At 73.3% G+C, this 55719-nt stretch carries 49 protein-coding genes, 3 tRNA genes, 4 pseudogenes and 1 riboswitch (2 of these 57 cut by a window edge); of the genes and pseudogenes, 32 read left to right on the top strand and 24 right to left on the bottom strand.

The features are described 5' to 3' along the window. Positions 1-366, bottom strand: partial view of a helix-turn-helix domain-containing protein gene (locus HNR25_RS22245; protein ID WP_184638373.1) — the 5' portion only. Its footprint begins 345 nt before the window's first position; only the first 366 of its 711 coding nucleotides appear in the window; the start codon lies at positions 364-366; its stop codon lies off the left edge, out of view. A gap of 350 nt (positions 367-716) precedes the next feature. Here HNR25_RS22245 and HNR25_RS22250 point away from each other — a divergent pair, with 350 nt between their 5' ends. Together HNR25_RS22250 and HNR25_RS22255 are read left to right on the top strand one after the other, a co-directional pair. Next, positions 717-1679: a universal stress protein gene (locus HNR25_RS22250; RefSeq protein WP_184638375.1), complete on the top strand. Its 963-nt coding sequence runs from the start codon at positions 717-719 to the stop codon at positions 1677-1679. 164 nt (positions 1680-1843) lie between these two features. After that, positions 1844-3217 (top strand): DUF2231 domain-containing protein, encoded by a 1374-nt coding sequence (locus tag HNR25_RS22255; RefSeq protein ID WP_184638377.1) that lies wholly within the window; start codon positions 1844-1846, stop codon positions 3215-3217. A 90-nt stretch (positions 3218-3307) separates the two neighbouring features. Here HNR25_RS22255 and HNR25_RS22260 read toward each other — a convergent pair whose 3' ends face one another. Beyond that, complete coding sequence (locus HNR25_RS22260; RefSeq protein WP_184638379.1) at positions 3308-4618, bottom strand: metal-dependent hydrolase family protein; 1311 nt, start codon at positions 4616-4618, stop codon at positions 3308-3310. A gap of 173 nt (positions 4619-4791) precedes the next feature. Next, positions 4792-4985, top strand: a riboswitch (cobalamin riboswitch). A gap of 269 nt (positions 4986-5254) precedes the next feature. Here HNR25_RS22260 and HNR25_RS22265 point away from each other — a divergent pair. Genes HNR25_RS22265 through HNR25_RS22280 form a run of 4 tightly spaced genes read left to right on the top strand, consistent with a single transcriptional unit; the run spans position 5255 to position 10135 of the window. Continuing rightward, on the top strand, positions 5255-6799 hold the full coding sequence (locus HNR25_RS22265) for an ABC transporter substrate-binding protein (protein ID WP_184638381.1): 1545 nt from the start codon (positions 5255-5257) through the stop codon (positions 6797-6799). Next, positions 6796-7749 carry an ABC transporter permease gene (locus HNR25_RS22270; protein WP_221457778.1) on the top strand — a complete coding sequence of 318 codons (954 nt, stop codon included), beginning with the start codon at positions 6796-6798 and terminating at the stop codon, positions 7747-7749. The genes HNR25_RS22265 and HNR25_RS22270 overlap by 4 nt, the downstream gene beginning before the upstream one ends. Further along, entirely contained in the window at positions 7749-8597 is an 849-nt protein-coding gene (locus HNR25_RS22275) for an ABC transporter permease subunit (protein WP_184639707.1), read from the top strand. Before HNR25_RS22270 ends, HNR25_RS22275 begins: the two co-directional genes overlap by 1 nt. After that, positions 8558-10135 (top strand): ABC transporter ATP-binding protein, encoded by a 1578-nt coding sequence (locus tag HNR25_RS22280; protein ID WP_184638383.1) that lies wholly within the window; start codon positions 8558-8560, stop codon positions 10133-10135. Before HNR25_RS22275 ends, HNR25_RS22280 begins: the two co-directional genes overlap by 40 nt. Here HNR25_RS22280 and HNR25_RS22285 read toward each other — a convergent pair. The 3 genes from HNR25_RS22285 to HNR25_RS22295 all read right to left on the bottom strand — a co-directional run bounded on the left by HNR25_RS22285 (position 10111) and on the right by HNR25_RS22295 (position 12887). Next, positions 10111-10878: a class I SAM-dependent methyltransferase gene (locus HNR25_RS22285; protein ID WP_184638385.1), complete on the bottom strand. Its 768-nt coding sequence runs from the start codon at positions 10876-10878 to the stop codon at positions 10111-10113. The genes HNR25_RS22280 and HNR25_RS22285 overlap by 25 nt on opposite strands. A 252-nt stretch (positions 10879-11130) precedes the next feature. Beyond that, positions 11131-11949 carry an ABC transporter permease gene (locus HNR25_RS22290; protein ID WP_184638387.1) on the bottom strand — a complete coding sequence of 273 codons (819 nt, stop codon included), beginning with the start codon at positions 11947-11949 and terminating at the stop codon, positions 11131-11133. Next, positions 11946-12887, bottom strand: coding sequence for an ATP-binding cassette domain-containing protein (locus tag HNR25_RS22295; RefSeq protein WP_184638389.1), 942 nt, complete (start codon positions 12885-12887; stop codon positions 11946-11948). The genes HNR25_RS22290 and HNR25_RS22295 overlap by 4 nt, the downstream gene beginning before the upstream one ends. 84 nt (positions 12888-12971) lie before the next feature. Between HNR25_RS22295 and HNR25_RS22300 the strand changes: the two genes are divergently transcribed. From HNR25_RS22300 to HNR25_RS25490, 3 genes and pseudogenes are all read left to right on the top strand, one after another. After that, positions 12972-13757, top strand: a complete 786-nt coding sequence (locus tag HNR25_RS22300) for a TetR/AcrR family transcriptional regulator (RefSeq protein WP_184638392.1) — start codon at positions 12972-12974, stop codon at positions 13755-13757. Positions 13758-13955: 198 nt separating this feature from the next. Continuing rightward, a pseudogene (locus HNR25_RS26665) lies at positions 13956-14240 on the top strand (DUF1722 domain-containing protein); the annotation flags it as partial. A gap of 198 nt (positions 14241-14438) precedes the next feature. Continuing rightward, a pseudogene (locus tag HNR25_RS25490) lies at positions 14439-14735 on the top strand (MMPL family transporter); the annotation flags it as partial. Here HNR25_RS25490 and HNR25_RS26235 read toward each other — a convergent pair. Further along, positions 14730-15308 carry a TetR/AcrR family transcriptional regulator gene (locus HNR25_RS26235; RefSeq protein WP_184638396.1) on the bottom strand — a complete coding sequence of 193 codons (579 nt, stop codon included), beginning with the start codon at positions 15306-15308 and terminating at the stop codon, positions 14730-14732. The pseudogene HNR25_RS25490 and the gene HNR25_RS26235 overlap by 6 nt on opposite strands. Before the next feature lie 92 nt (positions 15309-15400). On the opposite strand from HNR25_RS26235, the gene HNR25_RS22315 reads away from it, so the two are divergent. Further along, the gene (locus HNR25_RS22315; protein ID WP_184638397.1) at positions 15401-16609 is read left to right on the top strand and encodes an MFS transporter; all 1209 of its coding nucleotides are present in this window, start codon (positions 15401-15403) and stop codon (positions 16607-16609) included. A 341-nt stretch (positions 16610-16950) separates the two neighbouring features. Here the strand turns inward: HNR25_RS22315 and HNR25_RS22320 are convergent, their stop codons facing one another. Continuing rightward, positions 16951-17367 (bottom strand): VOC family protein, encoded by a 417-nt coding sequence (locus HNR25_RS22320; protein WP_184638399.1) that lies wholly within the window; start codon positions 17365-17367, stop codon positions 16951-16953. 113 nt (positions 17368-17480) lie between these two features. On the opposite strand from HNR25_RS22320, the gene HNR25_RS22325 reads away from it, so the two are divergent. Both HNR25_RS22325 and HNR25_RS22330 read left to right on the top strand, forming a co-directional pair. Next, on the top strand, positions 17481-18467 hold the full coding sequence (locus HNR25_RS22325; RefSeq protein WP_184638401.1) for a helix-turn-helix transcriptional regulator: 987 nt from the start codon (positions 17481-17483) through the stop codon (positions 18465-18467). A gap of 217 nt (positions 18468-18684) precedes the next feature. Continuing rightward, positions 18685-19299 carry a dihydrofolate reductase family protein gene (locus HNR25_RS22330; RefSeq protein ID WP_184638403.1) on the top strand — a complete coding sequence of 205 codons (615 nt, stop codon included), beginning with the start codon at positions 18685-18687 and terminating at the stop codon, positions 19297-19299. Positions 19300-19386: 87 nt separating this feature from the next. Here the strand turns inward: HNR25_RS22330 and HNR25_RS22335 are convergent, their stop codons facing one another. The 6 genes from HNR25_RS22335 to amiA all read right to left on the bottom strand — a co-directional run bounded on the left by HNR25_RS22335 (position 19387) and on the right by amiA (position 27485). After that, on the bottom strand, positions 19387-21102 hold the full coding sequence (locus HNR25_RS22335) for an ABC transporter ATP-binding protein (protein WP_184638404.1): 1716 nt from the start codon (positions 21100-21102) through the stop codon (positions 19387-19389). Continuing rightward, positions 21099-22769 carry an ATP-binding cassette domain-containing protein gene (locus HNR25_RS22340; protein WP_184638406.1) on the bottom strand — a complete coding sequence of 557 codons (1671 nt, stop codon included), beginning with the start codon at positions 22767-22769 and terminating at the stop codon, positions 21099-21101. Before HNR25_RS22340 ends, HNR25_RS22335 begins: the two co-directional genes overlap by 4 nt. Next, positions 22766-23584, bottom strand: a complete 819-nt coding sequence (locus HNR25_RS22345) for a nitroreductase family protein (RefSeq protein WP_184638408.1) — start codon at positions 23582-23584, stop codon at positions 22766-22768. Before HNR25_RS22345 ends, HNR25_RS22340 begins: the two co-directional genes overlap by 4 nt. A 349-nt stretch (positions 23585-23933) precedes the next feature. Then, the gene (locus tag HNR25_RS22350; protein WP_184638410.1) at positions 23934-26390 is read right to left on the bottom strand and encodes a CocE/NonD family hydrolase; all 2457 of its coding nucleotides are present in this window, start codon (positions 26388-26390) and stop codon (positions 23934-23936) included. Beyond that, complete coding sequence (locus tag HNR25_RS22355) at positions 26387-27268, bottom strand: hypothetical protein (protein WP_184638412.1); 882 nt, start codon at positions 27266-27268, stop codon at positions 26387-26389. The genes HNR25_RS22350 and HNR25_RS22355 overlap by 4 nt, the downstream gene beginning before the upstream one ends. Before the next feature lie 97 nt (positions 27269-27365). Continuing rightward, entirely contained in the window at positions 27366-27485 is a 120-nt protein-coding gene (gene amiA / locus HNR25_RS26240; RefSeq protein ID WP_246463816.1) for a streptamidine family RiPP, read from the bottom strand. A 108-nt stretch (positions 27486-27593) separates the two neighbouring features. On the opposite strand from amiA, the gene HNR25_RS22360 reads away from it, so the two are divergent. From HNR25_RS22360 to HNR25_RS22380, 5 genes are all read left to right on the top strand, one after another. Continuing rightward, positions 27594-28808: a hypothetical protein gene (locus HNR25_RS22360; RefSeq protein ID WP_184638415.1), complete on the top strand. Its 1215-nt coding sequence runs from the start codon at positions 27594-27596 to the stop codon at positions 28806-28808. Then, positions 28808-30601 carry a prolyl oligopeptidase family serine peptidase gene (locus HNR25_RS22365; RefSeq protein ID WP_184638416.1) on the top strand — a complete coding sequence of 598 codons (1794 nt, stop codon included), beginning with the start codon at positions 28808-28810 and terminating at the stop codon, positions 30599-30601. Before HNR25_RS22360 ends, HNR25_RS22365 begins: the two co-directional genes overlap by 1 nt. 137 nt (positions 30602-30738) lie before the next feature. Further along, positions 30739-31764, top strand: a complete 1026-nt coding sequence (locus tag HNR25_RS22370; RefSeq protein WP_184638418.1) for a FecCD family ABC transporter permease — start codon at positions 30739-30741, stop codon at positions 31762-31764. After that, entirely contained in the window at positions 31761-32588 is an 828-nt protein-coding gene (locus HNR25_RS22375; protein ID WP_184638420.1) for an ABC transporter ATP-binding protein, read from the top strand. Before HNR25_RS22370 ends, HNR25_RS22375 begins: the two co-directional genes overlap by 4 nt. After that, complete coding sequence (locus tag HNR25_RS22380; protein WP_184638422.1) at positions 32585-33628, top strand: ABC transporter substrate-binding protein; 1044 nt, start codon at positions 32585-32587, stop codon at positions 33626-33628. Before HNR25_RS22375 ends, HNR25_RS22380 begins: the two co-directional genes overlap by 4 nt. 2 nt (positions 33629-33630) lie before the next feature. Here HNR25_RS22380 and HNR25_RS26245 read toward each other — a convergent pair whose 3' ends face one another. After that, complete coding sequence (locus HNR25_RS26245; RefSeq protein ID WP_312862689.1) at positions 33631-34635, bottom strand: hypothetical protein; 1005 nt, start codon at positions 34633-34635, stop codon at positions 33631-33633. On the opposite strand from HNR25_RS26245, the pseudogene HNR25_RS27240 reads away from it, so the two are divergent. Beyond that, a pseudogene (locus HNR25_RS27240) lies at positions 34635-34919 on the top strand (transposase); the annotation flags it as partial. The gene HNR25_RS26245 and the pseudogene HNR25_RS27240 sit on opposite strands and share 1 nt — an antisense overlap. Positions 34920-35148: 229 nt before the next feature. Here the strand turns inward: HNR25_RS27240 and HNR25_RS22400 are convergent. Continuing rightward, complete coding sequence (locus tag HNR25_RS22400; protein ID WP_184638427.1) at positions 35149-35991, bottom strand: alpha/beta fold hydrolase; 843 nt, start codon at positions 35989-35991, stop codon at positions 35149-35151. Positions 35992-36068: 77 nt separating this feature from the next. On the opposite strand from HNR25_RS22400, the gene HNR25_RS22405 reads away from it, so the two are divergent. From HNR25_RS22405 to HNR25_RS22425, 5 genes are all read left to right on the top strand, one after another. After that, on the top strand, positions 36069-36905 hold the full coding sequence (locus HNR25_RS22405; RefSeq protein ID WP_221457783.1) for a helix-turn-helix domain-containing protein: 837 nt from the start codon (positions 36069-36071) through the stop codon (positions 36903-36905). A gap of 342 nt (positions 36906-37247) precedes the next feature. After that, positions 37248-38003: a hypothetical protein gene (locus HNR25_RS22410; RefSeq protein WP_184638429.1), complete on the top strand. Its 756-nt coding sequence runs from the start codon at positions 37248-37250 to the stop codon at positions 38001-38003. Continuing rightward, positions 38000-38437, top strand: coding sequence for an XF1762 family protein (locus HNR25_RS22415; protein ID WP_184638431.1), 438 nt, complete (start codon positions 38000-38002; stop codon positions 38435-38437). The genes HNR25_RS22410 and HNR25_RS22415 overlap by 4 nt, the downstream gene beginning before the upstream one ends. A 201-nt stretch (positions 38438-38638) precedes the next feature. Continuing rightward, positions 38639-38971 carry a helix-turn-helix domain-containing protein gene (locus tag HNR25_RS22420; RefSeq protein WP_312862690.1) on the top strand — a complete coding sequence of 111 codons (333 nt, stop codon included), beginning with the start codon at positions 38639-38641 and terminating at the stop codon, positions 38969-38971. Between the two features lie 27 nt (positions 38972-38998). Next, positions 38999-40201 carry a tyrosine-type recombinase/integrase gene (locus tag HNR25_RS22425; protein ID WP_184638433.1) on the top strand — a complete coding sequence of 401 codons (1203 nt, stop codon included), beginning with the start codon at positions 38999-39001 and terminating at the stop codon, positions 40199-40201. Positions 40202-40309: 108 nt separating this feature from the next. Here HNR25_RS22425 and HNR25_RS22430 read toward each other — a convergent pair. From HNR25_RS22430 to HNR25_RS22440, 3 genes are all read right to left on the bottom strand, one after another. Continuing rightward, positions 40310-40386: transfer RNA gene (locus tag HNR25_RS22430), tRNA-Val, on the bottom strand. Positions 40387-40400: 14 nt separating this feature from the next. Then, a tRNA-Cys gene (locus tag HNR25_RS22435) sits at positions 40401-40471 on the bottom strand. 41 nt (positions 40472-40512) lie between these two features. Next, positions 40513-40584: transfer RNA gene (locus HNR25_RS22440), tRNA-Gly, on the bottom strand. A gap of 181 nt (positions 40585-40765) precedes the next feature. Between HNR25_RS22440 and HNR25_RS22445 the strand changes: the two genes are divergently transcribed. After that, on the top strand, positions 40766-41983 hold the full coding sequence (locus HNR25_RS22445) for a molybdopterin molybdotransferase MoeA (RefSeq protein WP_184638435.1): 1218 nt from the start codon (positions 40766-40768) through the stop codon (positions 41981-41983). 9 nt (positions 41984-41992) lie between these two features. Here the strand turns inward: HNR25_RS22445 and HNR25_RS26930 are convergent. Beyond that, a pseudogene (locus HNR25_RS26930) lies at positions 41993-42094 on the bottom strand (IS481 family transposase); the annotation flags it as partial. A 131-nt stretch (positions 42095-42225) separates the two neighbouring features. Here HNR25_RS26930 and HNR25_RS22455 point away from each other — a divergent pair. From HNR25_RS22455 to HNR25_RS22465, 3 genes are all read left to right on the top strand, one after another. Beyond that, a complete protein-coding gene (locus tag HNR25_RS22455; protein ID WP_184638437.1) occupies positions 42226-42807 on the top strand; it encodes an RBBP9/YdeN family alpha/beta hydrolase in 582 nt (193 codons plus the stop codon). A gap of 274 nt (positions 42808-43081) precedes the next feature. Beyond that, on the top strand, positions 43082-43789 hold the full coding sequence (locus HNR25_RS22460; RefSeq protein WP_184638439.1) for a GntR family transcriptional regulator: 708 nt from the start codon (positions 43082-43084) through the stop codon (positions 43787-43789). A gap of 218 nt (positions 43790-44007) precedes the next feature. Then, positions 44008-44979: a LysR family transcriptional regulator gene (locus tag HNR25_RS22465; RefSeq protein WP_184638441.1), complete on the top strand. Its 972-nt coding sequence runs from the start codon at positions 44008-44010 to the stop codon at positions 44977-44979. A 49-nt stretch (positions 44980-45028) separates the two neighbouring features. On the opposite strand, the gene HNR25_RS22470 is transcribed toward HNR25_RS22465, so the two are convergent. Continuing rightward, entirely contained in the window at positions 45029-46594 is a 1566-nt protein-coding gene (locus HNR25_RS22470; RefSeq protein ID WP_184638443.1) for an MFS transporter, read from the bottom strand. Positions 46595-46688: 94 nt separating this feature from the next. On the opposite strand from HNR25_RS22470, the gene HNR25_RS22475 reads away from it, so the two are divergent. Next, entirely contained in the window at positions 46689-47270 is a 582-nt protein-coding gene (locus HNR25_RS22475; RefSeq protein ID WP_312862691.1) for a TetR/AcrR family transcriptional regulator, read from the top strand. 160 nt (positions 47271-47430) lie between these two features. Next, the gene (locus HNR25_RS22480; protein WP_184638445.1) at positions 47431-48309 is read left to right on the top strand and encodes an IclR family transcriptional regulator; all 879 of its coding nucleotides are present in this window, start codon (positions 47431-47433) and stop codon (positions 48307-48309) included. A 25-nt stretch (positions 48310-48334) separates the two neighbouring features. Here the strand turns inward: HNR25_RS22480 and HNR25_RS22485 are convergent, their stop codons facing one another. Beyond that, positions 48335-48871: a gluconokinase gene (locus HNR25_RS22485; protein WP_184638447.1), complete on the bottom strand. Its 537-nt coding sequence runs from the start codon at positions 48869-48871 to the stop codon at positions 48335-48337. 120 nt (positions 48872-48991) lie between these two features. Between HNR25_RS22485 and HNR25_RS22490 the strand changes: the two genes are divergently transcribed. Then, positions 48992-49705: a FadR/GntR family transcriptional regulator gene (locus tag HNR25_RS22490; protein ID WP_184638449.1), complete on the top strand. Its 714-nt coding sequence runs from the start codon at positions 48992-48994 to the stop codon at positions 49703-49705. A 49-nt stretch (positions 49706-49754) separates the two neighbouring features. On the opposite strand, the gene HNR25_RS22495 is transcribed toward HNR25_RS22490, so the two are convergent. Further along, positions 49755-51242, bottom strand: a complete 1488-nt coding sequence (locus HNR25_RS22495; protein WP_184638451.1) for a GntP family permease — start codon at positions 51240-51242, stop codon at positions 49755-49757. 632 nt (positions 51243-51874) lie between these two features. Between HNR25_RS22495 and manA the strand changes: the two genes are divergently transcribed. Beyond that, complete coding sequence (gene manA / locus HNR25_RS22500) at positions 51875-53065, top strand: mannose-6-phosphate isomerase, class I (RefSeq protein WP_184638453.1); 1191 nt, start codon at positions 51875-51877, stop codon at positions 53063-53065. Positions 53066-53166: 101 nt separating this feature from the next. On the opposite strand, the gene HNR25_RS22505 is transcribed toward manA, so the two are convergent. Then, entirely contained in the window at positions 53167-54342 is a 1176-nt protein-coding gene (locus tag HNR25_RS22505) for an acyl-CoA dehydrogenase family protein (RefSeq protein ID WP_184638455.1), read from the bottom strand. A gap of 219 nt (positions 54343-54561) precedes the next feature. Here HNR25_RS22505 and HNR25_RS22510 point away from each other — a divergent pair, with 219 nt between their 5' ends. Further along, the gene (locus tag HNR25_RS22510; RefSeq protein ID WP_184638457.1) at positions 54562-55221 is read left to right on the top strand and encodes a TetR/AcrR family transcriptional regulator; all 660 of its coding nucleotides are present in this window, start codon (positions 54562-54564) and stop codon (positions 55219-55221) included. Positions 55222-55351: 130 nt separating this feature from the next. Here HNR25_RS22510 and HNR25_RS22515 read toward each other — a convergent pair whose 3' ends face one another. After that, a protein-coding gene (locus HNR25_RS22515) for a rhamnulokinase (RefSeq protein ID WP_184638459.1) crosses the window boundary here: on the bottom strand, positions 55352-55719 show its end. The gene runs 1090 nt beyond the window's last position; 368 of the gene's 1458 nt are visible here — the last part of the coding sequence; its start codon lies beyond the right edge, outside the window; it ends in the stop codon at positions 55352-55354.

The following is a 55719-nucleotide window of genomic DNA, read 5'->3' on the forward strand; positions in this document are numbered from 1 at the left end:
GGTCGGAGGGGCGCCGGCGGCAGTGGTGAACGCCACGCGCCCGACTCCGGCGGGACCGATCAGCTCCCGGCTCTCCTCGGCGGTCAGCGTGTGGATCTCCGGTTCGGGCACGGCGGTCGCGGCGGCGCCCGGCGGGGTGTCGGTGTCGGCGCCCAGCAGGTGTTCCGGGGACGTGTGCAACGCCTGCGACAGCCGGTACAGCGATTCCCGGCTCAAGCGCGCCGGGTGCCGCTCCAGATATCGCACGTACCCCGGGTCCATACCGGCGCGTTCGGCCACCTCGGCTCGTGTGAATCCCAGATCCGAGCGGCGCCGGGTGATACGGCGGGCCATGTCGCCGCCGTCGGTGCTGTGGGGTTCGTTCATCGCCCTACCTCTGCCTTCCCCGTTCCTGCTGCTCGACGCGGCCTCCGCCCGCACGCCGACGGCGGGCGCGGGGCCCTGGAGTGCCGGGCCCGTGACCCGGGACCGAAACCACCGGTCCGCTGCCCGGAATCGGGCCGGATGGCACGTGGCTGCGGACCGGAGGCCGCCGATGTGCGGCAAGGGCGCACGCATGCCGGCCCCCGCCGCAGGAAAGCACGCAGGGGAGGGCGGCCCCGGGGAGGAGACGGCCACGGAATCCGGGCGGAGCCCCGCCGGTGCGCGCGTGCGCGGAACCCGCGCCGCGGACCGGGCCGACGCCACCGCCGCGGTACAGGGGGAGGGACCGTACGATGAGCGATACCACGAACACGGACAACCGTACCGAGGCCGCCGGCGTCGTGGTGGGCATGGACGGCTCGGCCGCGAGCCGGACGGCCCTGGATTGGGCGGCCCGCGCGGCCGCCGACCGCGCCCTGCCGCTGACCGTGCTGCACGCGCTGAGCATGCCCCTGGTCGCGGTTCCGTTCGGGCACGCGGTGCGGATAACGCCCCCGCCCGAAACCGCCGACCACGCCACGCGCCTGCTGGAGGGCGCCGTCGACCGCGTCGGCCGGATCCACCCGGGACTCGACGTGCGCACCGAGGTCTCCTCCCTCAGCTCCGCCCACGCTCTACTGGCCGCAGCGCGCCGGGCGGCGATGGTGGTCGTGGGCTCACGCGGCCTGGGCGGCGTCGCATCGGCCTTTTTGGGTGCGGTGGGCGTCCGCGTCAGCGCGCATGCGCCCTGCCCCGTCGCGGTGGTCCCGGAACCGCGCGAGGACGCCGGCGGCGAGCGGGAAGGCGAGTGGCGACGGCGCGGCCGTGTGGTGGTGGGGATGGACGGATCCGCCGGTTCCGACGGCGCTCTGCGGTTCGCCCTGGACCACGCCTCGCGTACGGGCGCCGAACTCGTCGCCGTACACGCGTGGCTGATATCGGCGCCCATCGACGCCGCAGCCCTCACGGACCCCTCCTACGTCGCCGAGCACCGGCGCGCCGCCGACCGCGCCGAGACGCACGTACGCACCACGGTGGAACAGGCCCGCACTCCCGAGACCGCCGACGTTCCGGTCCGGTCAGCCGTGGTCGAGGACCACCCCGCCCACGCCCTGCTCACCGAAGGCGCCGGGGCCGCCCTCATCGTCGTGGGCTCGCGCGGGCGCGGCGGCTTCGCGGGTCTGCTGCTGGGGTCGGTGAGCCAGGCGGTGCTCCACCACGCCCCGGCGCCGGTCGTGGTGACGCGGCCCCGGGAGTCGGGAGCCGACACCGCGTGACCGGACGCCGTCGGTACCCGGATTGCGCGCAGCCCGCACCCGGCGGCTCCCCGCGGCGTGCGCCCGGCGCGGAACCGCCCGCCGGCCCGCATCCCGCCCCCGGATCGGGTTTGCGGCGGAGGGATCCGCGGAATGCGGGAAGGAACCGGTGGTGAGGGGGCATCATGGTGCTGCACGCGAACCCGCGCGCGGCCCGCCGGCGCTCGCGCGTTCCCACCGTGGTCCTGCGTGCCGCCGTGATCCTGGGGTCGGGTTCGGCGTCCTTCGAGATGCTGCGCCACCTGACCGAGCGCCTGCCGGTCATGACCACGCCGCGCCGGGTCTCCACCCGGGTCCAGCCGATCGCGGTGCGCGATGTGCTCCGGCTGCTCGTGGCCGCGCTGCGGCTGCCCGCCGAGACCGACCGCACCTTCGACATCGGCGGCCCCGATGTCCTCACCTGTGCCCGGATGGTCCAGCGCTTCGCGCGCCTGGCCAGGCTGAGGCCGCGGCTGATCGTTCCGGTCCCCGTGCTTACACCCGGGCTGTCGAGCCTGTGGGTGGGACTGGTGACGCCGGTGCCGGGCGCCGTCGCCCGCCCGCTCATCGAGTCGCTGCGCAACGAGGCCACCTGCGGCGAGAACGACCTCGCCGGCCTGCTCGGCGACGACGACCGTCTCGGGTACGACCAGGCCGTCGAACTGGCCTTGAGCCGGGTGCGCGAAGCCGAGGTCGACACCCGCTGGTCGTCGGCGGCGTGGGCCTGCGAGCGCCGTCGAGGCGCAGGAGCGTCCGGCCGACCGGCGGCAGCCCCGGCCGTCGTCGCGGGTGCACCGGGCCGGGCCGAGCCGAGCCGGGACGCGGTGCGCCCCACCGCCGGAACGGTGCTCCCCCACTGCGGTCGCCACCGGGCAGACCCCGTCTCGCCTGCTATGACGCCACACCTTCGGGCGACACCGGTGCGCCGCGTGGGAGCCGGGCAGCGGCAGTGCCGGCCGCGGCGGCATCCGCACCGGCGGCGGGAGAGAGCCCGCGCGGCGGCGCCGTCGCCGGTTAGCGCCGTCGGCCCCGCGGGTAGGGGCGCTTCTGCGCGGGAGGAGTATTCGATGACTCACGAGCCGACGCCCAGCCGTGCGGCGGTCAAGGGGCACCCCGTCCATCCGATGCTGGTCGCGCTGCCGATCGGCCTGATCGTCGCCGCATTGGCCGCGGACATCGGGTACGTGGCCGAAGGGTCCCCGGCCTGGGCCTCGGCCGGCGTGTGGCTGGTCGGCGGCGGCCTTTTCAGCGGCCTGGCAGCAGCCGTGCCCGGTCTCGTGGATTTCATCGGAGTCCGGAAGATCCGCAAGAGCGCGGCGGCGCTGCGGCACGGAGCCGCCAACGGCGTCGTGCTGGTTCTGCTCCTGGTCACGTTTCTGCTGCGGATTCCCGATCCGGAAGGCGCGGTGCTGCCGACGGGGCTGATGCTTACGGCGCTCAGCACGGCGATTCTCGGGTACGCGGGGTGGCTCGGCGGTGAGCTCTCCTTCAGGCGCATGTTCGGCGTCGACCCGTCGTAGCAGGAGGCGCAGCGGCGGTGCACCGCATCTCGCCCGCATCGGACGATGCGGGGGACGGGAGCCGCACCCGGCCGGCGGAGGATGCTCCGGCTACGCCCCGAGCAGGTTCTTGTGGATGCGCCCGTCCTTGACGATGACAGCCAGGTTAGCCTCCGGCGCGGCCAACAGGTCCAGGTTCCGGGTGGGGTCTCCGTCGACCACCAGCACGTCGGCCCACGCCCCTTCGGCGATACGTCCCAAGGGGGACGCGCAGTCGTCCAACCGGTAAGGGTCGCGCCTGCCCGCAAGCGCGAGGAGGCCGGCGTTTCCGGAGGTGGCCATGGCCAACGCTTCTGCGGCGGTGTATCCGAAGCCGGTGAGACGGGGCAGCATGAGCGCCTGCATGCGGCTTCGGGAGGGGTCGAGCAGCAGGTCGCTGCCGAACGCCGTCTTCACCCCGTACTCGCGAGCCCAGCGGTAGGTCCGTTCCACCCCGTCGCACACGAGCCGGTTCTTCGCGGCCGAGGCCGGGTTCGGGTAGGAATGGTCGCTCTCCACGAACGGTTGCGTGCTCAGCCAGGCGCCGTGCTGCGCCAGTGAGGCGAAGGCGGACTCCTGGGCCAGGTGGCCGTGCTCGATCGAGCGCACCCCTGCCTCGACGGCGCGCTCGATGCCCGCGTCCGCGTAGACGTGCACGGAGACGTAGGTCCCCCAGTCGTCGGCGGCCTCGACGGCGGCACGGAGCTCGTCCGGGGTGTACTGGCACACGTCCACGGGGTCGTAGGCGGAGGCCACCCCGCCTCCCGCCATGACCTTGATCTGGCTGGCGCCCTTCTTGAGCTGCTCGCGCACCGCGGCCAGGACGCGGTCGCGTCCGTCGGCGATGCGGGACATGCCCAGCTCCTCGGCGCGCGAGGGCATCCCGCCCAGGGCGGTCGGAGGCTCGTAGGCGGTGCCGAAGTCGGCGTGGCCGGAGGTCTGGGAGATGCCCGCCTGGCAGGGGTAGATGCGGGGCCCGGGGAAGGCTCCGGAATCCAGCACCCGCTTGAGGTCGACCGTGTCGCCGGACATGTCGCGGACGGTGGTGAAGCCGCGCATGAGCATGGCCCGGGCCTCGGCCAGTCCGTTGTAATAGGCAAGCCCGGCGCCGCCCAGCAGGAGCTGCTCCTGCGTGCTCCCGGCCAGCATGACGTGGGCGTGGGCGTCGATCAGCCCCGGCATCAGCACTCGCGAGGTGCCGTCGGTCCGGGTGCCGTCGACGACCGCGGCCTCGATCCCCGCGGGCGGTTCCTCCGGGGCGAGGAACACCCTGGCGATCCTGCGGTCCTTGAGGAGGACGTGGCCGTGGCGCAGTTCCTGGTCGACGCCGTCGAAGATGCGCACGTTCCGGATGAGGACCGGGTCCGGTGACTGTCCGATCATGTCCGATTCCTAGCCGTGATCGTTCCCGGGTAAACGGAACATCCCGATGGAACCGCGGGCCGCAGGGCTGTTTTCGGCGCTTTCGGGCGGATCCCGTGCGGAGACTGTTGGCGGGACCGTCGCTGCCGCCGGGCCCCGCGCCCGCCGGCGCGGGGACGCATCGGATGCGCGACCGGGATATGTCAGGATTGCGGTCGAACGATCACGACGGCGAACCGAGGAAGGCCGGTGCGAATCCGGCGCGGTACCGCCACTGTGAGCGGCGAGCCGGCCCTGCAAGACGGCCACTGCCCCGTGCGGGGCGGGAAGGCCGGGGTCCCGGCGCAGACCCGCGAGCCAGGAGACTCACGTCGTCGTGCCTCACGAGCCGGGGCGGATCACCCCAGGGAGGACGGGCATCGCCCATGCACGGACACCACGGTCGCCGACGCGTCGCCGCGCGGTCGGCGCCCCTCCGCCTGCGCTGATACCGCCCCGGTCGTATTCCCGCGCCCGCCTGCCGACGGCGGGCCCCGACCGCCCGAGGAAAGGCGACGTGATCCTGCCAGCAGCATGTCCGGCGGTGCGCGGCCACCGCGCCCGCACCGCCCCCGCTTGCGCGCACACACCCTGCGGCGTACCGGAGGTGGCGCCCTCATGCCGATAGAAACGACACGCCGGGCGGCGCTGGGCCTGGGAGCGCTCGGCGCCGGCGCGGTCCTGCTCGGCGGATGCTCCGGTGATCCGGCCCCGGAACGGCCCCGAAGCGGCGGCCGGGTCCGCGCGCTCTTCGCGGGCGGAGGCGCCAACGAGTCGATGGATCCGCACGTCCAGCCGCTGTTCATCGACCAGGCCCGGCACAAGGCGCTGTACGAGAAGCTGACCCAGTTCAACGCCGACATGTCGCCGCGCGGCCAGCTCGCCGAGGACTGGACGGTCGACGAGGGCGGCGCCCGGTGGCGGTTCCGGCTGCGCGCCGCCCGATTCCACGACGGCCGCACGGTGACCGCCGACGACGTGCTGGCCAGCTACGCGCGCATCACGGCCCCCGCCGACACCCCGCGCAACGGCCGCACCCTGCTGGCCCGGGTCGACCTGGGCAACTCCCGAGCGGTGGAGGAGCGCACGGTCGAGCTGCGGCTGACCTCGCCCACCTACGAGCTGCCCGCGCTTCTCGCCGGTACCGGCATGCACATCGTCCCGGCCGACTTCGACGACCGCGACCCCGCCACCGACGCAGTGGGGTCGGGAGCGTTCACTCTCGCCTCCTTCGAGGCCGGCCGGTCGATGCGCGCGGAGCGGTTCGGCGACCACTGGGACGGCGGGGCGCGCATCGGGGAACTGGAGATCCTCTCCGCCGAGTCCGAAGCGCGCGGCAACGCCCTGCTCGGCGGGCAAGGCGAGTACATCCACGACATGTCGGCCACCTTCGCCCGCTCGAACGAGGACAACCCCGATGTCACCGTGGTGCGCACCCCCAACAGCGGGATGGCCGCCATGGCGATGAAGACCGACCGGGCGCCGTTCGACGACCCGCGGGTACGCAAGGCGTTCCGGCTGCTGGTGGACCGCGAGCGCTTGGTGGATGTCGTCTCCGCCGGAACCGCGCGGGTCGGCAACGACGTCTTCGGCAGCGGATACCGGTACTTCGACGACGACCTGCCCCAGCGCGGACGCGACCTGGACCGGGCGCGCCGCCTGCTGCGCGAGGCCGGCGCCCAGGACCTGGAGGTCGCGCTCGACACCTCCGAGGCCGCGCCCGGCTTCGTCGACGCCGCCACCCTCTTCGCCGAACAGGCCGCCGAGGCCGGGGCCACCGTCGACGTGCGCGTGGGCAACCAGGACACCTACTTCAGCGACATCCTGGACCAGGGCGTGTTCGCCTCCTACCGGTCCGGGTCGATGCCCATCCCCAACCACCTCGCGCTGCGCATGGTCAGCGACGCACCCCAGAACGTCACCGGCTGGAAGCGCGCGGGGTTCGACGAAGCGTTCGCCCGGGCCCAGGCCACCGCCGACGAGCAGGAGCGCACCCGCCGCTACCACGAGCTCCAGCAGGAGCTCCACGACGACGGCGGCCTGATCGTGTGGGGCTACACCGAGTGGATCAACGCCACCGCCGCGTCCCTGCGCGGTGTCGAGCGGGACGCGCCGCCCAACACCGCCGACTGGGCGAGGTTCGACCGGGTCTGGTTGGAGTGACGGCACGGGCCGCCCTCGGCCGCCTCGGCGTGGCCGCCGCGCAGCTGCTCGCCCTGTCGGTGCTGGTGTTCACCGCGACCGAGGCGCTGCCCGGCGACGCAGCCGAGGCGGTCCTCGGCGAGGACTACACCCCGCAGCAGGCGGCGGAGATCCGCGCCCGGATGGGCCTGGACGAGCCGCCGACGATCCGGTTCCTCCAGTGGTGGCAGGACCTGCTCACCGGCGACCTCGGAACCTCGCTGATCTCGGGCCGGCCGGTCACCGACCTGGTGGCCCGATCCCTGCCGCCCACCCTCATCCTGGCCGCCGCGACGGTGGCGCTGCTGGTGCCCCTGGCCGCGGCCCTCGGCCTGGCCGCCGGGGCCGGGGAGGGCGGCCGCCTGGACCGGGCCGTGACCACGGCCACCCTTGTGCTGTACTCCATCCCCGACTTCGCGCTGGCGATGCTGCTGGTCCTGGGGCTGTCCCTGCAGGTGCGCCTGCTTCCCGCCACCGCGATGGGCGCCGACGGCTGGCGGCTGCTCACCGACCCGCTACTGCTGGTGCTGCCCGTCGCGGTCCTGCTGTGCCGGGTCGCGGCGCTGCTCGTCCGCCAGGTGCGCGCGGGCACCGCCGATGCCATGCGCAGCGAATACGCCGCCCACGCCCGCCGCCTCGGTGTGGGGCGCCGCCGGCTGCTGCTGCGCCATGTCGCTCCCAACGCCCTCGCCCCCGCATCCGAGGAGCTGGCGCGCGTCGGAGACAACCTGTTCTCGGGAGTGCTGGTCGTGGAGGTCGTGTTCGCGGTCCCCGGAGTCGCGGGGGGAGTCGTCGACGCGGTCGCCATGCGCGACGTTCCCGTGGTCCAGGGGTACGTCTTCGTTCTCGGCGCGGTGACGATCGCCCTCAACCAGGCGGCCGAGCTGGTCTCCCGGCGGCTCGTGCCGCGGATCGAGCAGGTGCGCCGGTGATGCGGCGGCGCGCGGCGCTCCCCCTCGCCATGGTCCTGGTACCCGCTGCGACCGGGCTGGCCGGACCGCTGCTGGCACCGCTGGTCGCGGCCGATCCGGGGCCGCCGTTCGCCGCGCCCGGCGGCGGCTACCCGCTCGGAACCGACCGGCTGGGCCGCGACGTGCTCACCCAGCTGCTGCTGGGCGGCCGCTCGGTCCTGGCCGTGTCGCTGGCCGCGGTCGCGCTCGCCTACGCCGTCGGCGGCGCGATCGGCCTCGCGGCGGCCGCCGCCCGCCGCGGCTGGGCGGACGCGGCGCTGCTGCGCCCGCTCGACGTCGTGATGGGCGTGCCCTCGCTCCTGATGATCAGCGTCGTCGCGGTGTGGTGGTCGTCGCAGGCCGCAGTGATCGCCGCCGTGGTCGCCGTCACCAACGCGCCGGGCGTGGCGCGCCTGGTCCGGGCGGCGGCGCTGGACGCGGTGAGCGCACCGGTGTTCCAGGCCATGCGGCTGCAGGGGGAGAGCCGCGCCCGCCTCTACTTCGGCTACGTCGGCAGGCGCGTTCTGCGTCCCGTCGCCGCCGACACGGGCACCCGGATCACCGCTGCGATCGCGCTGGTCGCATCGGCCAACTTCCTCGGCCTCGGCCCCGGGCCCACGGCACCGGACTGGGCCGTGGCCGTCGCGCACAACCGCACGGGCCTGACCGTGCAGCCGCTCGCCCCGCTGGCGCCGGTGGCGATGCTCGTCTCTTTCACCGTGGGGCTGAACCTGCTGTGGGACCGCGCGATCCGCGCCCGGACGCAGCCGGGACCGAGAAGGGAGTGGACATGGACCGGTCCGAACCGGTCGCCGAAGCGCAGGGCCTGAGGGTGTGCGTGGACGGGCGGCCGCTCGTGGAGGGCGCCTCGTTGACCGCCGCCGCCGGCGCGGTGACCGCCCTGGTGGGGCCCTCCGGCAGCGGCAAGACCACCACCGCGCGTGCGCTGCTGGGGGAGTGGCCGCGTGCGGCCGCCGTCTCGGGCCGGATCCGGGTCGACGGCGTGGACGTGGTCGACGGCGGGTACCGCGCATCCGAGCGGGACCTGGAGCGGCTGCGCGGCGGCACCGTCGCCTACCTGCCGCAGGACTCGGCCGCCGCGCTGAACCCGGCCCGGCGCGTGGGTTCGGTCCTGCGGGAACTGGCCGCGATCCACGATCCGCCCGGCGGCCGGGGCCGCGCGCGTGCCGCCGCTCTGCGGTCCGCGTCCCTGGAGGCGCTGCGCACGGCCGCCCTGCCGGCCGACACCGACACCCTCCGCCGGTTCCCGCACCGCTTCTCCGGCGGACAGCGGCAGCGCGTCGCGCTCGCCCAGACACTCGTGTGCCGCCCGCGCCTGCTCGTATTGGACGAACCCACCACCGGACTGGACGCGGCGACGAAACTCAGCGTCATCGGCACGGTGCGCGGCCTCGCCGAAACCGGGTTGGCCGTGCTGCTGCTCAGCCACGACCGCGCGGCGGTGGACGCGCTGGCCGACACCGTCGTGCGCCTGGGAGGCGAGCGGCGGCGCAGCGGCGCCGGCCGCCTGCCCCGGCCTGTGGGCGGTGCCGGCCCGCCCGCGGCCGCGCGGCGGTCGGCGAACGGCTCTGCGCCCCTGCTGCGGGTGCGGGGACTGGGCGCCCGCCACCGCGCCGGGCGCAGGCGCACCCTCGCCGTGGACGGCGCGGATCTCGACCTCGGGGCGGGCACGGTGTCCGGTCTCATCGGCCCCTCCGGCGGCGGCAAAACGACCCTCGCCCGGTGCGTCGCCGGGCTGCACACCCCCGCGTCGGGCACCGTGGAGCTGGCCGACCGCCCCCTGCCGCCGCTCGCGCGCCGCGACACGGAGCAGGTGCGGCGTGTGCAATACGTCTGGCAGGAAGTGCTGACCTCCTTCGACGCGGACCGGCCCGTGGACGTCCAGATCGCGCGCACCGCGGTCCGGCTGCGCGGACTCGGGCGGACGGAGTCGCTGACCGAGGCCCGCACACTCTTGGAGGGCTTCGGCGTGGGCGCGGCGACCGCGGCCCGCCGGCCCGCGCAGATCTCGGGCGGCGAGCTGCAGCGCGCCGCGCTGGCCCGCGCCCTGCTGGCCCACCCCGATGTACTCGTATGCGACGAGGTCACCACGGCCCTGGACGGCGAACGCCAGGCGGACGTCCTCGGCGCGCTCTGCGCGACGGCCACGGAGCGCGGTACGGCGCTGCTGCTCATCAGCCACGACCTCGGCCTCGTCGCCGAGTACGCCGAGCACGCGGCCGTCATGGCCGGAGGACGCATCGTCGAGAACGCCCCCTGCGACAGGTTGATCGCCGCACCCGCGACCGCGCAGAGCCGGACACTCGTCGAGGCGAGCGGGCTTCAGCGCACCGCCACCAGCACATAGTTGTCGCCGTACTGCCACACGGTGCCCACCTCGGAGAAGCCGGCGGCGTGCAGCAGCTCGGTGTGCCGGGTCAACGTGAAACCGTTGCCCCACCCGCCGGTGGCGCCGCGGCGCTCGCGCTCGGCCAGCAGGTCGGCGAACTCCGGCACGCCGGCGGCGGCGTCCCACCACGACCGCCAGTCCTCGTTGCCGAGCACACCGCTGCGCTCCAGCCGCCGGTCCCGTACCGCTTGGGCGGTCGCCGCCAGTCGGGGCCGCTCCTGCTCCAGATGGTCGCCGTCGACCAGCACCGCGCCCGATCGCATCACCGCGGCCATGTCGCGGTAGGTCCGGGCCAGCTGCTCCTCCGGCAACCAGTGCAGCGCCGTGGTCGAAACCGCAGCGTCGACTCCGCCGCCGAGCCCGAGCGCGTCGAGCCACCCGTCGCGCCCCACCCACGCGTCGACCAGGCGCACCCGCTCCGGCGCGGTGGCGGCGCCCAGCGCCAGCAGAAGCGGATCGGAATCGACGCCCACCACGCGCGCCTCGGGCAACCGTTCGGCCAGACGCACAGCAAGCGAACCGGGCCCGCACCCCAGATCCACCACGCACGGCCGGTCCCGACCCGCCGCGGTGTGCTCGACCGCGTGTTCGACCACGTCGCCGATGACGGTGAACCGCTCTTCGCGGTCGGCCAGATAGCGCTCCTGCTGGACATCCCACCGCCGCAGCCACTCCGCGGCCAGTCTTTCGTCGACGGGCACCGGGACCTCGCTTCCTTCTCTCGTGCGACCACGTGCCGCTGCGAACCTACTGCACGCCGGTGGCGCCGCGGCTCTCGGGGGAAGCCCCGGCGCTGCGAGCGGGTTCCGGCAGCCGCCCGCCGGCCCTGTTCGGACGGGCGCTCATCCTCGGACGCTTCGACCGGCCTTGAACGGGGTGAACGCCGGCGGGACCGCGCCCGTCCGTCCGCCGGTCCGCCCGCCCGTCTCCAGGAGGCGCCCCGGCTGATGCCGTCAGCGCCCTGTGCGCCCGTAGGTGCGGACCGACAGCGGGACGAAGACCGCCAGCAGCGCGGCCGACCAGATCAGGACGGCGGCCACGGGGTGCGCGAGCGGCCACGCCGCGTCCGGGGACGTCGCACCCGGATTGCCGAACAGTTCCCGGGAGGCGGCGGTGAGCGCGCTCACGGGGTTCCAGTCGGCGAGCACCCGCAGCCACCCCGGCATGCCGCCGGTCGGGACGAACGCGTTGGACAGCATCGTGAACGGCAGCAGCAGCGGAACCAGCTGGTCGGCGGCCTCGTCGTTCTTCACCACCAGTCCCAGGTAGACGCCGCCCCAGCTCAGCGCGTACCGCAGCACCGTCATCAGCAGGAACGCCCCGGCCGCGGGAAGCAGGCCGCGCTGCGGCTGCCATCCCACCAGCAGGCCCGCCCCCGCCATGACGGCCAGCGACAGCAGACCGACCAGAAGGTCGGCACCGGCCGCCCCGAACGGCACGGCCGACCGCGCCGTCGGCATGGACGCGAACCGGTCCATCACGCCGCGGGAGGCGTCGCCGGCCACGCGCACCGTGACCGTCGTGACGGCCGTGAAGGCCACCATCGAGAACAGGCCCGGCATCAGGTAGGCGCGATAGTCGCCGCCGTCCGGCACCGTGATCGCGCTGCCGAACACGTAGCCGAACAGCACCACCATGACGGCGGGGAACACCAGCATGGCGACGAGCTGCCCGGGCTCCCGCCGCAGCCGGCCCAGCTCGCGGCCGACCAGGGTCAGGCCGTCGGAGAACGCCCAGCGCATGCGGCCCGCCGGCGGGGTCGGGGCGGTCATCGGACGGGTTCCGTGCGGTCGGTGAGGCGCAGGAACACCTCGTCGAGGGTGGGGCGGCGCCGCCGGACGTCGGCAGCGTCGATCCCGGCGCGGTCGAGCTCGCGCACGATGCCGGCGAGCCGGAATCCGCCGGGCAGGGCGAGGCTGAGCCGGTCGGGGCCCGTCGCCGCGGGCTCGGTTCCGGCCAGGGCGTTCAGTACGGTCGCCGCCGGACGCAGCGCGGCGGGGTCGTCGAGGACGACGTCGAGGCGGTCCCCGATCGCGGCCTTCAGCTCCTCGGGCGTGCCCGCGGCGACGACCCGCCCGTGGTCGATGACGGCGATGTCGTCGGCCAGTTGGTCGGCCTCATCCAGATACTGCGTGGTGAGCAGCACCGTGGTGCCCTCCGCCGCGAGCTCGCGGACGCTGTCCCAGATCGCGCCGCGGCTGCGCGGGTCCAGGCCGGCGGTGGGCTCGTCCAGGAAGAGCGCCTCGGGGCGCCGGATGAGGCTGGTGACCAGGTCGAGGCGGCGCCGCATACCGCCGGAGTAGTCGGCGACCCGACGGTCGGCGGCGTCGACGAGGTCGAAGCGCTCGAGCAGTTCATCGGCGCGCCGGTGCGCCTCGCGCCGGGACAGGTGGTAGAGGCGCCCGAACATGCGCAGGTTGCCGCGTCCGGTGAGCTTCTCGTCCACGGCGGCGTATTGGCCCGCGAGCCCGATCCTGGCGCGCACCTTGCCGGCCTCGCGGGCGACGTCGTAGCCGGCGATGCGGGCGTGCCCGGCATCGGGATCGGACAAGGTCGCCAGGATGCGCACCGCTGTCGTCTTCCCCGCGCCGTTGGTCCCCAGCACGCCGCAGACCGTTCCTTCCGGGACGCTCAGGTTCAGGCCCCGCAGCGCATGGACGTCGCCGAAGGACTTATGCAGCCCCTCGGCGACCACGATCGGATCCGCCATGATCCCCCCACTGGGTACGTTGTACGCGGTTGTGGCGATGAGGCTAATTCATTGGGTACGATGTACGCAATAGAAGGGGGACGGGTGACCGACACCGAGTACGTGAGTATCTGGATGCGGCCGGAGCGCCCGGCCCGCGGGCCCAAACCGGTCTACAGCCGCGCGCAGATCACCGAGGCGGCGGTCCGGATCGCCGACGCCGAGGGGCTGGAGGCCGCCACCATGCGGCGGATCGCCGACGAGGTCGGCGCGGGCACGATGTCGCTCTACCGGCACGTCCCCGGCCGCGGCGACCTCGTCGAACTCATGGCCGACCGGGTGCGGGGCGAGATCGACGTCGAGGGAGTGCCCTCCGGCGACTGGCGCGCGGACCTGACCCGCTACGCCTACGGGGTGCGGGCGATGTGGCGGCGGCACCCGTGGATCGCCACCGTGCACCAGGTCGTCCCCGGCTTCGGCCCCAACCAACTGCGCTTGATCGAACGGGTGATGGGGACCCTCGACCCCCGCGTCTCCATCGACGAGAACCTCGGCCTCATGGCCGTTCTGAACGGCTACGTCGAGGGCGCCGCCCGCGACGAGGCCGGCTGGGCCGAGGAGGTCCGCCGCAGCGGGCTCGGCGAGACGGACTGGATGATGCGGAGCGGCCCCTACGTCGACCGGCTGGTGGAGAGCGGCGAGTACCCGGTCTTCAGCAAGATCGTGGCGGATGCGCGCGGGCCGCACCTGAGCCGCGACGACCGGTTCCAGTACGGTCTGGACCGCGTCCTCGACTGCATCGCCGCGGCCCTCCCGCCACCGGTCGCGCCTCCGGCGGCGCACCGGGAAGGGCAGGGCGACCGGGAAGGGCGGGAGGACCGCGGCGATTAGCGGCGGCCGCGGGTCGTGCTCGGTTACGCCGCCGGATGCCGGGGCACCCGTCCCTTATGGCCCAGGTCACCGGCGGTCCCACGCAGGCGCGCCCCGCGGAGGTGCGGCCGCGCCTGGGCGTCGCGCCCCGACTGCCGGGGAAGGACGCGCGGTCCGCGGGCGGCGGCGCGCCCCTCGGGTCCCTCGGCCGCCGGCTCGGTGACCACATCGCGTGGATCGCGGTGGGGCGCGAGGCGGCGACGGGGCCCGGCGCACCGACCGACGCTTCCGGTCTCGACGGGTCGGCCCTCGACGGCCGACGCGCTGCAGCACCTGTTCGGGATGGTCGGCGACCGGTTGGACGACACGCGCCGCCGCGACGTCCTCGATGCGATCGAGCGCCACCGGCGCGGCGAGGTGCCGCTGTCCGTTCCGCTGGAGACGGTCCGGCAGCACTGCCCAGCCGAGCCCGGGCTCGGCTGGGCCGCCGAGCAGACCTACTTCGCCCCCGGCCCGCCCGCACGACGGCCGCGTGCCGCGCTGCCGGCTGAGGCGACCGCGCTCCCGCTGCCGTCGGGGCGGACGCGCCGCGACAGGGGGATCACTCGCCACTGCGCGCGCCCGGGGGCGCGGACAGGTTCAGGAGCGTTTCGCCGAGGTGGTGCAGCCAGCCGGAGATGGTCTCCAGGTCGTCTTCGCTGCCACGGCCACCGCGGCGGGATGCTGCGCGCCCTCACCCTGACCGGCGGGGTCATCACCTCGGCCGGAGTCGTACTCGCCGCGACGTTCGCCGCCCTGTCGGTGATCCCGCTGCTCTTCCCGGTTCAACTCGCGTTCCTCGTGGCCTTCGGAGTCCTGCTGGACACCCTCGTCGTGCGGTCGGTCCTGCTGCCCGCCTTGGCGCTGGACGTCGGAGCCCGCACATGGTGGCCCGCGCGGATCGCCGGGGCCGGTAGCGGCGGCGTCGACCGGTCGGGCCCGAGCGCGATCGCCTTATGAGCGGCGGCCGGTCGCCCCGCTCTCCAGCAGGCCCTGTACCAGCCCCGTGACCCACTCCTCGGTGGGGGTGTCGGGGGCGAACAGGATGCGGTACATCATCGGCGCGACGAGGTGGTCGACGACCGCGTCCGTGTCGGGGGCGGACTCGCCGCGGACGGCGGCGCGGTCCAGCATGGCGCCGATCTGCTCGCGGGCGTATTCGCAGCATCTCCCGGCGTTGCCGTACCCGGTGTCGCTGGCGAGCACGTCGCGGACGTACGCGCGGCCCGGCGTCGAGGACATCTCCTCCAGGTACTGCCGGGCCCACGCCTCCAGGTCGGAGGCGAGTGCGCCGGTGTCGGCGGTCGGGGTGTCCGGGCGAAGACGCTCCACGGCGACGTCGGCGAAGAGCTCCTGCAGGTCTCCCCAGCGGCGGTAGATCGTCGACGGTGTGACGCCCGCGCGCTGGGCGATCAGCGGCACGCTCAGTTCGCCCCGCGAGCGTTCGGCCTGGAGTTCGCGCACGGCCCGGTGCACCGATTGCTGCACGCGGGCGCTGCGCCCGCCGGTGCGGCTTCCTTGGATCGGACTCACACGTCCAGTCTAACGCACAATCTTTGCGTTAGTCGTGCTGTGCGTGTAGCGTCCCCTAACGCAAATTCTTTGCGTTAAAGTTCGGGGGAGTCATGCCCGCCACCACACCGCCACCCGCGCGCACCCGCCGCGGGGTGCCCTCCGGCGCCGCCACCGCGATCCAGGCCGCCGTCCTCGTCACCTTCCTCGCCGCTTCCAGCGCGCCCACCCCGATCTACGCGGTCTATCGCGACTCCTGGCAGTTGGCGCCGAGCGCGCTGACCGTCGTGTTCGGCGTCTACGCGCTCGCGCTCCTCGTGGCGCTGCTGGTCGTGGGACGGATCTCGGACCACACCGGCCGCCGCCCCGCCATCGTCGGCGCCATCGCACTGGAGGCCGCTTCCATGGTGGTCTTCCTCGCCGCCGACGACCTGGCGCCGCTGATCGCCGCCCGCATCATGCAGGGGTTCGCGACCGGTGCGGCGACCGGAGCACTCGGCGCGGGACTGCTCGACAGCTCGCCCACCCGCGGCCCGGTGGTCACCAGCGTCGCCCCCTTGGCGGGCATGGGCGCCGGCGCCCTGGGCTCCAGCGTCCTCGTGCAGTACGCGCCCGCCCCGATGCGCCTGGTCTACGTCGTGCTGCTGGTCCTGCTGGTCGTCCAGGCCACCGCGATCGCGACACTCGGCGAGACCGCCGAGCGCAGGCCCGGCGCCCTGGCCTCGCTGCGTCCGGCGATCAGCGTCCCCCGCCAGGCTCGCCGCGCGCTGCTCGTCGCCGCGCCGATCGACATCGCCGTATGGGCGCTGGGCGGCTTCTACCTGTCCCTGGGGCCGGCACTCACCGCCGCCGCCACCGGTTCGGCCGACCCGCTGGTCGGGGGAGCCGCGGTCTGCGCCTTGACCGTCAGCGGAGCGGCGGCGATCCTGCTGCTGGGCGGCGCGCCCGCGCTGCGCGTCATGCTCGTCGGCGCGCCCGCCCTGGCGGTCGGAGTCGCCACCACGCTGGTCGGCGTGCACACCGGAGGGACCCCGGTGTACTTCGCCGGCATCGTGCTCGCCGGTATCGGCTTCGGCGCGGGCTTCCAGGGCGCGCTGCGCACCGTGGTCCCCCTGGCCGCTCCCCACCAGCGGGCGGGCCTGATGTCGGCCTTCTACGTGCTGAGCTACCTGGCCGTGTGCCTGCCCGCCGTCACCGCGGGAATCGCCGCCGACACAGCCGCCCTGGGCACCGTCGCCGACGTCTACGGCACGGCGCTCATCGCCCTCGCGGTCCTCGCGGGCGTCGGCACCCTCATGATCAGCCGCGCCCCCGACAGGTAGGTCGGGCCGTACCCGGTCTCGCCGTCGGTCCAGCCGACGGTTCGGCGCCGCCTGACGGCGCGCTGCCCGCAAGCGCTCCCGGACCCGCCCGGCGGCGGGCAGGACCGGGAAACGCCAGCCGCGTTCCTGGTCATGGTGGCGCTGAGTACCCGTGTCCGGGAGTCGACACCGCCTGAGCGACTGCAAGACATGCTCCGCGTCACCGCCGGCCGTCTGCCCATGCTGGAGCGGCCCGCGCCGCCGAGGCCGCCCGCGCCGGTGTCGGCCCTCCAGCGGCACGAAACACGCTGGAAAGCGCTCGCTGGTTATCCGGCCGGACACGGATGGTGTCGTATGACCACCTAGAAACCTCTCGGGACGTCGTCCGCAAAGCGGGCCTTGGCGGATTCGCCGACCGGTGTGAAGAAATTGATCAGGTTCCCGTCGGGATCCCTGACGAGAAGCGAGCGATTGCCCCAGGGCATGTCCGCGGGTGCATTAACGAATACTTCGGCGACATTCTGGAGTTCTTTGCAGGTCTCGTCGACGTCGTCGACGAGGAAGTCCAGCGCGACGCTGCGATTCGCGCACGCCTCGGCGGCGTCGTCTCCGAGCAGCGGCACCGTGGCACTGCTGGCGATGGCTAGCGTGCCGGATGACGTACGAAGCTCGGCGAACATCGGGTGGAGCCGTTCGGCGGTGATTCCAGTGGCTGCTTCGTAGAACGCGACGAGCGCGTCGACGTCGTCGGTGATGATGCGGGTGGATGCCAACTGCATCGCGGACTCCTCCTGTGATGGACGTGAGTGTGGCCGGTACATCCGGCCGCGGACATGACGCTACGAGCGATACCGGACGAGAACTGACCGGTATGTGAGCGATGATGGGTGTCATGGCCGACACGACCGCGCGAGCGTTGCAATTGCTCGATCTGCTGCAGTCCGCGCATTTGCGTACCGTCGCCGAACTGGCAGAGCGCCTGGGAGTCGACGAACGGACGATTCGCAGAGACGTGGCGCGGCTGTGCGATCTGGGGGTGCCCGTCGAGACGGTGCGCGGGCGCTACGGCGGCTATCGGCTCGCGTCCGGCCAGCGCGTCCTCCCGCTCATGTTCAGCAGGGAAGAGGTGATCGTGCTCTACCTCGGACTCGCCCGTTCGCAGTCGGCCTCGCACGAGCCGCAGGTCGCCGCCCAGACTGCCCTGGCCAAGGTCAAGCGAGCGATGCCGATCGCCGATGCGGAGCGGATCGACACCCTGCTGGGGGTGATGACACCTACGTCTCAGCATGGGGGAGCCGCGCCCGAACCCTCCGTCATGCTGACCCTGGCGGAGGCCGTGGATCACCGACAGGTGCTCGATCTGCGCTACCTCAGCGGCCGGGGAGCACCGTCACGGCGCACGATCCACCCCTACGCTCTGGTCGCGCACGCAGACCGCTGGTATCTCGTCGCGTTCGACGCGGACAAGCAAGCCGAACGCACCTTCCGGGTAGACCGGATCCGAACAGCCCGTTCCCTGCCTGGAACCTTCTCTCCACCGCAGCGGTCCGACGCGGAACCTCGCCTCCGTGAGCGCTTCGCCGATGCCGACTACCGGTGGCAGGTCGTGCTGCGCATTCGCGAGAGCGAGGAGCACATCCGGGCGCATCTACCGCTCAGTGTGGCTCGACTCGAGAGATCGGATGGTGCCGAGGCCCCGGAACACGAAGGCACCGCGCCCTGGCACCGGGCCGAGATCCATGCCGAGAGTCTCGATTGGCTGCCGGCCGTTATAGCGGCTCTCGACTGCGAGGTGATGATCGATCGCCCCGATGAACTCCGAGACCGGGTGCGGGCCACTGCGACGCGATTGCTGCACACGTCCGGTCGCACCCGATGACCCGTTTTGCCGTTCATGCCTGGTCGACCGGCCGATCGGGGAGGGGTGGCGGGAACGGTCTCGCGGGGGGCACGACGCGTGGCCGTCTGCCGCGTGGCAGCCGAACCTCCACGGCTTCGCGATGTCGCGATGAGTTCGGTCGCATCCGTCAGTCTGTACGTGTGTCATGCGGTCCGATGACCGCAGCGCAACCCGTAGATACGAGCGGAGAGAAGCTTTGTCCGACACCACCTGCCACATGTCGATCTCGCTCGACGGTTTCGTCGCCGGACCCGAGCAGAGCCGGAACGAGCCGCTGGGCAAGCGCGGCCACGAGCTGCACGGCTGGCATATCGGCGACCCGCGCGCGACCGAAGCCGACGCCACGGCCAACGAATGGCTGATGCGCCCGCGCGGCGCCTACGTCATGGGCCGAAACATGTTCGGGCCGATCCGAGGTGAGTGGAACGAGACGTGGAACGGATGGTGGGGACCCGAGCCCCCCTACCACGCCCCGGTCTTCGTGCTCACCCACTATGCCCACGAACCGATCGAGATGGAGGGCGGGACCACCTTCCACTTCGTGACCGAGGGCTTCGGCGCCGCTTACGCGCGGGCGCTCGAAACCGCCGACGGCAGGGGTGTGGACATCGCCGGCGGCGCTTCGACAGTTCGGCAGGCCCTCAACGCCGACGTGATCGACGAACTCGCCCTCGACATCGCACCCGTCCTACTCGGCAGCGGCGAGCGCATGTTCGACGGCGTCGAGACCTTCGGTTTCGAGCCCATCGAGGTGCTCCACTCACCACTGGCCACCCATATCCGCTACCGCAAACGCGACGACGCCGGCTGAACAGCAACCGGGCCTTCGCGCGTCTCGATCGGGCGACCCTGTGCGTGCCTTTCGATCGTGGTCCGGTGGCGGACCTCCACGCCCCCCTCAGGCTCGGTCTTCCACGGGCCGAGGGGCGGGCCCCGCCTCTGCCCGGGTGCTGCGGCGGGAGCCGTGGACGTGGACGACGCGTTCGAAGCGGGCGAGCGTCTCGGCGCGGTGCGATGCGGCGAGTACGGTGCCGTCGAACTCGGCGATGACGTCGGAGACGATGCGCTCGGTCTCCGGGTCGAGGCTCGCGGTGATTTCGTCCACCAGCAGCACGCGCGGTCGCCGGATGAGGGCGCGGGCCAGGCACAGGCGCGCCTGCTGCCCGCCGGAGAGGCGGAGGCCGCCTTCTCCCAGCTCCTCGTCGAGATCGGCCCAGTCCTTGGCGCCGACGCGTTCGAGCACGGCGGACAGTTCCGTGTCGGGGCGCGGCCGGGTCCCGCGCAGGAGGTTGTCGCGGACGGTGCCGTGGAACAGCCGGGCGTCCTGCTCGACCAGGGCCACGGCGCCGCGGAACGCCTCGTCGTCGAGTTCGGTGACCGGGACGGCCGTGCCGTCGGCGGCGAGCTCGACGGTCCCCGCCGACGGGTCCCACAGGCGGGCCGCGAGCGCGATGATCGTGCTCTTGCCCGCCCCGGAGGGCCCTGCGAGGCCGACGTGCTCACCGGGTGCCACGTCTGCCGACCATCCCTCCAGCGTCGGCCGCCGGTCGTCGTAGGCGAACGAGACCGCACGGAACCGGAGGCCGAGAGAGCCGCTGGGAACCTCCTGCGGCCGGTCGGGCGCGGATACGACCGGCGGGCGGTTGATACCGGAACCGACGCGTCGCGCGCTCGCGGTGAGGGGATGGAGCTGGGTCAGGACCGCGGTGGCCTCGGTGACGGCTGTCACGCCTGCGAGGGCGAGAGCCACGAGCGCGGGCAGGACCGCCGGGGACAGGCGTGCGTCGGCGGGGCCGGAGAGCATACCCGCGGCGGCGGCGCTGACGGCGATGACCCCGATCACGACGGCGGTGACGATCAGCTCGCGCACCCCGGCGGTCAGTTGGGAGAGCAGTTCCCGCCGGCGGGTGACCGCGGCCGCGCGCGCGGTGGCTGTGGCGGTCTCGGCGATGATCCGCGGCGCGAGGCCGTAGCCGAGCACCTCGCGCAGCGCGCCGAGCGCGTCGACGGTCTGTGCCGAGAGGGTTTCGCGGTCCTGTTGCTCCCGTTCGCCGGTCCGTCTGGCGGCTCCGGACCAGCACAGCGCCGTCCCCGCGACCAGCGCACTGCCGAGCGACATCACCAGCGCCGCCTCGGGCAACAGGAACAGGGCGGCGGCGAAGGAGGCGAGGAAGACGGTCAGCGAGGCGCCCAACTGGGCCACGGTGTGGGCGTAGAAGAACTCGAGTTTCTCGATGTCGCCCATCGCGACGGCCGCCGCGCGCCCGGAGTGCTCGCGGCGGCGTGCGGGAACGCTGCGCGCGTAGGCGTCGAAGAGCGCCATCCGCAGGCGGGCCAGCACACGGTAGGCCAGGGCGTGGGACACGTCCATCTCCTGCCAGGTGAACAGGGTCCGCAGCAGTACGAGACCGACGGCGGCAGCCCACCAGAGCGGTCCGGGCGGTGTCCGCTCGACGATCGCGTGGCCGACCGCCCAGGCCGTCAGCACCGCCAGACCGGCGAGACCCAGGGCGCTCGCGGTCGCGACGAGATAGCCGGCGAGCATGCCGCGCCATTCGGGGCGCAGCGCGGGCAGGAGTCGGCCGAAGGTGCGCAGCGCTGCACGGGTACTCACGGAACGCTCCTGTCCAGACGGCCCGCATCCAGCCGCAGCACGGTCGGCACGTCGGCGAGGGCCTCGGGGCGGTGGGTGATCATGATGACGATGCGGTCGCGCGCCACCCGGTGCAGCGTCTCGACGACGTCCGCGGCGCGGTCGGAGTCGAGCGCGCTGGTCGGCTCGTCTACCAGAAGGACGGGGCGGTGCGCGAGCAGCGCCCTGGCCAGGGCGAGGCGCTGGCGCTGCCCGCCGGACAGACTCGCGCCGGCCTCGGCGACCTCGGTGTCGAAGCCGTGCGTGAGCGCGCGCATCTCCTCCAGCACCCCGGCCGCGCGGCACGCCCGGACCAAATCCGCCTCTCCGGCTGCGGTGCCGCTGACGTCGAGGTTCTCCCGGATCGTCCCGGCGAAGAGCACGGGACGCTGGGAGACGACGGCGATGTCCCGGGTGCCCAGCGTTCGGCCGTCCAACTCGAGCCGGCCGGTGGCCGGGGCGAGGAACCCCATCAGGAGGTCGAACAGGGTCGACTTCCCCGACCCCGACGGACCGATGATCGCGCTCAATTCCCCGCGGCGGGCGGTCAGGTCCAGGCCGCTGATCACGTCGGACGCCGTGCCCGGGTACCGGAAACGCAGATTCGACACCCGCAGCACCGCGGCGGAAGGGGCGGGCGCGTCGGCGCCGTCCCCGTCTGCGGCCTCCGGAGCGGGGCCTGCCGCCTCCCCGCGGCGCACCGGGCCGAACGCGCCGATGTCCTGCAGCCCGCGGATCGCGGTGAGTCCCAGGAACCCCGCATGCCAATGGCGGGAGAGCTCCCGGACCGGCCGGAACGCCTCCGAGCCGAGCAGCAGGACGAGGTAGACCTCCCCCGCGGGCGGCTGCCCCGATACCGCGCCCCAGACGGCCACGCCGGCGGCTGCGACGATGCCGCCCTGGACGGCGAGGTCCGTGACCGCGGTCTCGGCCAGGCCTGAGCGCATGACCCGTTCCGTGGCCCGGCGCAGCGCCTCCGAGCGGGCGTGCAGGCGTGCGCGGGTCCCCGACACGTCGCCGAGGGTCCGCAGCGTCGCCATTCCCCGCAGGGATTCGAGCACGTCGGCGCTGAGCGCCTCGTAGCTGTCCCAGTGGTCGAGCTGGCGCCGGGCGATCATGCGCTTCCACGCCATCGGTCCGAACACGGCCAGCAGGACCGCGGCGGCGACACCCGCCGCGGCCCACGGCGACAGGAGCGCGAGGAGGGCGACCACGAGCGGGCATGCCACGGTCACCTGCACGACGGCGGGGATGTACTTCGAGACGTAGGCGTCCGTGCCGTCGACGCCGTCGCCCAGACTCGCCCGCACCGTGCCGTCCCGGACGGCGGTGTCGTGCAGACGCTCCGGCACCAGCGCGGACGCCATCGCACGGCGGCGCACGGCCTGCCTGACCCGGCCTCCCAGCCCGGCGGCGGCCGCCGTCTGCGCGAGGGACGCCAGCAGTCGCAGCACCGCGATCCCGAAGATCAGCAGCAACGCGACGAGGACGTCTTGCGGCCGCCCGCCCAGCACCGCCGACATCGACCAGGCGATCGCCGCGGCCTGGGCGAGGTGTGTGGAGAACGCGAGCAGCAGCAGCGCGGCGCTCGACAGCAGCGCGGCGGGGAACCGTGCGGCCTCGCGCCACAAGGGGCCGACGATCATCATGGGCCGGTCTCCGTCGCGACGCGTCGCCTGCCGGGCAGTGCCGCCAGGGCGTGGATGGTCCAGTGGCCGTCCTCGGCGGCGAACCCCGAGACCGGTCGGCTCCGCCAGTCGCCGGTGGCGGCATCGGCGTAGCAGACGGCGGCTGCGGCGCGGTGGGCGTCCCAGACCGCCGCGGCCAACTCGGCCGCGGCGGCGCCGCCGGGGATCGACCATGTGTGCAGGCGGGCGGCGCCGCGGACCCACGCCTGCCCGGATGCTCTGGCGGCGCGTTCGGCTGCGGGGTCACCGGTCGCCCCCGATTCGAGGAACTCGGTGATGCCGGGTGATCGCCGAGCGGCGAGCGCGTCGCGGTGCCGGGGGCCGATGGTTCGCGACCGCGGGAGCGCGACCGCCGCGAGCGGAATCTCGGGTGCGAACCGGCGGGCGAGCCACCGCCGCTGTTCGGCGGCGGGCGGCACGCCCAGCAGCGCGCGCAGAGCGGCGCCGGGACCGAGCCGCACGGTGAGCCGCTTGGGCGCGTAGAGAAACTCCACGGCGGTGAGGGCGTATGCGGTGTCGGCGATCCACAGCGGCCACGCCCGGTGCCGGTACCGGCCGAAGCTCCGTCCCGGCTGCACCGTCAGAACCAGGTGGGTTCCGTCGGCGGGGAGGTCGGACGCGCCGGTCCAGCCGGCCGCGCGGTCGGCTGCGTCGTCGCGCTTCACGAGCGTGTCCTGCTCCATGTCGTAGGCGTACCGGCCGGGCGCGAGGCCGTCGGCGCCGGGGCCGACGACGAGGTGGGTCTGCACCGGATAGGCGGCGCCGGCCGAGGGCACGGGCCTCCTGTGGATGCGGGTCGGGGTTCCGTCGGACCGGCGGTGGAGGCCGCCGGAGCGCCAGAGCGCGTCGAGGAGTGCGCGTTCCCGGCCCGGGACGGCGACCGGGTCGGCGCCGGCCGCTCGCCACGGATTGGCGCGCGGGCCGGGCGGCCGCGGTCGGCCCGGCGAGCCGGGAGCGAAGGCCCGTGTCAGAACGGCGGGAAGATCCGTCGGATGCTCGGAGGAGGAGTGGAACACGGAGTGGTGGGAGGCGGCGCGACGAGGGTCCGTGCCGGGGCGGGCGGAACCGCGGTGCTCGTGTGCGGTGCCGGAAGGCGGATCGGTGCGGGGCATGGTCGGCTCTGGCTCACATGTGGGGTGGAGGGACGAGGGTGAAGTCCGCCGGGCTCCCGGTCCAGGACGCGCGCCACCCGCGTGCGCGGGCGGCCTCTTCGAAACGCGCCATCCCGAGGTAGGCGAACGCGGCGGGGGCGTTCGGCACGAGGCCGGTGATGAAGGTGCGCACCACGCGCAGGGGCGTGCGGCCGACGTCCGCCGTCGTGAGGTCGCGGGTCAGAACCCGGTGGCCGTGGCGGGCGAGCCGCCGGTAGACCTCCTCCATGGAGACGGCGGGGATCCGGGTGATCGGCCGGAGGCCGAGCGCGGGTTCGGTGAATCGCCGGGCCTGTGCGTGCAGCCGCGGATCGAGCCACAGCTGGACGTGGGCGCCGAGGTCGACGATGTTCTGGCAGTGCTGGCCGGCGGCGTCGAGGTAGGACGCGTCGCCCCGGAAATCGAGGTAGAGGCCGCGGGCCATCAGGCCTTGTTCGACGGCACGGAAGACCCAACCGTCGGCGGTGGTGCACCCCTGGGTGTAGACCCAGGTGTGGACCGCTTCGAGTACCGCCTTGCGTGCCGCCCGGACCGGGTCGAGCGCGGCGGAGAACCCCGCGGCGTAGAGCCCGCGCTCCCGGTCGTGCACGAGCGCCGCGACGGCCGGGGCGAACTCCGAGGGCATGGCGACCAGGGAGGCGCTCAGGGCACCCCCCTGCAGGTCGTCTTCGAGGCCGGGGACGCTCGCGGGGTCGATGCCGAACGTGGGGCCGTCGAGGTGCCACCACAGTTCGAGGGCGTCGCGCTCGACGACTTCCAGGACCCCGCGATCGCGGGCGTCCTCGGCCCCCTGTCCCGTTGCGATGCCCGCGTAGTTCAGGTGGTGGGTGCGGGGAAGGTGCCGGAAGCGCGACTGCCGCCAGTTGAGGTGGACGAGCGCGTCGGGCAGCCAGGCCGGGTGTCCGTCGAGGTCGGCGCACCGGGTCCACAGCGTCGGGGTGTCGTCGGTGAGGGGCGTGTAGGGGAACCCCTGCCTGGTGTACTGCCACGGCGCGAAGCGCGGCAGCCGGGCGGTGTCGAGTACGGGCTCGCCTTCCTCGCTCAGCTCCCCGGCGGTGGCCACGCGGAACTCGTCCAGGGGCGGTTCCGCCGGGAGCCAGTTTCCGCAGTATCGTTCGACGCCTTCGGCGATGGCGGCGATCCGCGCGTGGTCGGCGTCGGCGAAGGACGTGCCCAGCGAGACCCGGTCGGCGGGCCACTCGCCGAGCCGGCGCGCGTCCGCGACGGCCGCGGTGAGCGCGAGGTAGGACGGCGGGGCCCCTTCGGGGCGCGGTACGGGACGGACGGAACGGATGATCCCGCACTCGGGGTCGACGAGCGCCTCGGTAGGGAGAGTGCCGGCCGGGGCGTCCTGCTCCGGGGCGGCGCTGCCCGGATGGGGTGGGCGGAGGTCGCTGGTGGGGGCCGTCATGGGGGTGCTCCGTTCGTGGCGCCAGGTGGCCGCTGCGGGGTCGAAGACCGAGCGGGAACGTGATCCGGGGGGCTGGACCGCGCAGGGTGCGGGGGAGCCCCGGGCCGTGTGGATCCCGAGCCAGGCGTCGATGACCGCGCCGAGTCCGCCGGCACTCCGGACGCGGCCACGCAGGTCGTCGTCGCAGATCCCGCTGACGAGGCCGTGTCCCCACGGCCCGCTGACCAGGTGGCTCGGCCCGGGCCAGTCCCGCGCGAGGCGTGCGGTGTCCTCCCGGAAGAAGTCGTCGTCCCCGCCGATCGCGAGCAGGGGGTACTCGACCGGGCCGTATCGGGCGCGCGGATCGATCCGCTGCGCGGACCACAGTCTCCGCCAACCGGTCAGCGTCTCGGCGGGCCATCCCCAGTCGGCGGCCGCGGCGATCGGTCCGCGCTCGCGCGCTCGGGCCGTTCGCCGGTCGAGCTCGGCGTCGGAGAGGGCGGGCTGTGCGCACCGGCCGCGCCCGTGCCGGTGCCACCACCCGATGCGGTGCCGCAACTGCGGGCGTCCGTCGGCGTCCCAGGCGGTCTCGGCGAGGCCGAGCGCCGGGACCAGGACGACGATCCCGGCGATCGCGTCCGCGCAGGGGGAGCGCGGCGCCGCGTCCGTCCCGTCGCCGACCGCCTCCCGCGCGGCCTCGAGCGCGCAGTGGCCGGCGTAGGAGGCGCCGAACAGCAGCAGCGGCAGGTCCGGGAACTCCCGCAGGAGGCGGCCGAGAATGTCGCGGCCGTCGGCGCCCTCGCGCTCGTAGGGCGACCAGTCTCCGTCGGACCGGTACCGCCCGCGGACGTCCTGCACCAGGCAGTGGTAGCCGCGTTCGGTCCATGAACGCGCGATCGGCGCATGCAGGGCCGCGTCGTAGGGGGTCCGGATGAGGACGAGCCCGGTGGGGGAGGCGCAGCGCCACAGCAGCCCGCGCAGCACCGCGCCGTCCCGCGTCGGGCAGTCGTGGTCGAACGGTCCGCCGGCGGCCGCGCTCATGCGCCCGCCTCGCAACCGGGGGCGTGGGGCTCGGGGTAGCCCAGGACGGTGTGCTCGGTGGCGGTCGCCGAAGCGGAGACGTACTTCCACAAGCTGGTCCGGAACCTCGTCAGCTCATCGGTCTCCTGCGCCCAGGCGAGGGCGACCGTGAGCATCCGGCCGATGAGGAGGGTCCGGGCGGCGGCGGGCAGCGCCGGCGGGGCGCGGGTCGCCGACCGCTGCCAGGCGGCGAGTTCGCGCGGCACCGGACTGGCCGCCAGGCGCCGCTTCTGCACCTGGTCGGCGGTGGGATCGTCGGCCGACAGGCGGATCGGGTCGACGAAGCAGTTGTCGCCCTCGCGGTACCCGCCGAGCCAGGCGGTTCCGTGCTCGGGGAGGGAGCCGAACGCCGCCCAGTCGGCCCGCTCGGCGGGTGTCTCGGCGAACGCGACCACGAGCCGCCGTCGCCCCGGTCCCGCCTCGATGGCGGCCTCGGAGCCGGGCGCGGCGGCCGAAGGCGCGGGCCCGTCCGCCGCGGCGTCCGCCGTCCCGCCCCGGTTCCGCGTGATGCCGGCGCCGAGTTCGCCGAGGACCTCGGCGAGCACGTCCAGGACCGGACCGCCGCCGAGGAGGACGACGTCGCGCCGCCCGGCGGGCCACCGGCGTTCCGCATCGCCGCGTTCGCGAGCGGCCATCACCTCGGTGAGCCGGTCGGCGTAGGCGGAGGACGCCTCCTCCCCGCCGGTGGCCCCGGTGAGGGTGTCGATGAGTCCGGAGGGCGGCGACTGCAGACGCAGGAAGCGCCCCGCCGGGGTGCGGACGGACCCGGTGCCGTCGCCGTCGATGAGCACGTCCGTGCCGGTGCCGGGAATACGGGCGAGGCGGGAGGTCTCTGTCATGGTGGCCCCTTCCAGACGGGTCGGGCACACGGCCCGGCCGGGGGCGCGAGCCCCCGACCGGGCCTGGTCGACCGTCGTCGATCGACAGACGGCTCGGTCAGTCGAAGGGGTTCTCGACGAGAGCGTTGGAGTGCGAGGCCGACAGGTGCGCCAGCTGCTCGGTCTCCTCGATCTCGGCGACGACCTCGTCGCCCGCGGCGAACTCCTGGTTGTCCATCGGGGGGACTCCTTTCTTCTCGGATGACCGCGTAGACGCGGGTTCGCGGGGGAGCGAACGCTGCAAACCGTACTTGATAACGGTTTTCATTTCCAGTACCTTTTTTCCGTGCCTGATGAACAGCTCGTCATCGCCGACTACCGCGCCGCACGCACCTACGCGGTCGACGACGGATCCGTACGCGAACTCGGCGGCGGCGTCCTCGCCGAGCACGCGGGGTTCCTGACGCTGCCGCACCGCGACGGCTCCCCCGCGCAGTGGGCGTTCGCCGACGACCGTGCGGGATCCCTGGTGGTGGGAGGGCCGGGCGGTGAGCGCTGCCACCCGATCGCCATACCGGCCGAACACCTCGCCTGTGACCCCACCGGCCGCTACGTCGCCGTCACTACCGGCGCCGGGGCGAACACCGAGCCGTGGAGCGACGTGGTGACACTCGTCGACCTGGAGGCCCGAGCACCCCGCCGGTTCCGGGTGCGGACCGGCGAGCCCGGCGTGATGATCACCCCTGACCAGCGCAGCGGCGACCCCGTCCTCGTGCTCCGCCACCGCGAACCCGGGGCGATCGAGGCGCTCGCGCTCTCCCGCGCCGCGGCGGTCGGCCCGCACGTTCCCGAACTCCGCGGCGAGCTCACCGGCGACGTCGCCGAGGACGGGCACGGCGACGTCGCCGACCAGCGCACCGGTGTCGTCGCGACCGCGACGCGGCGCGGTCTCGAACGCTTCGCCGTCGAGGACGGCCTGCCGCGCCCGGTGGGCATCGTTCCGTGGCCGGTCGACGGGCGCGCGTACTACCTGCGGTTCGACCCGGCCACCGGATGCGCCCTCGGCGTCGTCCGCGGCGGCCCCGGGGCGCCCGACGCGTGGACCTCGTGGACCAACGCCCTGGTGGAGATCGAGCTGGCCTCCGGGCGGACCCGCCACGCGGAGCTGCCTCCCGGACTCGCGTTCCGCTTCGCGGCCGGGGGCGGGCGGGCCGCGGTGGCGACCGTCCACCCCGACGGAGACCGGGTGAGCCTCCTCGACCGGGGCGGCCCGCAACTGAAGACGGTGCGGCAGACCGCGCTCCCGGCGATGTCGAATCCGCCCGCACCGGACCGGCTGCCCTGGGAACCGGCGGGCGACGCACCCGCCCAGCGGCGCGCCGTCGCCCTCGACCCGGCCGGGACGGCCGTCGCCGTCAGCGGGGGCGGGGACGGCCTGGTCCACATCGTCCGCGACGACGCGACCGAGACCATCGCACTCCCGAGCCCGCTCGACGAAGGCGGCCACCTGCTCTGGTGGCCGCCGGCGCCCGGCGCCGGCACCGATCCCATCGGGCGCTGATGACCAGCGGCCCGCCCTATCAGACCTCACCGGCCCTCGACGCCGCGCTCGCACGGTGGGAGCGGCATGCGCGGCCCGGGCTTCCCCAGGCCGGGTACAGCCTCAGCCGGCTCGCCGGACGCACCCGGTACGGGATCTACCGGTTCCCCGAACAGATCCCGGTCCTCGAACCCGACGAGCACATCCTGCGTATGGCTCCTTCCCCGGACGGAGCCCGCATCGCCGTCCAGCTCGCCGACACCGCCGACGAAGACGCCGTCCTGGGCATCGTCGACGCCGCCACCGGCGAGCTGCACCGCTATCCCGAGATCCGCTGCCGCTATGACGAGGTGCTCTGGCAGGCGGACTCCTCGCGCCTGGAGGTCGCCGCCTCCGGCTCGGGTCGGCTCGTCGACCTCGATCCGGCGAGCGGAGAACGCCGGGAATCCGGACTCCCGCACGGGGGGCGTGTTCGGCTCTTCCGCGGCGGACGGCGAGGACTCGCCGCACAGAGCCGGCCCGGTCGCCCCACCGAACTCATCGACCGCGCCACACTGCGCACGCTGGGGACCTTCCCCGGCATCGTGCGTGTCCTGCCGTGCGGCGATGCGCTCCTCGTCCAAGACGGCACCGGCCTGCAGGCCCTCCACGTGGACAGCGCAACCGTGCGGTGGCGCTGGGCGGACCCCGACATCCGCATCACCTCGCTCGCCGCGCACGGCGACGACGTGCTCATCGCGGGCGTGCGCGAGGGCCGCAGCGTCCTCCTCCGGCTGGTCGAAGGCCGCGTGGTCGAGCACCGACCGGTCCGCTGCGGCGGCGAACCGGCGGTCGCGACCAGCGTGGCCTACGACACGGGAACCTTCCATGCTCTGGTGGAGGGACCGACCCTGCCTCCGCGGCCGGTCGCCGCCGAGGATCTGCTCACCGGCCGCGCAGCCGCGCCGCAGCGCACGGACCCGGCGCGAACGACCCGCCTCACCGTCCCCGCCGACGACGGCGCGGAGGTCACCGTCGTCCTCACCTCGCCGAAGGACGCCGAGGGACCGGCCCCGCTCATCCTCACCTGCTACGGCGGGTTCGGCGTACCGAGCCTGCCGGAGTTCGAACCGACCGTGCCCGCCTGGACCGAACACGGCGGCCGGTACGCGATCGCGCAGATCCGCGGAGGAGGAGAACACGGAACCGCCTGGCGCAGGGCGGGCCGCGGACACAACAAGCAGCGCGGCATCGCCGACCTCGCCGCCGCCGCGCGCGGCCTCGTCGACGCCGGCCTCACCCGCGCCGACCTGCTCGTCCTCGCGGGCGCCTCACACGGGGGAGTGATCGTCACCGCCTGTGCCCTGGCAGATCCCGGGCTGTGCGCGGGCGTCGTCAGTACCGCGGCCCCGCTCGACCTGCTCAACCTCGACGCGCACCCCTTGGGCCGCAGGTGGATCGGCGAGTTCGGCGATCCCGGCACCGCCGAGGGGCGTGCCCGGCTCGAAGCGGTCTCGCCTCTGAGTCGAGCGGAGAACCTCGCCCCCGGTATCGGACCGCCCGCGTTCCTCGGCATCGTCCTCGACGAGGACTCCCGGGTCGCTGCCGACGACACCGACCGGCTGGTCACCGCGCTTCGCCGCAAAGGCGGCACCGCCGAACTCTGGCGGGCGCCCCGCACCGGCCACGGCGGCAATCACCTGGACAGCCTGCACCGATTAGGAGCCACCATCCTCGGCTTCGCCGAACAGGCCACCGGATCAGGAGTCCCCCTCCCCACGACCCCCGCAGCGCCGCCCGGAACCCGCTGCCCGGACGAGACGGAGCGAGCATGACGACATACGACGAAAAACCCCCCGCCCCTCCGAACGGGCACGCGGCCACGGCGACCCGGACACCCCCGAGACCGGTTCCGGCGCCGGAGAACGCCCCCAGGACTCCGCGCCGGCGCGCAGGAGCGCTCGCGGCCCGCGTGCTCGTGCCGGTACTCGCGGCCGCGCTGCTGATCGTCCTGCTGCTGTCGGCGAGCACCGGAACCATCCCGGTGCCCATGGCCGACGCGCTGCGGATCGTTCTCGGCCACCTCCTGCCGGGAATGCCGTGGATGTCGGACGGTTCCCTCACCACGGTGCAGGACAACGCGGTCTGGCAGTTCCGGCTGCCGCGCGCCCTGCTCGCCGCGACGGCGGGCGCCGGCCTCGCCCTCGCGGGCGCGCTGATGCAGGCGGTGGTGCACAACTCCCTGGCGGAGCCCTACATCCTCGGCGTCTCGGCCGGTGCGGGGGTCGGCGCGGTGTCGTTCATCGTGCTCGGCGTCGGCGCGGGCACTCTAGGAATCGGGGCCGCCGCGTTCCTCGGTGCGCTGATGGCCACGGCCGCCGTATACCTGCTCGCCCGCAAGAACGGGCACATCGCTCCGCAGCGGCTCATCCTGGCCGGTGTCGCCCTCGGATCCCTGTTCAGCGCCGTGACGAGCTACCTCACCATCACCACCGACGCGCAGAACGTCTTCAGCATCATGTTCTTCCTGCTCGGATCCGTCTCCGCCGCCACGACCGGGCATCTCGCCCTGCCCGCCGCCGCGCTGCTGGCGGCCGGGATCTTCACGGCATTCAACGCCCGGGCGCTTAACGCGCTCCTCGTCGGCGACGACGCCGCCGCAACCCTCGGCATCAATGTGAACCGGCTGCGCAGCAGCGTCCTGGTGACCGCCGCCCTGCTGACCGGATCCGTCGTGGCGGTCTCCGGCGGCATCGGCTTCGTCGGGCTGATCGTCCCGCACATCGCGCGGATCATCGTCGGGTCGGACCACCGCAGAATGCTGCCGGTAGCGGTCCTCGGCGGCGCCGTGTTCCTCGCCGCGTCCGACCTTCTGGCGCGAACTCTCGCGGCCCCTACGGAGATCCCGCTCGGCGTTCTGACCGCACTGGTCGGGGCACCGTTCTTCCTCTGGCTGCTACGGCGCGACCGCTCCGACAGCGCGGGGGGCGGCCGATGAGAGTCGACATCGACGACCTCGACGTGCACCGGGGCGGCCGACCCGTCGTGTCCGGGGTGAGCATCCCGGTGCCGCCCGGTACCGTTCTGGGGCTGCTCGGGCCCAACGGGAGCGGCAAATCGACGCTGCTCCGGGCCGTTTCGGGAATCGCGCCTCCGTCATCGGGGCGGGTGCGTTTCGACGGCACCGACATCTCCTCCCTGAGCCGCAGGGAGATCGCCCGGCGCGTGGCGGTCATGGCGCAGGAGCACAGCGAGGAGTTCGAGATCCCCGTGCTCGACCTCGTCCTCCTCGGACGCATCCCGCACGGCACGGGCTTCGGCCGCGACTCCGACCGCGACGTCGCCATTGCGGAGCAGGCCCTCGACCGTGTCGGTGCCGCGCACCTGGCGACCCGCTCCTTCTCCGCCTTGTCCGGCGGCGAGCGCCAGCGTGTGCTGTTCGCCCGTGCGCTCACCCAGGACACCCCCGTCCTCGTGCTCGACGAGCCCACCAACCACCTCGACATCGCCCATCAGGTCGAGCTCGTCGACCTGGTCAGGAGCGCCGACCGCACCGTTCTGGTCGCCCTGCACGACCTCAACCTGGCCGCACGCCACTGCGACACCGTCGGTGTGCTCGACGGCGGGCGCCTGCGCTCCCTCGGACCGCCCGAACGCGTTCTCGACACCGACCTGATCCGCTCGGCGTTCGGCGTCGAGTCGACCTCCGTGGCCCATCCGCGCTCCGGTCGGCGCCACTTCATCTTCGACGCCCGAACCCCCGGGCCCGGTCCAGACACGGACGGTCCGATCCCCACCGAGGAAGGAAGCTCCATCCCATGAACCGCCGCCCCGACCGAACGCGTCCGCGCGCCACGACGCGTACCAGCACGCTTCCCTCCACGCTCGCCGCGCTGAGCGCGGTCCCCCTCGCCTTGACAGCGTGCGGAACCGGGGTCACCTCCGATTCCGCGGACTCCCAGGGTCCGGAAGAGACCGTGGAAGTCGCGAACTGCGGACGCAAGCTCACCTTCGACACCACTCCGGAGAACGTCGTGGGAATGATGCCCTCCCAGACCGGGATGCTCATCCGGCTCGGTCTCCAGGACTCCCTCGTCGGCCAGGCACAGACCGATGTCTCAACGCTTCCCGAGGACATCGCCGAAACGGCGGCGGAGGTCCCCGTCCTCAGCACGGACGCACCGCCGGCGCGCGAAGACCTCCTCGCCACCGCCCCCGACCTCGTGGTTTCGCCGACGGAGTACGAGTTCACCGCGGAGCAGGGCTTCGCAAGCGTCGACCAGCTCAACGAGAACGGCGCCCAGGCCTATGTGGCGACCGGCGGCTGCACCGACCGCCGCAACACCGCGGAGGTCACCGACGTCCTGACCGACATCACCGACCTCGGCGCGATCATGCGCGTGCCGGAGGAGGCCGAGAAGCTGTCGACGGAAGCCGAGGACCGGCTGTCGGCCGTCGACGAGGCGATCGAGGGCTCGCAGCGCCCGACCGTCGCCCAGGTCTATGTCGAGGGCGAGTCGCTCTCGGCGATCGGCGCCGGCGTGGAAGCCGACATCATCAAGCGGGCCGGCGGCGACAACGTCTTCGACCCGGACGCCCCCGAGTTCGCGGAGTTCTTCGCGGCCGAGATCAACCCCGAAGAGATCATCAGCCGCAACCCCGAGGCGATCGTCTTCGGGGCCACGGGAGCGGCCCAGGAGGAGAAGACCCGGGAATACCTGCACAGCACCTTCCCCGACGTCGCCGCCGTCGAGGACGATGTGCTCATCGCCGTTTCCCAGGCCGACCTGCACCCCGGCACCCTCGGCAACATCGGCGCGGTCGAGACCATCGCCGAGGAACTCCACCCCGGCGCGTTCTGACGTCAGAGCGCCCGGAGCCCTTGCCCGTCATCGCTTCCGCAAAGCAAGATTCGAGCAGGCTGGACATGGGCGTCCATGGCCAGCCTGCCGGCGGCGAAGAACTCCAGGATGTTCCGGGAGATAATTCCGGCTCCCACGACGGCGAGTCGTCCCCTGCGGGATCCCAGGAGCACTTCGGCCGCTAGAACCGCCGATGCCGCGGTCCGGGCGGCACTGATCTGGGCTGCCTCCATGCAGGCGAACGGGTATCCGGTCCGGTAGTCGTTCATCAGGAGTGCAGCCGAGGCGCGGGGTATCGATTCATCGATGTTCTCGGGAAAGATGCTGATCCATTTGGTTCCGGCCACATCGGTGTTTCCGCCGAGGTAAGCCGGTAGGGCGATGATTCGTGAATCCGGCTTATTCGGAAATCGAAGAAAGTAGCTATCCGGGTTTAATGAGGTGATCCCAGCGACTTTGGATGCCGGGAAAGCGACGAAACACGCAGAAGCGACAGACGGGTAGGAGTGTCCGTTCCCCGGACATAGACGTGGAGCCCCAGGTAGAAGGCGAGGTGTCGAATCTTGCCGGACTATCGTGAAAGGCTCCACGTGGTCACCTATCGTGCCATCCTCGACGTCGGCAGGGAAGCCGTCCACTTCCTGTCGAAGCTGCCGGCAGGCGAGCGCCGCCTCCGCGGCACCCGCGCCGGCACCCGCGCCCTGACCTGCTTCCACCAGGCCGTGCTCGTTCTGCGCCACTACCGCGACGGCACCGCCCCCGAGGCTCTGGCATCCGGCCACGGCATCGGGCGCTCCACCGCCTACCGCTACATCGACGAGGCCACCGCCGCGCTCGCCGAGCAGGCGCCCGATATCCACCAGGCCCTGGACACCGCGCGAAGCGCGGCAACCCCCCACCTCATTCTGGACGGCATCGTCATCCCCACCGACCGCTGCGCCGAGAAGACCACCAGCGTCAAAGGCGAGCAGATCGACCTCTGGTACTCCGGAAAAGCCCGTGTCCACGGAGGCAACCTGCAAACGTCGACCGGGAGCTGTATGTGCCGCGCTCCTGGACCGATGATCCCGACCGCTGCCGGGCCGCGGGCCTGGGCGAGGACCACAGCTTCGCGGCCAAGCCCCGACTCGCCGAAACGATGATCGAGCGGTTCCTCGCCTCCGGCCACCGCGCCCGCTGGGCCACCGGCGACGAGGTCTACGGCGCCAACCCCCACCTGCGCGCGGCACTGGAAGAGCAGCGGATGGGCTATGTGCTCGCCGCACGCGTTCCTCGCGGTGCTGCGAGCGGGTGAGGACACCGGCGCCCGCAGTGACGCCGCTGAGATGGTGCCGCTGTCCTGCAATGAGATCCAGCGGTTGCTCATGGCCTTGGTTGCCGATCGTGTCCACGGCCCCGATCACCGGCTTCGCTGGTCAGAGTGGCGACGACGCCACCAGGCACGAGCGCGAAGGGCTCACTATCGCCGTCGGCAAGCAGCCCGACCATGAAGATCACGATCTACAGCTGGAGTACTGGCCTCAGGCTTGTGGGGCGTGCTTTGCGGTGAAGGCCAGGAGCGGCGCGGCGGTCCGCGGCGGGTCTTCGACGTTGGGTGAGTGTCCGAGGTCGGGCAGCATCGTGACCGCCGCGCCGGGAACGGCGCGGTAGTCGTCGGCGGATGCCGGGCGCCACCTGCGATCCTCCTCGCCGAAGAGCACGAGCAGCGGCTTACCGAGGAGCGCCAGCCGTTCGGGGAGCGACCGCTCGTCCAGGTATGCGCGGACCGCCTGCGACGTCGCGGCGAACACGGACAGGTCCATGTCGCGTACCTGCTCCAGGAACGTTCGGGGGATCTCGAAGCCCGAGGCGAACGCGGAGCCCACGGCCTGGCGGAGTTGGTCGTCGGTGAGGTTCGGCCACTGTTTCGGATCGATACCGGCGGCTGCCTCCTCGATGTAGGCGTCCATCTCGGGCCCGGTGTTGATGAGCGCCAGCGCGGTCACGAGGTCGGGTCGCTGCTCGGTGAGGGCGGTGGCGACCGCGCCGCCGCTGGAATGGCCGACGACGACGGCGTGCTCGACGCCGAGCCGCTCCAGTGCGGCGCCGGCCCGGCCGGCCTGGTCGGGGACCGTGTAGCTCGCGCTGTCTGGTCTGGCTGACCGGCCGCTCCCGAGAAGGTCGATGCGGATGACGTGATGGGATCCGGTCAGCAGCGGAACCATCGGGTCCCACGAGCGGGCCGACGCCGCGGTTCCATGGATGAGCAGGAGTGCTGGAGCCGTGCGGGGGCCGTTCTGGTAGACGTGGATCTCGCCGCCGTCCAGGAGCAGGGTCGATTGCTTGGTGGCCTGGGCGTGGGATTCGCCGCTGGAAACAGTCATGCCTGCACTGTCGCCGCTGGTGTGTGCCGGTGGCTTGGACGAATGTTCCCGCCGATCGGCGTGCGTAGCATGGGCGAATGCGGTCCGGCGAGTCCGAACGGGACGATGCGGTGTTGTGGGACATCGCATGCCCGCAGCAGCCCGGACGCGTGCCCGGCGTCACCATGGCGGGCTTCGCCGACCGCGGCATCACCACGCCCGGCCTCCGGCTGATTCCGCATCCTGCCGTGACCCTGGTTCTGGTGTTCGGCGGCACGATGGCCGCGGAATACGCGACCAGGCGGTTGCAGGGCAGCTTCCTCACCGGGATCGGGTTCGGCGAAGCCGTCCGGGGACTGCGGGCGGAGGGTTTCGAGGCCTTGCAGGTGCGCCTGTCACCGTTGGTGGCATACGCGGTTCTGGGGCCCGTCGTGGCCGACCTCGACGGCACCGCGGTGGTCCTGGAGGATGTGTGGGGGCGGGAGGCGGCCCGGCTCAGTGAGCAACTGGGCGAGCGTTCCTCCTGGCAGGAACGCTTCGCGTGGTTCGATGGCTGGCTCACCGGCCGATGCGCGGCGGCGTCGCGGGTGGACGCGGAGATCGCCTGGGCCTGGCGCCGGATCGTCGCCGCTCGCGGCACGGTCCGGATCGAGCGCCTGGCGGCCGAGCTCGGCTGGAGCCGCAAACGCCTGTGGTCCCGGTTCCGGTCGCAGATCGGCCTTCCGCCCAAGCGTGCCGCGAAGCTGGTCCGCTTCGACCATGCCGTCCACGGCATCGTCGCGGGCCGGGACGCCGCCGGAGTCGCGGCGGATGCCGGCTACACCGACCAGTCCCACCTGCACCGAGATGTCGCGGCGTTCACGTCGTTGACCCCTGCGACCGTTGTCGACGAGCCGTTTCTCGCGGTCGACCACATCGCATGGGGATGGCCCTGACTACGAAGCTCGCCACGACCGGCCGCACCGCAGGGGTGGGATAGGCGGTTCGCGGCGGCAAGGCGGCAACCAGCACGCGGAGCCTGAGCACCCACCGACACCACCGTGCACGGCCCGGAGGTCGTCGGCCCAACCGGGCGCGACCAGCCCAAGCGCTGCCCTCATCCGAGAATGACATAGCCCTGGGCGCGGGCGCCTCTCCGTAGCCCCGGAGGGAGGCGCTCCAGTTCCGGTGTGCGTACGCACACCCGCGATACTGATCCGGGCACGGGTGGACGCTGAGCGGCCCGGAATTCTGCATATACCGGTGGGACGTTCGCCGGCCGCCGCCGACCGCTAATCATGGCCCCACGTGATCCGCACCGGCCCGCACCCGCGCTGACGCTGCTGTCGCTGGGGGCGGGCGTGCAGTCCAGCCCCCTGTTGCGCGTTGCCGCCGGCAACATCCGCGACGACGCCCTCGACCCCCGACACCGGTTCGCCGGCATGCCGCTGTTCATCCACGGCCCCCACGGAGAGCGCCGCATGGGCCGGCGCCAATGCACCAGCGAGTACAAGGTCCGCCCGCTCAAGCGCGAGACCCGCCGCCTACTCGGCCATCCCCACCCAGCCCGGGTGCCCAAGGGCGTGTATGCCAGCCAGGCCATCGGCATCAGCCCCGACGAGGCCCACCGCGCCAAGGACGCCGATGTCGGCTATCTGCGCAACGTCTTCCCGCTGCTGGACATCGGCTGGACGCGCCGCGACTGCGCCGCCTTCCTCACCCTCCACGGCCTCGGCGACACCCCCAAATCCGCCTGCGTGGGCTGCCCGTTCCGCTCCAACGAGTCCTGGAACGAGATGAAGACGACCGATCCGGCCTCTTTCGAGGACGCCGTCGCCTTCGACGCCGCCATCCGCCACGGCCCTCCGGGCGCCACCGCGAACGGCATGCCACTGCAGGGCACGGCCTACCTGCATCGCGACCGCATCCCCTTGGACCAGGTCGACTTCGGCATCGACACCGGCCCCGAGCCCGACGGGTGCTCGCCCTGGTCCTGCCGCGGCAGCGAGGAGCCGGATGAGGAGGACGCCGGCAACGACGGAGGTGACCGGTGAGCCTGCACCTGATTCCGGTGAGTCTGGCCGAAGCCAAGGCCTTCATCGAGGTCTTCCACCGCCACCTGCCGCCACCGCGCGGCCACAAGTTCAGCATCGGTGCCGCAGATCAGGCCGGTGTCCTGGTCGCGGTCGCCGTGGTCGGGCGCCCCGTGGCGCGCGGGCTCGACGACGGCCGCACCCTGGAGGTCACCCGCCTGGCCGCCGACGGCACGCCCGATGCCTGTTCGATGCTCTATGCCGCCTGCCGGCGCGCAGCCCGGGCCCTGGCTTATGAACGGCTGGTGACCTACACCCGCGCCGAGGAGCCCGGCACCTCGCTGCGTGCCGCCGGATGGGCGGCGGTGGCCGCGCTGCCGCCCCGGGGCGACTGGCATCCGCCCCGCCGGGACGGCCTCCGCGGTCCCGCCCGGACGCGCTGGGAAGCGCCGTGAGCGCGGTGCGATCCCGGCCCGGACGGTGCCGCCTCGCCTCCACTGCCGGTGCCGCGGTGCCGGCCCTGCCGTCTCCGGTGGCGCCCGGCGATCACGGCATGCCGGTGGGGCGGCGCCGGTGCCGAACCCCTCCGCCTCGTGCTGCCGCCGAGCTGCCGACAGCCGTCCCTGCATCCGTCCTGTCCCGAAGGTGAGGCCGGTGTGACCCACAAGCGAGAAAAGAGCTCTGACCAGCTGAAACGTGATTACAACCAGGGTGGTGGCTCCTACCCTGCAGCTCCCGCCTCCTCCAGTGCGGGGGAGCGGGACGCTGAGCCGGGGCCGCCGGAGGTCTACACCCCCGCCGAAGCGGCCGAGCTGCTCAAGGTCCCCGAGTCCTGGCTGCGCAAGAAGGCCGCCCAGCGGGCGGTGCCCTGCACCTTCCTCGGCAAGCACCTGCGCTTCAGCGCCGCGGACCTGCACCGGATCGTGCGCGAGGCGGAGCGGGAGCCGGTGACCGAGCGGGGTGCCCGGCGGCCGGACCGACCAGAATAAATCTACGATGTAAAGGACGGAGTTCGTATGGCTCACGCCGAACAACGCGGACGCGGATGGCGCGTGCGCTACCAGCGCCTGGACGGCACCTGGGGATCCCGTGGCGGATTCGAGACCAAGTCCGCCGCGCTGGCCTGGGGCCAGGAACAGGAGGCCGAAGTACGGGCCCGCACCTGGATCGCGCCCGAGGACCGCGAGGTCGCCTTGCGCGTCTTCGCCGAGCAGTGGATGGACACCGCCCGCCTGTCGGACGACACCCGGGCCAAGTACCGCTCCTACCTGGACACCCACATCCTGCCGGCATGGGGCGACTGGCCGCTGATCAGCATCTTCAACAGCCACGTCAACATCCAGGGCTGGGCCACCGACCTGCACGAGGACCTGTCCGAGCCCAGCGTGTCCTCGGTGTTCGCGTTGTTGTCCACCATTTGCAACACGGCGGTGCGCGCACGGCGCATCCCGGCCAACCCGTGCACCGGCATCCGGGTCTCCTCGGGCGACTACGACGCCGAGCGCCAGGTGGCCACGCCGGCGCAGGTGCTGCGGGCGGCGCTGCGGCTGCACTACACCCTCGGCCGCTCCGGGTTCGTGCTGTGCCTGCTGGATGCCTACACCGGGGCGCGGTGGTCGGAGCTGGTGGGGCTGCAGCCCCACGAGTACGACGAGGTCAACGGCGCCATCGCGGTGCACCGGCCGCTGCGCGAGACCGGCGGGACGCTGACCAAGGCCCCGCGCACCAAGACCCCGGCCGGCAAGCGGTGGGTGCAGCTGCCGCCGTTCCTGGATGGGCTCTACCGCGGGCTGCTTGCCGACACGGCAGGCGGGGCGTTCGTGTTCACCGGCCCGCACGGCGGGCAGTTGCGGCGCGGCGCGTTTCGTGCCCGGTTTTGGCGCCCGGTCTGGGACGGAGTCCCCGCCAGCGGGCAGGCGTGGCTGCGCGGGCCGATCCTGCCGGGGTTCACCTTCAACGAGGGACGCCACACCCACCGCACCTGGCTGGCTGACGACGGGATCCCCGAAGTCGGCCGGGCGGCGCGGCTGGGGCATCGGATGCCGGGCATGGCCGACGTCTACGAGCACGTCACGCCCGAGACCAAGACCCGAATCCTTCAGGCGCTCACCCGCCGCTGGGAGGAGAGTCTCACCGGGATCGATCACGCAGAGCGACGAAAATTGGCGCTGTTCGTGCCGGAGTTGGCCGATGTGCACTACCGGGACGACGCCGCGTGAGGGTCTCGACGACCCCCCGAAAAAAAGATGATCTCCCAGATGTCTCCCACGGCGGCTGACGCCGCCCGTGGACAGATCTGAGAGACCCATCCTGACCTGCAGTAATGCTGGTGGGCGATACAGGATTCGAACCTGTGACCTCTACCGTGTCAAGGTAGCGCTCTAACCAACTGAGCTAACCGCCCCGGAGCGGTTCCGGAGGTGGAGACGGGATTTGAACCCGTGTAGACGGCTTTGCAGGCCGTTGCCTCGCCTCTCGGCCACTCCACCGGACTCATGCAGGGGTGCGGACGACCCCCAGGGTGTCTCCGAGCGGACGACGGGATTCGAACCCGCGACCCTCACCTTGGCAAGGTGATGCTCTACCACTGAGCCACGTCCGCGTACGATCCGGCGCCGGTCCCCGGTGGGGTCGGCCTGCGCCGTCGTGCAGCTAGAACTCTAACGGAAAGTCGGCACACGGCAAATCGGAGCCCGGGGTGACAGCCGGCCCGGCGGGGACGGCAGATATACAAGGAGTTGTATACACAGGGGTGTGACGTCGGCACCGGTCGGAGGAGTGCGATGGTCCGCTGCGGGAACGCTGTGATGCCGTGGGCGCAGGCGCGTGAGGAGGCGCGGCGGCTCGGGGCGCGCAGCGGCGCCGGTTCCGGGGGGCGTGCCGTACCGCTCGCCGACGCCCTGGGCGGGGTGCTGGCCGAGGAGCTGACGGCGCTGGTGGGTGTGCCGCCCTACGACGCCGCCGCCATGGACGGCTATGCGGTGGCCGGCCCCGGGCCCGAGTGGGCAGTGGCGGGGCGGGTGCTGGCGGGCGGATCCGCTCCGGTGGCGCGGCTGCACCCCGGGCAGGCCGTCGAGATCGCCACAGGCGCGCAGGTGCCGGAGGGTGCGGACGCGGTGCTGCCGTACGAGCACGCGGCCGCGTGCGCCGGCGGCGCGGGCCGGGTGCGCGGCGAGATCGCCGCCGGCAGGCACGTGCGCCGCGCGGGCGAGGACACGTTCGCCGGCGACACCGTCGTGGCCGCCGGGACCGCGGTCACGCCCGCGCTGATCGGCCTGGCGGCATCGCTGGGCCATGACACCCTTCCCGTGCGGCGCCCTCGGGTGGCCGCGCTGGTGACCGGCGACGAGATCGCGGTCGCGGGGCGGCCGGGCGGCGGCCGGGTGCGTGACGCCATCGGGCCGATGCTGCCCGGAATCGTGCGGTCGGCGGGCGCCGAGCCGGCGGGCGATCCGCGGTTCCTGCCCGACGCGCTGGATCCGATGTCGGCCGCCTTGCGGACGGCTCGGGGGGACGGCACGGACGTCGTCGTGGTCTGCGGCGCCTCGTCCAAAGGCCCGGCGGATCACCTCCGGGCCGCCTTGGCCGGAGTGGGGGCGGAGGTCGTCGTCGACGGCGTCGCCTGCCGCCCCGGGCACCCGCAGCTGCTGGCCCGCCTCGGCGGCCCTGGGGAGCGCGGGACGGTCGTGGTCGGTCTTCCGGGCAATCCCAACGCCGCGCTCGCCGCCGCCGCCACGCTGCTGCTGCCCGTCCTGCGCGCTATGGCGGGCGGCCCCGACACCGACCGTGCGCTGCCGTCCTCGATGCGGCTCACGGGCGCGGTCCACCCGCACGGGCACGACACCCGGCTCGTGGCCGTACGGGTCTCCGGAGGCCAGGCCGAGCCCGTCGGCCACGATCGCCCCGGCAGCCTGCGCGGCGCCGCGCAGGCCGACGCCTACGCCGTCGTACCGCCCGGCTGGAGCGGCCCGCACGCCGCCCTGCTGTGGCTTCCGCGCTGAGTTCGGCGGGGCGGCCCGGCGCGGGGCCCAGCCGTCTTCGACGATGCAGCGGGCCAGTGCCAGGCGGCCGGTGGGGGTGAGCGGGGCGTTGGGATGGGTAACATGTGCCACGGAGGGCCTCCTGACCTACTTCAGGTGTTGATCGTGGTCGATTCACACCTGTGTCGGAGGCCCTTCCTTGTTGTCAACCCCGGCCAGGGGTGTCACCAGCCTCAGTGGTCAGTACAGCTAGGGTGCCCGGCATGTGGACCCGCAGCTTCCTGATCCTGCACGGCGTCGAGAACCGCCGCCCGTCCGACCACTGGCAGCACATCCTGGCCCAGCGGCTCCGGGAAGGCGGCGAGCAGGTCTTCTACCCGCAGCTGCCCGATCCCGACCGCCCCGCGCTCGGGGCGTGGACGGAGGCGATCGAGGCCGAATCGGCCATGATGCGCGGCGAGCGGATCGTCGTGTGCCACTCGCTGGCGTGCACGGCCTGGCTCCACCTCGCGGCCGCGCGCGGCGGCGCACCTCCTGCCGACCGGCTTCTGCTGGTCGCTCCGCCGGGGCCGTCGGCGTTCTCCTGGGAGGCGATCGCCCCGTTCTCCGCCGCGTCCCTCGACCCGGCCGGACTCCGCCTCTCGGAGGCGACCCCGCGCCTGGTCTGCTCCGACGACGACCCCTACTGCCCCGAGGGCGCCGACGAGGTGTTCGGGCGCCCTCTGGGCTGCGACGTCGACACGCTGGCCGGTGCCGGGCATCTGGCGGTGCCCGACGGCTACGGGGCCTGGCCCGCGGTCCACACCTGGTGCATTGACCCGGCGACACGCCTGACGGCGGGGTAGGACCGACGTCGCCGGGCGGGCGGCAGCCGGCCTTTCGCCGACGTGTGCGGCGCCCACCGGGATCGGGCCCGAACGGGCGGCCACGGCGTGATCCGCGCTCGACCGGATCGGTTCCGTCCGTGTCGCACGGCCGTGCACGTCAGTCGTCCCCGGCTGCACGCCGGCCGCTGCGCCGGCGCCGCCTCGGGCGTTTCGGCGGCCGTTCCTGGCCTAGACTCGGCTCTCGGAGACCCGTTACCCGCAAGGGCGTGCAGCCGACGAAAGCCGCGGACCCATGACCTCGTCCCATCTCGACAAAGGCGCGCTGGCCAACCCGGTGCAGCGCCCCGCACCGCTGCGCGACAGCGTCTACGAGACCCTGCTGGAGCTGATCACGCGGCGGCGGCTGCCCCCGGGGCGCCACCTCGTCGAGAACGAGCTCGCCGAGCAGTTGGGCGTGTCCCGCCAGCCGGTCCGCGAGGCGCTGCAGCGGCTCAGCAACGAAGGCTGGGTCGACCTGCGCCCCGGGTACGGCGCGTTCGTGCACCAGCCCGGCGAGACCGAAGCCGACCAGCTGCTGGCGGTGCGCTCGCTGCTGGAGACCGAAGCCGCCCGGCTCGCCGCCGGCGTCGCCGCCCCGGAGGGGATCGAACGGCTGCGGGAGCACCTGCGCGCGGGCATGCACGGGCTGGAGCGCGGCGACACCGATGCGATGGTCGACAGCAACGCGGCGCTGCACCACTGCATCGTGCAGCTGTCGGGAAACGCCGTCCTGGAAGGGCTGGCCGGGCAGGTGGCGCGGCGCGTGCGCTGGTACCACGGCCTCGTAGTGCGGCGGCGCGGCCGCCGGTCCTGGGAGGAGCACGAGGCGATCATCGCGGCGATCGAGGCCGGCGATCAGGAGCGCGCCGCCGCCTTGATGCGCGAGCACACCGAAGCCACCCGCGTCGCCTACCACGAGCAGGCCGCCGACGACCCGGACGAGGAGACCGTCGGCTTCTGACGCCGACCGGTGGCCCGCCGGGGCGGGAATTTCCCGGATACGTCTGGCGTGGACGCGGTCTGAGACACCACAATGTATGTTCGTCCTCTCCCGCCGGAGGGGGTAGCGATGGCGCGGACGGCGCCGGACGGTCGACGCCCGGTGTCCCCGCCGACGCCGGGGCCGGACAACCCCTGGGTCCGGCCCCGGCCGACATCGCAGGCGAATGGACAACGGCGATGCTGATTCGGCAGTTCGAGTACCTCGTCGCTCTGGCGCGCGAGCGGCACTTCGCGCGGGCCGCCGTCGCCTGCCGCGTCACCCAGCCGGCGCTTTCGGCCGGCATCCGCAAGCTGGAGTCGGAGCTCGGGGTGCCCATCGTGCGCCGCGGCCACCGGTTCGAGGGATTCACGCCCGAGGGGGAGCGGGTGCTGCGCTGGGCGATGCGGATCCTGGACGAGCGCGACCACTTGGCCGCCGACGTCGAATCCGTGCGCGAGGGCCGGATCGGGACGCTGCGGGTGGGCGTGCTGCCCGAGGCGGCCGCCGCGTTCGGCCGGGCGGCGGCGGAGTTCGGCGCCCGGCACCCGCGGGTGGCGTTGAGCGTGCGCACGATGTCCGCTGCCGAGATCCGGCGCGGGTTGGGCGCCCAGGAGGGCGGCCTCGACTGCGGCACGGTGCGCACGCCGCTGGAGCCGGCGCGCTCGCGCGGGCCCGCGCTGCTGTACCGGGAACGGCCGGTGCTGGTGACGGCCGACAGCGGACGGTTCGCCGACGGGTCGGCCGCGGAGTGGAGCGAACTCGCCCATGCACCGCTGTGTCGGCTGCTGCCCGATCCGTTGTGGCCCCGGGTGGCCGCCGCCGTGGCCGCCGCCACCGGGGCGGAGCCGGCCGTGCGGGTGGAGGTCGACTCGCTTCCGGAGCTGCTGGAGCACATCGGCCGCGGCGGCGGCTGCGCGGTCCTCACCCATTCCTGGCTGGCCGCCGGCGGAGTGACCGGCGGGCTGCGGGCGGTGCCGCTGGCCGAGCCGGCCGAGGTCGGCGGAGTGGGGCTGGCGAATGCCGATCGCCGCCCGGAGCCGCTGCTGGCCGCCGATTTGGCGGCCTTCGCCCGTTCGCTCCCGCTGCAGCGGGACCTGGACGCGGTGCTGACCGGCACGGGGGCCACGGGCGGACTGGTGCCGGAGCCGCGCGCGTCCAGCCCCGGCTGACCGGACCCGGCGTGCCCGCCGGGCGGCGCCGCCCGGCGGGCGGGCCGGTTCAGCGGCGCCGCGGAACGCGCTGCCGGGCCGCCGGAACGCGCTCGCGCAGGAGCGCTCCGGCGAACACCGCCGCCGCGGTGACGACGGCGGCCCCGAGCGCGCCGGTGAGGCGCACGCCGTCGGTGAACGCGTCCTGGGCGGCCGTGGTCAGCGCCTGGGCGGCGGCGGGGTCGAGCTTCTCGGCGGCGGCCGCCGCGGCGCCCAGCGTCTGGGCCGCCTCGGCCGTCACCCCGTCCGGAACGCCGGCCACGTCGCCCAGCCGGTTCCGGTAGACGGCGGTGAGCACGCTGCCGAGCAGGGCCACGCCCAGTGCGCCGCCCAGCTCGTAGGCGGTCTCGGAGATCGCCGAGGCGGCACCGGCGCGCTGAGGCGGGGCAGCGGTGAGCACGGTGCTGTTGGTCAGGGTCTCGGCGAGCCCGATCCCGGTGCCGATGAGGGCGAAGGCCACGGCCACCGGCAGGGCGCCGTCGCGGTCGGGGACGGCGGCCACCAGGACGAATCCGGCGGCGATCGAGGCGAGGCCGCCGACCACCACCGCGGCCGTGCCCAGCCGCCGCGAGAGCGACACAGCGGCGAAGCTCGCCGCCACCGACAGCACGAGGCCGGGAACCAGCACCAGGCCCGCATGTACCGGACTGAGGCCGACGACGAGCTGCAAGTACTGGGTCAGCGCGAACAGCGCGGAGACGATGGCGAAGACGAGCATCAGGTTGGTGCCCACCGCTGCGCTGAACCGGCGCACCGCGAACAGGCGCAGGTCGATCAGCGGGTCTCGAAGTCGCAGCTGGCGGCGCACGAACACGGATCCCATAGCGGCGCCGGCGGCGATCGCGAATGCGGCGGGCGGGGACCAGCCGTGCTCGGCCAGTGTCTTGACGCCGTAGACGGCGGGCAGCATGGCGCCCAGCGACAGCAGCGCGCTGGGCGCGTCCAGTCGGGCGGCGCCGGGTTCGCGCGACTCGGCGACCAGCAGGGGGGCGGCGACCAGGATCAGCGCCGTCACTGGAAGGTTGATCAGGAAGATCGCGCCCCAGTGGAAGCGCTCCAGCAGCCATCCGCCCAGGATCGGCCCCAGCGCCGAGCCCGCGGAGAAGCCCGAGGCCCAGACGGCGACGGCGAGCATGCGGCGGCGCTCGTCGGTGAAGATGCTGCGCAGCAGCGACAGCGTGGACGGCATGAGGGTGGCGCCGGCCACGCCCAGCAGGGCGCGTGCCGCGATGAGCACCTCGGCTCCGGGAGCGTAGGCGGCCAGCAGCGAGGCGGCGCCGAAGCCAGCGGATCCGGCCATGAGCAGGCGCCGGCGTCCGATGCGGTCGCCGAGCGAGCCCATGGTGACCAGCAGCCCGGCCAGCACGAACGAGTAGACGTCGACGATCCACAGCAGTTGCCCGGAGCTGGGGGACAGGTCGGCGCTGAGGTAGGGGACGGCGAAGCCCAGCACCGTCATGTCCACGGAGATCAGCAGTACGGGCAGGACCAGGACCGCCAGGGCGGCCCAGTCGCGCGTCCGCCCGCCGTCGGCGGGGGCTCCGTGCGCCGGGTCGGTTCGGTCGGCGGTGGCCATGTCGTCCTCGGCTTTCCGCGGCGGCCGCCATCGCGGCCCGCATCGACTATACCGTCCAGACGGTACAGTACCGGGTCGGCAGTACAGTCGGGGTGTGAGTTCGACGACGCGGGACCGTATCCTCGACGCGCTCGAAGGAGTCCTGATCGAGCAGGGGCCGTCGGCGGCGACGCTGGAGTCGGTGGCCGACGCGGCCGGAGTGTCCAAGGGCGGGCTGCTCTACCACTTCCCGACCAAGGGCGCCATGACGACCGGACTGGTCCGGCGGCTGGCGGCGCGCGCCGAGGAGGAGTTCGCGGCGGCGCGCCGGAGCCCGGAGGGGGTCGCGCGCTTCTTCCTGCGGACCTCGCTGCCCGGGACGGCCGAGGAGGCCGAACTCTACTGGTCCGTCATCGCCGCGCTGCGCAGCAAAGAGGGGGTTCCCGCCGAAGCCGCGGAGCTGATCGGGCGGATGTTCGAGCAGTGGTCCCGGCTGCTGCACGAGGAGCTGGGCGACCCGGTGCTGGCCGAAACCATCCGTCTGGTCGGCGACGGCCTGTACCTCTCGGCGATCGCCGGCCTGCCCCAGCCCGACCCCCGGCTGCTGGAGCGGGTTCTGGAGCACCTCACCGCCCGGGCCGACGCTGCCAGGTCGGTCGGCGGCGACGGCGCCGCCCCGGCGGACTCTGTCGACTAGGCGGGAAGGTTCCGGGCGCGGCGCCCTTCGGCCCGCCCGGGGGGCCACCGCTGCGCGCGGGGCCCGAGTTGACCCGTGAGGAAAGTCGTGACCTGCGAAAACACAAAGTGGGTCGGCCGTGTCCAGGGTCTGTCCAGCTTTGACCACTATCGTGGTGGGTATGGCTTCCAACGACCACCGCGCAGGAAAGAGTCAAAGCACCCTTGGTCCGGACCGGGTCGAGCGGGGGTCGGGCGGTGAAGCGGAGTCGACCAAGTCGGGGTCGGGCAGCAACGGCGCGCCCGTCCAGTCGGTCGACAGGGCGATCACTGTTCTTGAGATACTCGCTCAGCACGGTGAGGCCGGGGTCACCGAGATCGCGGCCGAGTTGGGCGTGCACAAGTCCACGGCGTTCCGGCTCGTGGGCGCTCTGGAGCGGCGCGGACTGGTGGAGCAGCCCGGGCTGCGTGGCAAGTACCAGCTCGGATTCGGCGTAATCCGGCTCGCCGGGACCATGGCGGCCGGGCTGGATCTGACCCAGCAGAGCCGACGCGTCTGCGAGGACCTCGCCGCCGAGCTCGGGGAGACGGTGAACATCGCCATACCCAGCGGGGACATGGTCGTCAACATCGACCAGGTCCGCGGGGCGTCGGCGATCGTCAGCCAGAACTGGATCGGCAGGCAGAACCCTCTGCACACGACCTCCACCGGCAAGGCGCTGCTGGCCCACTTGCGGCTGCCCGACCAGCGCCGGGTGCTGCGTGGGCATCTGGAGCAGCTCACCCCGTACACCATCACCGACGCCGACAGTCTGCAGGTCGAGATCGACGAGATCCGGGAACGGGGTTTCGCTACGGCCTTGGAGGAGCTGGAGGTGGGCCTCAACGCGGTCGCCGCGCCGATCCGCGGGCTCACCGGCGAGGTCATCGCGGCCCTCAGCGCATCCGGTCCCTCCTATCGCATGGAGCAGGACAAGCTTCCCGCCATCGGTGAGGCGGTCTGCACGGCCGCCATGGAAGTGTCGATCCGGATGGGCCACATGGAGACCGCCGGCAGCTGACCCGGTCGGCTGCCGCGCCCTCGGGTCAGTCCCGCGAAGCGGGCTCGGAGCCCGTAGCGGCGGACACGATCCGGGCGGCGCGCTCGATGACCTCCTCCGCGGGAGGGGCGATGTCGAGCGTGGCGCCCGGTTCGTCGTCTGCCAAGGGCTCCAGGGTGGACTTCTGCGAGCGCAGCAGCGTCTCGGGCATGAAGTGGTCGGTGCGTTCGCGCAGCCGCGCGGCGATGACGTCGGTGGTGGTGTCCAGGTGCAGGAACCGCACGTCCGGCGCCGCCGAGCGCAGGATGTCGCGGTAGGACCGCTTGAGCGCCGAGCAGGCCATGACCGTCGACGTGCCGCGCCGGTCGTGCTCGGTGATCCAGGCCGCCAGCGACTCCAGCCACGGCTGCCGGTCCTCGTCGGTCAGCGCGGTGCCGGCCGACATCTTGGCGACGTTGGAGTCCGGGTGGAAGTCGTCGGCTTCGGCGAAAGCCAGTCCCAGGCGCCGCGCCAAGGGTTCGGCCACGGTGCTCTTGCCCGTGCCGGAGACGCCCATGACGACGAAGTGCGTGCCGTGTGTCATTCCGTGCTCCCCGTGTGCGGATATGTGAGCGCGCCCGATGCGCGCCCTAATAGTGTTATCAATGAAGCTTCGCTGTGCGTCGGGCGCGGTGCCCGCCGCCGTCCGGGCCGAAGGAGACCGATGAGCGCCGCCCCCGACCACCGGACCCTGCACAACCGCGTCCTCGCGGAGGTGGGGCCCGCGATCGCCGCGGGTGACTACGAGCCCGGATCCGTTCTTACCCTGGACCGGTTGGCCACCGGATACGGGGTGTCGCGGACCGTGGCCCGCGAAGCCGTGCGCGTGCTGGAGTCGATGCACATGGTCGTCAGCCGCCCGCGCACGGGCGTTACGGTGCGCCCGCCCGAAGAGTGGAGCGTCTACGACCCCCAGCTGATCCGGTGGCGCCTGGCCGGACCGGGGCGCATCGACCAGCTGCGGTCGCTGACCGAGCTCCGCGCCGCCGTCGAACCCCCCGCGGCCGCCTTCGCCGCCCGCCGCGCCGCCCCCGAGGAGCGGGCGGGCCTGGCCGAGCTCAACGAGCGCATGGTCGCCACCGGTCGCAACGGCGACCTGGAGGCCTTCCTGCGCCTGGACGTCGAGTTCCACCGGCGCATCCTGGAGCTGTCGGGCAACGAGATGTTCGGCGGGCTGACGGGCGTGGTCGCGGAGGTGCTGACCGGGCGCACCGAATACGACCTGATGCCCAGCGCCCCCCGCCCCGAGGCCCTGAACCTGCACACGCACGTCGCCGAGGCGGTCAGCGCCGGCCTGGCCGATGTGGCCCGGGCCGCCATGCACGCGATCGTCGACGAAGTGGTGGCCGCGCTGGAGGACGAGGCCGCCGGCGCCTGAACGCGCCCGCGCCCCGCCCTCCACGGCCGGCGCTCCTGCGGTGCCGTGCCTACAGCACCAGGCTCAGCAGCGCCGCCAGCACGAACCCGACCGTGCCGATCAGCGTCTCCATCACCGTCCAGGTGCGCAGCGTGGTCTTGACGTCCATGCCGAGGAAGCGTCCGACCAGCCAGAACCCGGAGTCGTTGACGTGGGACAGCACCGTGGATCCGCAGGCGATCGCCACGACGATCAGCGACAGGTCGATGGTGCTCAGATCCGGCGAGGCGGCGATGAGCGGCGCGACCAGCGCCGCCGTGGTGGTCAGCGCGACCGTCGCCGAACCCTGCGCCACGCGCAGGCACGACGCGATGACGAAGGCGGCCACGATCACCGGCATGCCGGTGGACTCCAGGCTGGAGGCCAGCGCCTCGCCGATGCCGCTGGCCTGCAGGACGCCGCCGAACATACCGCCGGCGCCGGTGATGAGGATGATCGCGCAGACCGGGCCCAGCGCGCCGTTGACGATCTGCTCGACACGCCGCCGGGTGAACCGGCCGCGGGCGAGCACGGGCATGGCCACCAGCGTGGTGATCAGCAGCGCGACGGGCGTCTGGCCGACGAGGATCAGCGCCTTCACCCAGGTGGCGTCCTCGGGCAGGGCGCCGGTGGTGGTCAGCGTGGTCATGCCGGTGTTGGCGAAGATCAGCAGCATCGGCAGCAGCAGGATGCCCAGCACCGTGGACAGCCGCGGAGCGTCGGAGGGCACCTGTTCGGCGCCGGGCCGCGTCGCCGCCGCGGCCTCCTTGGTTGCGGTGCCTTCGGCCGGAAGCGCGGAAGCGCCCCCGGAACCCGTCTGCGCGCCGGTGTCGCCGGGTTCGGCCGCGTCGGCCTTGCCGAACTCGTCGGGGGCCGGCAGGTGGATGCGGCGACCGGCGTAGAGGGCGTAGAGGTAGCTGGCGATGTACCAGGTGGGGACCGCCAGGACCAGGCCCACGATCAGCGTGACGCCCATGTCGGCGGCGATCTGGTCGGCCGCGGCCACGGGGCCGGGGTGGGGCGGCACGAAGGAGTGCATCACGGCGAAGGCGCCCGCCGTGGGCAGTGCGTACAGCAGCACGGAGCCGCCGAGGCGGCGCGCGACGCTGAAGACGATCGGCAGCATGACGATCAGTCCGGCGTCGAAGAAGATCGGGAAGCCGAAGATCAGTGAGGCCACGCCCAGTGCGAGGGGGGCGCGCCGCTCTCCGAAGGCGTTGATCAGCGCCTGGGCCAGCACCCCGGCACCGCCGGTGATCTCCAGGAGGCGGCCGATCATCACGCCCAGTCCGACCAGTAGTCCGACGCTGGCGAGGGTCCCGCCGAAGCCGTCGAGCATCGTGGGCACGACCTGGTCCAGCGGGATGCGGGTGGCCAGGGCGACGCCGACGCTGACCAGGGTGAGGGCGACGAAGGCGTGCAGCCGCACCCAGATCACGAGTATCAGCAGGGCGGCGATCGCGCCGGCTGCGACAAGCAGCAAGGGCACGGTGCCGTAAGCGGGGTCTATCGCTTCCACGGGGGCCTCCGGGAACGGGATCGGGACGGCGCACGGTGTGACGTGCGTCGTTGGCTGGCGGCAATGGTAATACCATTTGTGAGTCCATGTGATCCTCGCCGTTCGGAATTGTTATGCGCGTGCGCTGCGGAGCCGCGGTCGGCCGGCCGTTCCGCACCCCGCACCGGCCCCGGCGCCCCGCACCCGCCGTCCCTCCGCCCCGGCGAACCGGTGCGTGGAAGGCGGCGCCGCCCGCCGCCCCAGACCCGGCCGACGGCGGCGGAGGAGTGGGCGGCGGCCTTTCCGCGGCCGGAACGGGACCGCCGGGCCCGCTATAGCGCTCCGCGGAGAGCGGGACCGCGCCCGTATGGGCCGCGGACCGCAGCCGCCGGCCCGGCACCCGGGCGGGGCGCCGGTCGAGCCCGGGCCTCGGCGCCGTGCGTCGGCGGCCGCCGCCGGGTACGTCCGCCCCTGGCCGGGGCGTCCAGTACGGCCCCGGGCGGTTCGGTACGTTGGGTAGCACGGCGCGGTGCGCGGGTGGTGCGGGCACCACCCGCAACCGAGGGGGAGGCCGGACTGACCCGGCCGAGCCCGGTCGGCCAGACTGTCACCGGCGGTGCGACCGGTGGCGGAGAACGAAAAGAGCGGGGCGGATGCACAGGCTGATCAACCAGGTACGCCCGTACCCCTGGGGGGCGAAGAGCGCCATCCCGCGGCTGCTGGGCGTCGAACCCGACGGCCGGCCTCAGGCCGAACTGTGGCTGGGCGCCCACCCCGGGGCACCCAGTACCGTCGTCACGCCCCAGGGCCGGTCTTCGTTCGACGAGGTCATCGCCGCAGCGCCCAAGGAGATGCTGGGCGAGAGCACCGTCGAGCGCTTCGGCGAACGCCTGCCGTTCCTGCTGAAGGTGCTGGCCGCCGAGGAGCCGCTGTCCCTGCAGGTCCACCCCGACGCCGCACGCGCCCGCGCGGGCTGCGCCGCCGAAGAGGCGGCCGGAATCCCCGTCACCGCACCCCACCGCAACTACCGCGACCCCTTCCACAAACCCGAGCTGGTGCTGGCGCTGGAGCCCTTCGAGGCGCTGTGCGGCTTCCGCGCCCCCGCCGCGGCACGCGCCGACCTGGACGGGCTCACCTGCGAGCTCGCCGGGATGCTGCGCGGCGACCTGGAGCGCACCGGGGTGCACACCGCGCTGCGCGCCGCGCTGACCCGGCTGCTGACGCTGGACCGCCACGGGCGCGAGCGGCTCGTGGGCGACTTCGTAGCCGAGTGGAAGCGCTTGGGATCGGGCGCCCACCACGACACCGTCATGGAGCTGGCCGAGCGCTACCCCGGCGATCCCGGTGCCGTCGCGGCGCTGCTGCTCAACCGCGTCAGCCTGCGCCCCGGCGAGGCGCTGTTCCTCCCGGCCGGCAACGTGCACGCCTATCTGCGGGGCACGGCCGTGGAGGTGATGGCCGGATCCGACAACGTGCTGCGCGCCGGCCTGACCGGCAAGCACGTCGACACCGCCGAGGTCCTCGCGGTGGTGGACTTCTCCGTGCTGCCCATACCGTTCACCGGGCCCGAGCCGGCCGGGGGGCGCACCGAGTTCCGCCCCGGCGTCGGCGATTTCGCGCTGGCCACCGCCGGGCCGGGGGAGATCGGCACGCGGCTGGAGAGCGGCGTGCCCTCGGTGGTGCTGTGCCTGGACGGGTCGGCCGACCTGGTCGCGGAGTCCGGCGAGGTGCTGGCGCTGCGCCGGGGCGAGTCGGTGTTCGTGCCGGCCTGCTGCGGCCGGGTCAGCGTGCGCGGGCACGGGCACCTGGTGGCGGCCACGGTCGGCGACCGCGCAGACGACTGACGCGCGGACCGCGGCGGTGCGCGCCCCGCCGGTTCCCTCGGGCGCGCCCGCCGCGGAGGCCGACCGGGCCCGGGGGCCGGCCCGGCCGGGGCCGACGCGAGTCAGCCCAGCGTCTCGCCGACCTTGACGCGGCCCTTCAGCAGGTCGCGGGCGATGGTGCGCCGCTGGATCTCGTCGGTGCCCTCGAAGATGCGCAGCAGCCGCAGGTCGCGGTACCAGCGCTCCAGGGGCAGTTCGCGGGTGTAGCCCATGCCGCCGTGGATCTGCATCATCCGGTCGACGATCTCGTTGGCCTTGACACCGCCGAAGAGTTTGGCGATCGACTGGGCGTGGCGCGAGTCGCGGTTCTGGTCGACCTGCCAGGCGGCGTTGAGCACCAGCAGCCGCAGCGCCTCGATCTCGGTCTGGGAGTCGGCGATCATCCACTGGATGGCCTGGCGCTCGGCGATGGGCTCGCCGAAGGTGGTGCGGGTCTTGGAGTAGTCGATGCTCATGTCCAGCATCCGCTCGCAACCGCCCAGCGCGCGGGCCGGCAGCAGGTAGCGGCCCTTGCCGATCCACTGCATGGCCAGCTCGAAGCCCTTGCCGACCTCCCCGAGCACGTTGGCCTCGGGCACCCGGACGTCGTCGAAGAACAGCGAGGCGGGGCGGCGCTCGCCCATGGTGTCGATGGGCTCGGAGGTCCAGCCGGCCTCGCGGTCGACCAGGAAGCAGGTGACCCCGCCGTTGGCGCCCAGCTCGGGGTCGGTGACGGCGAAGACCAGCGCGAAGTCGGCCTCGCAGCCGCCGGTGATGAAGGTCTTCTCGCCGTTGATCACCCAGTCCGAGCCGTCCTTGACGGCGCGCGCCCGGATCGCTTTGGCGTCGGAGCCGGCGCCGGGCTCGGTGATGGCGAAGCAGGAGTGCCGCTCGCCGGCGATGGTGGGCAGCAGGTAGCGCTGCTTCTGCTCCTCGTTGCAGTGGAAGAGGATGTTGTCGGCCTCGCCGCCGAACTTGAAGGTCAGAAAGCTGCGGCCGAGTTCGGTCTCGATGATGGCGGCCGAGACCGCGTCCAGGCCCATGCCGCCGTATTCGACGGGGGTCTGCACTCCCCAGAAGTCGGACTTGCGGGCCAGTTCCCGCAGCTCGCGCACCTCGTCGGCGTTCAGGCCCGGAGCGGCGCCCTCGCGCTCGCGGCGCAGTACGTCGTTCTCCCGCGGGATGATCTCGCGTTCGACGAAGGTGCGCACCCACGCCCGGATCTCCCGCTGCTCCTCGCTCAGTCCGAAGTCGACCATGCGTCCCCGCTCCTCTGTTTACCTAACGGTGTTCGGTTTTGAGCGTAGGCGCTGTCCGAGGACCGGCGCAAGCGCGCGGCGGCGCCGGAAGCAGCGCCGGGCCCCGGGACGCGGGCCGCCGCTGCGGCCGGATCCGCATCCGCCCGCCGGGCGTGGCAGGATCGCACCAGACGCCGTCGCGCCGGGCGGCGGCACCCGACGAGACCACGGGAGGACGGCGTGGCCCGACCCAGGACGCCGATGCTGAGCGTGAGCGGCATCCGCACGGCCGCGCTCGCGCTCGTCGACCGCGACGGCCTGGAGGGCCTCTCGATGCGCAGGCTGGCCCAGGAGCTCGACGTCCAGGCGGCGTCGCTCTACAGCCACTACCGCACCAAGGAGGACCTGCTCGCCGACATCGCCAACGAGATCATGGCCGAGGTCGACGTCTCGGGCTTCGCTTCCGGCGACTGGCGCAGCGGCCTGACGGTCTGGGCGCGCTCCTACCGCGCGGCGCTGGCGGCCCACCCCAACCTCGTGCCGGTCGTCGCCGCCGGGCCGGGACGCCGCGAAGCCGCGCTGCGCCGCGCCGACGCCGTGCACGGGGGCCTGGTCGCCGCCGGCTGGCCGGCCCGCCACGCCACCATGATCGGCGCCTCTACCAAGTACCTGGTGGTGGGCGCGGCCATGAACTCCTTCGCCCGCGGATTCGACGACGACGTCCAGGTCTACCGCGACCGCTACCCCAACCTGTCCCAGGCCCACCGGCTCTCCGAGCACGCGGCCGAGATCGACGACGACAGCTTCGAACTGGCGCTGTCGGCGTTCCTCGACGGCCTCGACCGGACCTTCGCCGCGCTCGGAAGCGACCTCGGCGCCGCCCGCGCCGCCGAGGGATAGGAGCCCGCCGGGAGCCCTCCGCCGACCGGCCCCAAACGGCTCCGGGGCCCCGTCGATCTTGTAGCTACGGTGACTGAAAACGATTTTCCGCTACGGTAGCTACAAGGTCGACGGTTCTGTGCAGCGGCCGCTACTCCAGGCGCAGGCGCGCCGCCGCCGCGTCCCATGCGGCGGTGTCGGCGGCCGGCTCGTAGCGGCGGGGCCGCTGGGTGGCGTGGATCAGGTGCCGCAGGTCGGCGTGGGAGGCGCCCGGGACGGCGGCGCGGGCCTGGACCGCGAGGTTGCCGATGGCCGTCGCCTCCACCGGGCCGGCCTCCACCGGCAGGCCCAGGGCGTCGGCGGTCCACTGGCACAGCAGCTCGTTGCGCGCGCCCCCGCCCACCAGGTGCACCACCTCGATGTCGCGTCCCGCCAGCGCGCACGCCCGCCGCAGGGTGTCGCGGTGGGCCAGCGCCAGGCTCTCCAGAACGCAGCGCAGCAGCGCACCGCGATCGGCGG

It is taken from the genome of Streptomonospora salina (assembly GCF_014204715.1).
Taxonomy (GTDB): Bacteria; Actinomycetota; Actinomycetes; order Streptosporangiales; family Streptosporangiaceae; genus Streptomonospora; species Streptomonospora salina.

Bases quoted from the DNA above. Each gene is read 5' to 3' on its own strand.
- HNR25_RS22250 (WP_184638375.1), top strand. From the start codon at position 717: ATGAGCGATACCACGAACACGGACAACCGTACCGAGGCCGCCGGCGTC.
- HNR25_RS22255 (WP_184638377.1), top strand. From the start codon at position 1,844: ATGGTGCTGCACGCGAACCCGCGCGCGGCCCGCCGGCGCTCGCGCGTT.
- HNR25_RS22260 (WP_184638379.1), bottom strand. From the start codon at position 4,618: ATGATCGGACAGTCACCGGACCCGGTCCTCATCCGGAACGTGCGCATC.
- HNR25_RS22265 (WP_184638381.1), top strand. From the start codon at position 5,255: ATGCCGATAGAAACGACACGCCGGGCGGCGCTGGGCCTGGGAGCGCTC.
- HNR25_RS22275 (WP_184639707.1), top strand. From the start codon at position 7,749: ATGCGGCGGCGCGCGGCGCTCCCCCTCGCCATGGTCCTGGTACCCGCT.
- HNR25_RS22280 (WP_184638383.1), top strand. From the start codon at position 8,558: ATGGACCGGTCCGAACCGGTCGCCGAAGCGCAGGGCCTGAGGGTGTGC.
- HNR25_RS22290 (WP_184638387.1), bottom strand. From the start codon at position 11,949: ATGACCGCCCCGACCCCGCCGGCGGGCCGCATGCGCTGGGCGTTCTCC.
- HNR25_RS22295 (WP_184638389.1), bottom strand. From the start codon at position 12,887: ATGGCGGATCCGATCGTGGTCGCCGAGGGGCTGCATAAGTCCTTCGGC.
- HNR25_RS22315 (WP_184638397.1), top strand. From the start codon at position 15,401: ATGCCCGCCACCACACCGCCACCCGCGCGCACCCGCCGCGGGGTGCCC.
- HNR25_RS22320 (WP_184638399.1), bottom strand. From the start codon at position 17,367: ATGCAGTTGGCATCCACCCGCATCATCACCGACGACGTCGACGCGCTC.
- HNR25_RS22325 (WP_184638401.1), top strand. From the start codon at position 17,481: ATGGCCGACACGACCGCGCGAGCGTTGCAATTGCTCGATCTGCTGCAG.
- HNR25_RS22340 (WP_184638406.1), bottom strand. From the start codon at position 22,769: ATGATGATCGTCGGCCCCTTGTGGCGCGAGGCCGCACGGTTCCCCGCC.
- HNR25_RS22350 (WP_184638410.1), bottom strand. From the start codon at position 26,390: ATGAGCGCGGCCGCCGGCGGACCGTTCGACCACGACTGCCCGACGCGG.
- HNR25_RS22355 (WP_184638412.1), bottom strand. From the start codon at position 27,268: ATGACAGAGACCTCCCGCCTCGCCCGTATTCCCGGCACCGGCACGGAC.
- amiA (WP_246463816.1), bottom strand. From the start codon at position 27,485: ATGGACAACCAGGAGTTCGCCGCGGGCGACGAGGTCGTCGCCGAGATC.
- HNR25_RS22365 (WP_184638416.1), top strand. From the start codon at position 28,808: ATGACCAGCGGCCCGCCCTATCAGACCTCACCGGCCCTCGACGCCGCG.
- HNR25_RS22375 (WP_184638420.1), top strand. From the start codon at position 31,761: ATGAGAGTCGACATCGACGACCTCGACGTGCACCGGGGCGGCCGACCC.
- HNR25_RS22380 (WP_184638422.1), top strand. From the start codon at position 32,585: ATGAACCGCCGCCCCGACCGAACGCGTCCGCGCGCCACGACGCGTACC.
- HNR25_RS22400 (WP_184638427.1), bottom strand. From the start codon at position 35,991: ATGACTGTTTCCAGCGGCGAATCCCACGCCCAGGCCACCAAGCAATCG.
- HNR25_RS22405 (WP_221457783.1), top strand. From the start codon at position 36,069: ATGCGGTCCGGCGAGTCCGAACGGGACGATGCGGTGTTGTGGGACATC.
- HNR25_RS22410 (WP_184638429.1), top strand. From the start codon at position 37,248: ATGGCCCCACGTGATCCGCACCGGCCCGCACCCGCGCTGACGCTGCTG.
- HNR25_RS22425 (WP_184638433.1), top strand. From the start codon at position 38,999: ATGGCTCACGCCGAACAACGCGGACGCGGATGGCGCGTGCGCTACCAG.
- HNR25_RS22445 (WP_184638435.1), top strand. From the start codon at position 40,766: ATGGTCCGCTGCGGGAACGCTGTGATGCCGTGGGCGCAGGCGCGTGAG.
- HNR25_RS22455 (WP_184638437.1), top strand. From the start codon at position 42,226: ATGTGGACCCGCAGCTTCCTGATCCTGCACGGCGTCGAGAACCGCCGC.
- HNR25_RS22460 (WP_184638439.1), top strand. From the start codon at position 43,082: ATGACCTCGTCCCATCTCGACAAAGGCGCGCTGGCCAACCCGGTGCAG.
- HNR25_RS22465 (WP_184638441.1), top strand. From the start codon at position 44,008: ATGCTGATTCGGCAGTTCGAGTACCTCGTCGCTCTGGCGCGCGAGCGG.
- HNR25_RS22470 (WP_184638443.1), bottom strand. From the start codon at position 46,594: ATGGCCACCGCCGACCGAACCGACCCGGCGCACGGAGCCCCCGCCGAC.
- HNR25_RS22480 (WP_184638445.1), top strand. From the start codon at position 47,431: ATGGCTTCCAACGACCACCGCGCAGGAAAGAGTCAAAGCACCCTTGGT.
- HNR25_RS22485 (WP_184638447.1), bottom strand. From the start codon at position 48,871: ATGACACACGGCACGCACTTCGTCGTCATGGGCGTCTCCGGCACGGGC.
- HNR25_RS22490 (WP_184638449.1), top strand. From the start codon at position 48,992: ATGAGCGCCGCCCCCGACCACCGGACCCTGCACAACCGCGTCCTCGCG.
- manA (WP_184638453.1), top strand. From the start codon at position 51,875: ATGCACAGGCTGATCAACCAGGTACGCCCGTACCCCTGGGGGGCGAAG.
- HNR25_RS22505 (WP_184638455.1), bottom strand. From the start codon at position 54,342: ATGGTCGACTTCGGACTGAGCGAGGAGCAGCGGGAGATCCGGGCGTGG.